Below are 57671 nucleotides of genomic sequence, written 5' to 3' on the forward strand. Positions count from 1 at the left end.
TAGGTGGAAAAAGGCAACCTAATCATCCCGATTAGAGCCAATTATAGAGAAAGCGCCGGAATTAAGTGGCGAATTTCCACCTAATACCGGCACAGCGTAGTTTTCTGAAGAATTAGATTGCGATTTTCCAACTAAATTGCGAGGACTCAGGTTAGCATATCGCCTCACTGTTGCCCGCACTCTACAATTTACTTTCATCCAATTACAGCTACGGGGGCGGTCCGGCCCCGGACATAACAGTTACCGAAGGAGCTAGTCATGAGCCACTTAAAAGTCTATCAATACCCAAAATGCAGTACCTGCCGCAGTGCAGTGAAATGGCTGAAGGAGCAGGGGCATGAGCTTGAACTCCGGCATATTGCCGAGCAGCCGCCAACAGTGGAGGAGCTTCGTGTGCTTGTGGCGGACAGCGGCCTGCCGCTGAAGAAGTTTTTTAATACCAGCGGTGAAGTGTATAAGGAGCTGGGCCTCAAGGACAAGCTGGCCGGCCTCAGTGAGGATGAGCAGCTTGAGCTGCTCGCAGGTCATGGAATGCTGATTAAGCGTCCCGTTGTTACTGACGGCAAGAAGGTTACTGTAGGCTACAAAGAAGAGCAATATGCAGATGCCTGGAGCAGCGCCGAATAAGAGCATTAGAGTAACGTTAGCACTGATCCAGACTAATTAAACGGACAATAAGGAGAGGTTACACATGAGTTCAGAAACAACGGGCCGGGTAATGATCGTCGATGGAATGGCTCTGCTGTTCCGGGCCTTTTATGCGACCTCTTATGGAGGATATATCCGCAAAACGAAGGCCGGGCTTCCGACCAATGCGGTGTACGGATTTTTGCAGTATTTTTTCGATGCAGTGAGCACGTTCGAGCCTTCCCATGTGGTCTGCTGCTGGGATATGGGCAAGGGGACCTTCCGCACGGAGAAGTATGACGGCTACAAGTCGAACCGGATTGAAGCGCCGCTGGAGCTGATTCCGCAGTTTGATCTGGTAAAAGAAGTGGTTGCAGAGCTTGGCGTTCCCAATATCGGGCTGGCCGGCTATGAGGCGGATGACTGCATCGGTACACTGGCTGCCTGCTACGGCGGGGAGTCCGAGGTCTACATTCTCACCGGTGATCATGATATGCTGCAGCTGGTTACGGACAACGTCAAGGTTATTATTATGAAAAAAGGCCGTTCCAACTATAAAGTGTATGATCCGGCGGAGCTGCTTGAGGAAAAAGGCCTTACGCCAAGACAGGTCATTGACCTCAAGGGCTTCATGGGCGATACAAGCGACAATTATCCCGGGGTCAAAGGGATCGGCGAAAAAACAGCTCTTAAGCTGCTGCTTGAATACGGCACCGTAGAGGGTGTTATTGAGAATCTGGAGGCCCTCCCGAAAGGGGTACGCTCCAAAATCGAAGCCGATCTGGACATGCTGCATCTGTCGCGCGAGCTGGCGGAGATCCGCTGTGATGTGCCGGTAGTCTGTACTTTGGCAGAATGCCTGTGGGAGCTGCAGCGCGACACGGCGGCCCGCAAATTCCAGGAGCTGGAGTTCGGCAGCCTGATGCATCTGATCGGCGGCATCGCCGAGGTCCGTGATGAACGCGGGATCGTACAGATCGAGCTGGGGGATTTGGGTTAACCGCAGAGGAGGGATGCCGGGCCGGAGAAGGTTTTCCGAAGTCCGTATTGCATTCCATATTACAAAAAGCACCTTTTGGGCCGTTTCCGGTCTGAAGGTGCTTTTTGCTGAATGGATGTCACAATTAAATGATAATGCCGTCGCAGTGATCGACCTCATGCTGGATAATCTGGGCTGTGAAATCGCTAAAGACCTGCTTCTGCTGCTTAAGATTACGGTCTAGAAACGTTACTTCTATGGACTGATAACGTGTAGCAGGCCGGACGCCTTCCAGGGAAAGACAGCCTTCCTCTGCTTCATAGGGGCCGTTACGTTTGGTGATGACCGGATTAATCATGCCTGCGTGTACCGGTCCGATACTAAAGGCTATGATGCGCTTATTTACACCGATCATGTTAGCCGCCAAGCCGACACACCGGTCGGCATTTGCCCGCAGCGTGTCCAGGAGGTCATCCAGCACCTGGAGATCCTCCCTGGTTGCCGGAGCAGACTTCTGGCTTAAGATAATCATATCTTTACAAATGGGTCTAATCATCATATTCTCCATGTCTGTTTTATTTGGTGTTAGCTGCCTCTGCTATAATAGCATCCCGATATCAGCCAGGACAACACAGCGCCGGATATAAAGATTGACGTAGGTAACGGGGGATGTTTATAATATTAATATATGAGTTTAATAATTAATAATTATATTAACTATTGAGAGGTGGCTTTATTATGGCACAGCGTGCAGTACTGAATGCAGACATCCGCAAGAACACGATTAACCGCAATATTTACGGACATTTTTCCGAGCATCTGGGTCGCTGTATTTACGAAGGGATCTGGGTAGGAGAGGACTCGCCGATCCCCAACACGAAGGGTATCCGCAACGATGTTGTGGAAGCGCTTAAAGAAATTAATATTCCGGTGCTCCGCTGGCCGGGAGGCTGTTTTGCCGACGAGTATCACTGGAAGGACGGCATCGGTCCGCGCGAAGGCCGCAAACGGATGATCAATACACACTGGGGCGGCACCGTGGAGAACAACCATTTTGGTACCCATGAATTTATGGAGCTGTGCGCGATGCTGGAGTGTGAGCCTTACATCAACGGCAATGTGGGCAGCGGCACCGTTCAGGAAATGTCCGAGTGGGTGGAGTACTTAACCTTTAACGGCGTGTCGCCGATGGCAGAGCTTCGCAAGGAGAACGGCCGTGAGGAGCCTTGGAGCGTATCCTATTTCGGCGTGGGGAATGAGAACTGGGGCTGCGGCGGTAACATGCGTCCTGAATATTATGCCGATCTGTACCGCCGTTACCAGACTTATGTGCGCAACTACGGTGACAATAAGATTCACCGGATTGCCTGCGGCGCGAATGTGGATGATTACAACTGGACGGAAGTGCTCATGCGTGAGGCAACCCGGTTCATGGATTCGCTGACTCTGCATTACTACACCATTCCTACAGGTGAATGGAATAACAAAGGTGCAGCTACCGGCTTTGAAGCCAAGGAGTGGTTCTCCACGCTGGAAGCAGCGCTGCGCATGGATGAGCTGGTTACCCGCCACAGTGTCATTATGGATAAATACGATCCGCAGAAGCGTGTCGGCCTGATCGTTGATGAGTGGGGTACCTGGTATGATGTAGAGCCGGGAACGAATCCGGGCTTCCTGTATCAGCAGAACTCGGTCCGTGATGCGCTCGTTGCCGGACTGACGCTGAATATTTTCCACAAGCACAGTGACCGGGTACGGATGGCGAACATTGCCCAGACGATCAACGTGCTGCAGGCTGTCATTCTTACCGAAGGCGAGAAAATGGTTCTGACCCCTACGTATCATGTATTCAACATGTACAAGGTGCATCAGGATGCGCAGCTGCTGGATCTGGCAGTGGAGAGCGGTACTTACAGCTTCGAAGGCCGTGAAATTCCTGAGGTATCGGCTTCCGCTTCGGTTGATGCTGAGGGCGTCATTCATGTCAGCCTCTGCAACCTGAACCACGCTGCAGCAGCTAAGCTGCCGCTGGAGCTGCGCGGACTGGCCGGTGATAACATTGAAGTTACTGGCACTACGCTGGCTGCGGCAGCAATCGATGCCCACAATACCTTTGCTGAACCGGAAGCGGTGGCTCCGCAGCCGTTTACTTCCTTCGAGCTTGAGAAGGGTATCCTCAGCCTGGAGCTTCCTCCAATGTCGGTTACGGTGCTGGCTATCAAGCAAAAGGCTTAAGGCGGGGATTCAGTTATGAGTACAGCTTCCGCCTGCAAGGGCTGCCGGGAAGAATACAAGGTGACGGAGGCGCAGATCGCCCGGATTCTGGCTTCCTCCATGTTCAATCCGGACAATACTGCGCCGGAGGAGATATATGCCGCCCGTTATGCCCTCTGCTCGGCATGCCCCAAGCTGCAGGACGGCGTTACCTGCACAGCCTGCGGCTGCATCATTCCGGTAGTCGCGCGGCTCAAAGCGCGCGGCTGCCCGCTGCCGGGAGGCGGGCTGTGGCAGCCAATGCCTGCGGAGGAATAAGCCGTCCGGCAACCTGCATTATACACACAAAAGCGGCAGTTATGGATTGGGCTGCATTATACACACAAAAGCGGCAGTTATGGATTGGGAAACCTCCATAACTGCCGCTTTTGTGTATGCTGCCGGTCCGGGTGCCGCTGGACAGCAACGGTTTGCCCTGTTACTCCGCCTGCTCCGCCGAAGCGGCACCGTCTGTATAGAACAGCTCGACGACCAGATCATCGTTGTAATTCCCAAAGCCTTTGCCAAACAGGGTAAGTCCGCCGATGTGCTCGGCGTTCTCCTCGACGGAGAGCCGGAAGGTCCATTGTTTGTCACGGATGCCGACCTGGTCCAGTGTGACGTCAGAGAGCTTCAGGCCGTCCATGAACGTTCCCTTCGGCGTGATGCGCAGCTGCTTCAGCAGCCCGTACTGGTTGGTCAGTGCCGGCCACCAGGCAGGCGTATACTTGCCGCGGCTGTCACCGTAATCGCCGGGGCTTGTCCAGAATCCGAGCACCTTGCCGTTCAGGGTAAAGGTGATATCCGACGGCCAGTTGTTATTGATGGACGGCGCTTCGGAGGCAATCTCCATTGTAATAATAAGCTCATCCGGCTGCTGGCTGGATAAGAGGAAATTAGGGATTTTGTATTCGACAAAGCCCTTGCCGAACCAGAGGATACCGGCGTTCATCCGCTCCATATCCCAGAAATAGCGGGGGTCGTCGAAGCTGCCGATAACCTGGGCAGTAGTGGCTAGCCCGCAGGTCGGCTCAATCTGGAAGTCCGAGTAATGCCCGACAGGAATTTCTTTGCGGTGGGCCTTGCGCTCTGCTTTATCCGGTGCCGGAAAGGTGATTTCTGCCCGCTCTGCGGCCAGCGAGCAAATCTTCTGCAGTCCGCTTTTGCCCGGTGCCATATGGGTGCTGATCAGTCCGGCGGCCTCAAGCTTGCGCACATGCATGGTCATAATGGCACTGCTGAGCTTAACCGCTCCGGCCAGCTCCTTGACATTCATCGGCTGAACCGCCAGCAGCCGCAGCATATGCAGCCTTACGGAGCTGGATAAAGCTTCATAGACCGGCAGAGATTCTTCAGTAAGATCTAGTTTCATAATGAACCTCCGATACATATTAATTAATTAATAATTATATTAGTTGAAAGGAATTAATACAAGCGAAATCCCGGAAAGCGGCAGCTTCACTTTTATCACAGACAAGTTGGGCTGAGGCTTAATATAATGTACACGACTATATAAGAAGCGAACAAGGTGCCCTTGCAGCAGCAAGGGGTAACAGGGAATCGGGTGCAACTCCCGAGCGGTCCCGCCACTGTAAGAAAGAGTCATGCTCCAGTATGTCACTCGGATCTTCTCCGGGGAAGACGGAGCAGGGCGTTAGTATTTCGAGCCAGGAGACCTACCTTGCAAGCGCACACCACGACTCTACGCGGATAGGAGCGGTGTACGAATAGGTTAATGTAATTGAAGGCACAAGCTGGCGCTGAGTTTTCGGGGAACGTTTCCGGCGATGCAGCAGTCAGACCGGCCTCCTTTGCATGCCTGATGGCGTACATATCACTCCCCCCATGAAGGGCGGGAGTTTTTTGGCTTTCTGCTGCACCAATCATGAATGCTTAGGAGGAAAAAAAATGAAGAAACGCAGAGCTTGGGGTTTTGCGGCACTGGTTGCCGGATTTACGGTCTTTTTTCTGCTGAATGAACCGGGAACGGCGGCAGCGATGCACATTATGGAAGGATTTTTGCCGGTCGGCTGGGCGATTTTCTGGTGGGCGGCATTTATCCCGTTCTTTATTCTGGGCATTGTCAAATTAAAAAAAATGACCAGGGACAATCCTGAGCTGAAGCTGCTGCTCGGTTTGTCCGGAGCGTTTACCTTCGTACTGTCAGCGCTCAAAATGCCTTCCGTCACCGGAAGCAGCTCTCATCCGACAGGAACCGGGCTGGGCGCAATTATACTGGGGCCGCTGCCGATGAGTGTGGTCGGCTCGGTAGTCCTTCTGTTCCAGGCGCTGCTGCTGGCGCACGGCGGGATAACGACCCTTGGAGCGAATGCATTTTCAATGGCGGTAGCCGGACCGTTTGCCGGGGATGCGGTGTACAGGCTGATTATGAAATCCGGTGACCGTGAAAAGCTGGCTGTATTCTGTGCCGCAGCGGCAGCGGATCTGATGACCTATATGGTGACTTCATTTCAGCTGGCTGTTGCTTTTCCATCGGCGGAGGGCGGTGTGCTGGGTTCACTTGTGAAATTCGGCGGGATTTTTGCCGTTACCCAGATTCCGCTTGCGGTAAGTGAAGGACTGCTGACCGTGCTGCTGTGGAACTGGCTGAAATCGTACAGTCCGAATGAGCTGTCGCTGCTCAAGCGGCAAGCCAAGGGGGGAAGCCTGTAATGAAAGCTATGTGGAAAAACGGTCTGATGCTGCTCGCAGTCGTGCTGCTGGTTGTGCTGCCGCTGCTGTTTGTTAACGGGGAGTTCGGCGGAGCCGATGATGCTGCGGAAGGTGTAATCACCGAGATAGACCCCGCCTATGAGCCCTGGTTCAAGCCGCTGACTGAGCTGCCCGGTGAAACGGAAAGCATGCTGTTTGCGCTGCAGGCAGCGCTTGGAGCCGGAGTGATCGGATATACCATCGGGCTGCTGCGGGGCAAGCAGGATAAGCAGAAGCTGAATGATCAGAAGAATTGATGTCTTATCCGGCAGCAATGCGCTGCGTGCAATATCCCCCATGTGGAAAAGCCTGTTTGCCGCAGTGATGTTCATCCTGTCCTATGCGCTGCATCCGGTGCTCCAGGCTGCGATTGCCGTCTGGATGATGGTATGGTGTACAGCTTATGCCAGAATTCCGCTGCGTGCTTACGGGCTGTTGTCCGGCACGGCGCTGCTGTTCTATCTTCTGGGCATGCCAGCGCTGCTGCTGGAGCCCGGTCATCCTGCCGCCGCAGGTGCGGGGATATATGAGCTTCCGGTTCTGCCCCTGTATGTTACGGCCGCAGGCCTGGAGCGTGCAGGGCTTCTGCTGGTAAGAGTGACGGCCTGCCTGAGCTGTTTCCTGTTCATCATTTTAACGATACCCTTCAGTGAGCTGCTGCAGGTGCTCCGCAGGCTGCGGATGCCGCAAATAGTGCTGGAGCTGATGCTGATTATGTACCGGTTTCTGTTTATACTCAGCGATACCGCACATGGCATGCTGCTGGCCCGGAGGCTGCGCGGCGGGAAAAGGGGCTTCAGGGATAAGCTGGGTGAGACGGCAGCGATGGCAGGCGTACTGTTTGCCGGCACCATGCACCGCTATCACGGGCTGTCGCAGGGGCTGATGACCCGCGGATACACAGGTGACATTGTCCTGCCGCCTTATCAGCCGCGGCCGGTTCCGCGCAGATACACCATCCAGGCTTATGCGGGGATCGTCCTGCTGCTGCTTGCGCAGTGGTGGATCATCAGGTATTAAGGGAAATTCGGCCGGTTTAACCCGGAAATAAGGAGAATAGATCCGAAATGGAGTACAGTCTGGCTTTTGACGGAGTTGTGTTCCGGTATCCGGACACGGTGAAGCCGGCGCTGCAGGGACTGAGCTGTGCGGTGCCGAAAGGCAGCCGGACAGCAGTGCTCGGGCACAACGGCTCGGGCAAATCGACTCTGCTGCTGCAGGCTGTCGGCGTTCTGCGCCCGCAGCAGGGCAGCATTATGGTATCGGGCAGACAGCTCGGGTATAACCGGAAAGAGCTGGCGGACCTGCGGCGCAGGGCCGGCCTTGTGTTCCAGGACCCGGAGCAGCAGCTGATTCTGAGTACGCCGCAGGACGATATTTCCTTCGGTCTGCGCGGAACCGGAATGGAGGAGCCAGAGATCCTGCGGCGCTGCGGCAAAGTGCTTGAACTGCTGAATCTGGCGGAGATCAAAGACAAGCCGGTTCATCAGCTCAGTCTGGGGCAGAAAAAGCGCACGGCGCTTGCGGGTGTGCTGGCAATGGAGCCGGAGCTGATCCTGCTCGATGAGCCGACGTCCTACCTGGACCCGCAGTCTGAAGCGCAGCTGCTCTCGGGGCTGGAGCGCATTCATGCAGCAGGAGCAACAATCGTAATGGCGACGCATGACATGAACCTGGCTTACCGCTGGGCGGACTGGATTATTGTACTGGACCGGGGCAGCTGCCGGGCGGCAGGAACACCGGAGGAGATCTTTGCCGGCCATGCTGTTCTGCGGGATGCCGGCCTGGGTCTGCCGCTGCTGGCAGAGCTGTGGTACAGCCTGCCCGGACAGCTGACAAGGGGGCAGCAGGCCCCGAGGAACGCTGCTGATTTCAAGAGTGCGCTGGCCCGGCTGCTTGGCAGCTGAACGCAGCGCGGCATCACTAATACATTGTAGAACGGGGAGATTGGGATGGAGAAACAAGGGAAACTGCTGATTATCGGCTTCGGCCCCGGTGCCCTGGAGCAGATTACCGGGCGAGCCCTGGCTGCGATTGAAGAGAGTGAGGCTGTAATCGGCTACAACACTTATGTGGAGCTGATCAAGCCGCTGCTCACTCATCAGGAGATTGTCGGCACCGGAATGACTGAGGAGGTCAGCCGCGCGCAGGAGGCGGTGCGCCGGGCAGAAGCGGGCCAGATCATTGCCGTAATCTCCAGCGGGGACGCCGGAGTATACGGAATGGCCGGACTTGTCTATGAGGTGCTGATCGAGCACGGCTGGAATCGTCATAGCGGTGTGGAAGTCGAGGTGATTCCCGGCATATCGGCAATTCAGTCCTGTGCTTCACTGCTGGGCGCGCCGGTGATGCACGACTCCTGCACCATTAGCCTTAGTGACCATCTGACGCCATGGGACAGCATTGCTGCACGTATTGAAGCGGCAGCAGCGGCAGATTTCGTTATCGCCTTCTACAATCCGCGCAGCGGCCGGCGGACGCAGCAGATTGAGGAGGCACGCGGTATTCTGCTCCGCTACCGCGAACCGTCCACTCCAGTCGGTATCGTCAAGAATGCCTACAGGGACCGCCAGCAGACCATTGTAACAACGCTGCAGGCAATGCCTATGGAGGAAATAGGTATGCTCTCAACGGTTATTGTCGGCAACTCGGCCACCACGGTCTATGACGGCCTGATGATCACGCCGCGCGGCTATGAACGCAAGTATGTTCTTGGCGCGCAGACACAGGTACTGAAGCCGCATGAGCGGCTGCGCACAGCGGCGGAGCCATGGTCACTTGCGGCCGGTTCCAGCGAGAGCCCGAACGGGTGCGGGGCCATAACCGGCAGTAATGAGGGCAGCAGCGCGGACAAAAAAACCATACTGCTTGTGGGCCACGGAAGCCGGGTTGAAGCCGGCAATGAGGAACTGCTCGGCTTTACAGCCCGGCTTGCGGCAAGCCGGCCGGAGCTGAATATAGAAACCTGCTTTATTGAGCTGGCATCCCCTTCCATTGCCGAAGGCATCGAGCGCTGTGTTGCGGGCGGAGCAAAGGCTGTATATGTAGTGCCGATTATTTTATTTGCAGCCGGTCATTCCAAGCTTGACATCCCGATGGCGATCGACCGCGCCAAAAAGAAATATCCGGGAGTGGAATTTGTATACGGTCGTCCAATTGGCGTGCAGGAGCGGGCGGCGGATATTGTGCTGGACCGGATTAAGGAGGCCGTACCGGCAGCCCTGGAGAATAAAGTCCCGGGTGCTCCGGTCCCGGCTGAGGACACTGTCGTGCTTATGATGGGCCGCGGGGGGAGTGACCCTGATGCCAACAGTGATTTCTATAAGCTGTCCAGGCTGCTGTGGGAAAAGACGGCATATAAAAGTGTGGAAAGCTGCTTCATCGCTATTACCAGGCCTTCGCTGGATGAAGGGCTGGAGCGTTGCCTGGTGCTGGGCGCACGTAAAATCATTGTACAGCCGTACCTGCTGTTCACAGGCGTGCTGATGCAGCAGTTTACAGATCGCGTCACTGCCTTTGCCGAAGCCCACCCTGAAACAGAAGTAGAGCTGGGCGGTTATATCGGCACTCATCCGCTGCTGGCAGAAATGATGAACGGCCGGATTGATGAGGTGCTGAACGGCCGGAGCTTTGCCAATTGCGATAACTGCAGATACCGCGACGAAGCTGCGGAGCACCACCATCACCACCATCACGGTGAGGATGGGCACGGCCATCACCACGGAGAAGAAGGGCATAGCCATCACGGGCATTCGCACAGCCATCATCATGGTGATGCCGGCCACCATCATCACGGTCACCACCACGGCCACGAGCATGGCGATGAGTGTGCTCCGCGAAGCACGGATATCTTGGAGCACGCTGAGACTGCAGCGGCAGGAACAGCTGCAGCAGGCAGCCCGAAGGAGCTGTAGCTGCGGTGATTCTGATGCTGTGCGGTACGGGCGATGCACGGGAGCTGGCGGTGCTGCTGGCGGGCCGGGGGCTTCCGCTGACGGCTTCGGTGGTGACGGAGAGCGCAGCGGAGCGGCTTGCCGCAGCCGGAATCAGCACCATAACCGGGCGGCTGAACCGGGAGGGAATGGGCTTGCTTTTGCAGGACCGGGGCTATCGTGCGGTAGTGGATGCCAGTCATCCCTTTGCGCTTGAAGCCCATGCCAATGCAATGCAGGCTGCGGCGGCGCTTGAGCTGCCGTATTTCCGCTATGAGCGTCCGGGACTTGCCTTTGCTGCCCATCCACGGCTTGTCATTGTGCATTCCTATGAGGAGGCGGCGCTTGCGGCGAAGAAGATTAAAGGCTCAGTTATGCTGACAACCGGAGGCAAGACACTGGAGATTTTTGCAGGGCAGCTGCTGGGTGATCCTGAGATCCGTCTGACGGTCAGGCTGCTGCCCTGCCTGGACAATATGGAGAAATGCCTCAGTCTGGGGATTGAGCAGCGTAATGTTATCGCGATGCAGGGGCCTTTTTCACGGGAAATGAACGAGGCGTTGTTCCGGCAATACGGCACACAGGTGATGATTACCAAGGAGAGCGGAGCCGAGGGCTCAGTGGAAGAAAAGCTGCGGGCTGCGCTGGATATGGGGCTATATGTCATTCTTATTGTGCGGCCCAAGCTTGATTTTACCGGTAACGGGGGAATCTATCATTCCTTTGCAGGGCTTGCAGAGGCGGTGGAGGCTGCTCTGGCGACGGATGATGGCGGATGCGCCGGCAGCCAGTCAATTAAAGGGAGGGTTAACCAGTGGATTTCGGAACAGAGTTTAAGCCGCTGACGGTACAGCCGCAGGAGATTGAAGGCCTTAGCTTTCAGATGATTACAGAGGAGCTCGGCAGCCATGATTTCACTGCAGCGCAGTATCCGGTGGTGCAGCGGATTATCCATGCTTCGGCTGATTTTGAGCTGGGACGCAGCCTGGTGTTCCATCCGCAGGCTATTGAGGCGGGGATTAAGGCGATTCTGGACGGAAAACCGGTTATCGCTGATGTGCGGATGGTGGAGGCAGGAATTGCTAAAGAACGGCTTCATCGTTACGGCGGAGAGGTCCGTGTCCATATCTCCGACCCGGATGTGGTTGAGGCAGCAGCGGCGCTGGGGCTTACCCGGGCGATTATGGCAACACGCAAAGCCTGTGCGGAGGCGCCGGGCGGGATTTATGTCATCGGCAATGCACCTACTGCGCTGCTGGAGCTGATCCGTCTGATCAAAGCAGGCGAGGCGCAGCCGGGACTTGTGATCGGCATGCCGGTTGGTTTCGTATCTGCCGCTGAATCCAAGGATGAGCTGCGCAAGCTGGATATCCCATACATTACGAATATCGGCCGTAAAGGCGGCAGCACTATCGTAGTGGCAGCAGTCAATGCGCTAAGCCTGCTGGCCGTGCGCCGGGCAGCTGAGACGGATGCCTCCCTTAAGCGGCGATGACTGCGAGCAGGGAAGCTGCCGGGAGCCAGGGGCCGCTGCGCCGGGGATACACCACCGGCGCGTGTGCGGCAGCCGCAGCCAAGGGAGCGGCGCATCTGCTTATCACAGGCGAGGAGCTGGCAAGTGTAGAGCTCCTGCTGCCGGCGGGCTTCAGCCACAGCTTTGAGCTGACCGGCTGGCAGCGCAGCGGAGGCGCGGACGGCACAGCAGTCTGCGCTACAATAAAGGACGCCGGAGACGATCCTGACGCGACGCACCGGGCCAGAATTGAAGCAGCGGTCAGCTGGCTTGACCAGCCCGGTGTGGAGATTGACGGCGGGCTAGGCGTCGGCCGGGTAACCAAGCCGGGGCTGCCTGTCCCGGTAGGCGAAGCCGCAATCAATCCGGTGCCGCGGAGGATGATCCGCGAAGCGGTCTCGGAGGTGCTTGAGGAACACGGCGCGGCGCGCGGGCTGCGGGTGGTCATCAGCGTGCCGGAAGGCGGGGCGATTGCGCTGAAGACGCTCAATCCGCGTCTGGGCATCCTCGGCGGCATTTCCATCCTGGGCACACGGGGCGTCGTAACCCCGTTCTCGACCGAGGCTTATCAGGCCAGCATCGTTCAGGCCATTTCGGTAGCCGCGGCTGCCGGGAACCGCCAGCTGGTCCTGACCACCGGCGGCAGCAGCGAAAAGTACGCGATAGCGATGTTCCCGGAGCTGCCGGAGGAAGCCTTTATCCAGATGGGGGAGTATGTGGGCTTCTCGCTCGGCCATGCGAAGGCTTACGGCTTCCACAAGGTGACCCTTGTGGGCATGGCCGGCAAATACTCCAAGGTTGCGCAGGGTGCAATGCTGATTCACTCCAAAAATGCACCGGTGGATTTTGGCTTCCTTTCAGCCGTTGCCCTAGAGGCGGGAGCGGATGAGCAGACAGCCCAGGCGATTGCCGGTGCGAATACCGCTTCACAGGTGGTGGATTTGATGACGGAGGCGGGAAATGAAATGTTTTTTGAGCTGCTGTGCCGTTACGGCTGCCTGCAATGCCTCAAGCAGGTGGATGGGGGCATGACAGTCGAAATGGTACTGATTACGATGAAGGGCCGGAGGCTGGGAAGGGCGGAGATCCGTGGATAATGTTATCTGTGTCATAGGCATCGGGGAAGACGGCGCAGGGGGGCTGACAACACAGAGTCAGCGCATCATCGAGGAATGCGGAGTGCTCTGCGGCGGGGAGCGGCAGCTGTCGTTTTTCCCCCGTTTCACAGGTGAAACCATCACTCTGCAGGGCGGGCTGGAACGCTTTGCTGAAAGACTGGACCAAGTGCGCCGGGAGCATAAGACGGTTGTGCTGGCTTCGGGCGACCCGCTGTTTTTTGGCATTGCCGGTTATCTGGTACGCCGGTTCGGGCCGCGTCAGGTTGAGGTTATTCCGCATTACAGCAGCGTTCAGCTTGCTTTTGCCCGGCTGGGTGACAGCTGGCAGGATGCAGAGCTGATCAGTCTGCACGGGCGTCCGGTGCAGGGGCTGGCCCAGCGGATCGACGGCAGGGCGAAGGTTGCGCTGCTGACGGATGAGGTGAATACCCCGGCGCGGATTGCGGCATACCTGCTGGATTTCGGCATGAAGGAATATGAGGCCTTCGTCTGCGAGCATCTGGGCGGTCCGGATGAGCGCTGCAGCTTTTGGGAGCTGGAGGACATGTCCCGGCATGAGTTTGCGTCGCTTAATGTGGTTATTCTGCGCAGTAAGCCGGGAAGCGGGGGCCGCCGCAGGCGCGGCTTTGCATATCCGGATGAAGCCTTTGCCCAGCGTAAGCCGGAAAAAGGGCTGATCACGAAGCGCGAGGTCCGCGCATTTGTGTTGTCCGAGCTGAATCTGGCGGAGAACGCGGTGGTGTGGGATATCGGCTCAGGGTCAGGGGCGGTTGCTGCAGAATGTGCGCGGATTGCCCGCCTCGGTAAGGTATATGCTGTGGAAAAAGAAGCGGTTAACCTGCCGAATATGGAAGCGAACCGTCGTGAATTCCGTGCCGACTATACCATTGTTCACAGCAGGGCCCCGGAGGGGCTGGAACAGCTTCCTGACCCGGATGCTGTATTCATCGGAGGCAGCGGCGGCGAGCTTGCAGATATTATTGCCCGTGCGGCTGAGCGGCTGCGTCCGGGCGGCGTTATCGTCATTTCGGCGATTACCATTGAGACGCTGCACGGGAGCATGACGGCGCTGGCAGCGGCGGGACTCAAGACGGAGGTTACACAGCTGCAGGCGTCGCGGGGCAGGCCGATTCTCGGCATGACCCGGTTTGAAGGATTGAACCCAGTCTTTGTAGTCAGTGCGGCTAAGCCGGAAGGAATGGCCGGGGAGACCGGTAATCTAATAAAAGGGGATGCGTAAATGGGCAACAATGAAGTGGAGGGACTGGAGCAGGCTGCCGGCGCTGAAGAGTGGTTTTTGGATCTGGAGGAGGAGCTGCCGGCCGAGGAGGAACCCGGCTTACTTACTGTAGGTACACTTTATGGGGTTGGTGTGGGCCCGGGAGACCCGGAGCTGATTACAGTCAAGGCCTGCCGCCTGCTTAAGGAATGTCCGGTTATCGCCTATCCTGCGGCACGGAAGGGCGGGAAATCCTACGCCCATGAAATCGTGGACATGTATGTAGATGCTGAGCAGAAAACGATGCTTGGCCTTGTTTTTCCGATGACCAAGGACCCTGTGCAGCTGGAGAACGGGTGGCGCTGGACAGTTGAGCTGTGCTGGAATGAGCTGCGGCACGGCAATGATGTGGCTTTTGTAACGGAGGGCGATCCGAATCTGTACAGCACCTTCATTCATCTTGCCCGGCTTATGCAGGAGCTGCATCCCGTTGTGCCGGTGGTTTCGGTACCGGGAATTTCCTCGGTGCTTGGCGCTGCCGCCGCGCTGGAGCAGCCGCTCGCCGACGGCGACCAGCGGGTTGGCATCATTCCGGCGACGGATGACCGTGAGGCGCTTAAGGAGGCGCTGCTGCAGCATGATACGGTGGTCTTCCTAAAGGTAGCCAAGGTGCTGGATACCGTACTTGATGTACTGGAAGAGCTGGGCCTCGCCGGAAAAGCTTCGGTAGTGACCAAAGTGACCTCGCCGTACGAAACGGTATGGCGGGATGCCCGGGAGCTGCGCGGCCGGGAGCTGGAATACCTCAGCTTAATGGTGGTGAGCAAATGAGCGGTGGACTTCAGCTGGAGCCTAAGGTGTACATTGTTGGTGCCGGGCCGGGCGATCCTGAGCTGATTACGGTCAAAGGCAGCCGGATTCTCCGCTCGGCGGATCTTGTCCTCTATGCTGATTCTCTGGTCAGCGAAGTTCTGGTCAGCAGCGCGAAGCCCGGGGCTGAGGTAGTGCAGAGCTCCGGGCTTGATCTGGAGCAGCAGGTGGAGCTGATGGCCCGTGCAGTCCAGGAAGGCCGGAGCGTAGCGCGTGTGCATACCGGTGATCCGGCTATGTACGGCGCCATTCTGGAGCAGATGTCGCTGCTTAAGCTGTGCGGCGTCCGCTGCGAGATCATTCCCGGCGTCAGCTCCGTGTTCGCATCGGCGGCGGCGCTCGGGGCCGAGCTGACCGTGCCGGAGCTGACACAGACGGTGATTCTGACCCGTGCCGGAGGACGCACGCCGGTGCCTGAGCGGGAGCAGCTTCGAGCTCTGGCCGCTCATCACTGCACGGTGGCGCTGTTTCTCAGCGCGGGGCTGGCGGGGCATGCGGCCGGTGAGTTTCTTGCTGCGGGCTGGAGCCCGGATACGCCTGTAGCTGTCGTCAAACGGGCTACCTGGCCGGATCAGCAGATTGTGCGGACGACGGTGCTGCATCTGGAGCGGGACCTGCAAGAGGCCGGCATTACCATGCATGCCATGATTCTTGCCGGCTGGGCGCTTGACCCGGAGCTGGTCAACCGGGATGCCCACCGCTCGAAGCTGTATGACCGCGCCTTTACCCACGGCTTCCGGCAGGGGAGCAGCCAGGATGGCTAGGCGTTATGCGGCTGTAGCCATTACCCGTAACGGCATCAGGCTGGCACTGAAGCTGGGCGGGCTGCTGGCGGATACTGAGGTCTACTGCTATGCCAAATACAGCGGAGAGCTGGAAGAGATGCCGGGGGAGCGGCGGATTTTTGACGGTCCGGTGAAGGAGCTGCTGCCTGCTCTGTTCAGCCGGTACGAAGCGGTTATTCTATTCTTCTCCCTTGGAGCCGCTGTCCGGCTGATGGCTCCGCTGCTGGAGAGCAAGCTGACCGACCCTGCTGTCATCGTGATCGACGAGGGCGGGCAGCATGTCATCAGCGTCCTGTCCGGCCACCTTGGCGGGGCTAACCGGCTGACTCTGGAGATTGCCGGGCTGCTGGACAGCCATCCTGTCATTACTACGGCCTCCGATGTGCAGGGCGTATTTGCGGCCGATCTGCTGGGCCGCGAATTCGGCTGGCGGCTGGAGGATTTCGCCCCGGTTAAAGGTGTAAGCGCCGCGCTGGTCAACGGCGAACCGGTTGCTGTGCTGCAGGAAGCCGGTGAGACCGGCTGGCTGCCTCCGGGAGCCGTACTGCCGGAGCATGTCCGGCTCTGCAGCGACATGGCAGAGCTGCTTCAGCAGCCGCTTCGCGCGGCGGTCATCATCACCGACCGGCTGCTTCAGCCGGCTGAGGCAGCTGCGCTTAGCGGGCTGCCTGCTGCAGTATACCGGCCGCGCAGCCTGGTGCTTGGCCTTGGCTGCAACCGCGGGACAGAAGCGGCCGAGCTTGAAGCAGCCGTTCTGGCGACGCTGGAGGAACTGCGGCTGTCTCCGCTGAGCGTCCGGGGCGCGGCGACCATTACGATCAAGGGCGATGAAGCCGGGCTGCTGGAGCTGTGCGGCAAATTCGGCTGGGAGCTTGATCTGTATACAGCGGAGCAGCTGAATACAGTGCCGCTTGAGCAGCCCTCAGCGGTTGTGTTCAAGGCAACCGGGGCTTATGGCGTCTGTGAACCGGCTGCTATCCTGTCTGCAGGCGGCGGGAAGCTGCTGCAGCCGAAGAAAAAGAGCGGCAATGTAACCATTGCCGTTGCCAGAGCGGCCTATGGCGGCAGGGAGGAGCAAGCGGATGAAAGAACGCAGTGAATTCAATGTTATGGAGAAAAGCCCCGGTGAGCCGCAGCACCGCCCGCGCCTGATCATCGCGGGAACCGGCAGCGGGTCAGGCAAAACAACGGTGACACTTGGGCTGATGCGGGCCTTTGCCCGGCGGGGCCTGAAGGTACAAGGCTTCAAATGTGGCCCGGATTATATTGATCCGGCCTACCACGCTGCAGTAACCGGACGCTCCGCCCGTAATCTCGACTCGTGGATGACCTCACACTCCTATCTGCAGGAGTATTTTCTGCGTTCTTCTGCAGACGCAGAGCTATCCATAGTGGAAGGAGTCATGGGGCTGTATGACGGAAAAGAAGCCACACAGCTTACTGGCTCTACTGCGGAAATTGCGCTTCTCACCGCCAGCCCGGTGCTGCTGGTGGCCGATGTTCGCAGCATGGGCCGCAGTGCGGCTGCGGTCGTGCTCGGCTTCCGGCAGCTGGAGCCGCGGGTGCAGATTGCAGCGGTCATCGTGAACCGCTGCGGCAGCCCCGGCCATTACCGGACAGTTAAGGCCGCCATTGAGGCTGCCTGCGGCATCCCGGTAATCGGCGGGCTGATGCGCGACGGTGAACTGGATATACCGGAGCGGCATCTGGGCCTGCTGCCCGCGCTGGAACGGGGAGAGCTGGAGCCGCTGTTCGGGCATGCCGCAGATATGCTGGAGGCAGGCGTGAATCTGGACCAGCTGCTGGAAATTGCGGATTCTGCTCCTCCGCTGCAGTACATAGGGACAGATGTATCACCGTCTGCCCCGGCTGTTACAGTCCGGCAGAATAACGGAGATTTTCCCGTTATAGCAGTTGCCAAAGATGCGGCATTCAATTTCTATTATGCCGACAATCTGGAGCTGCTGGCGCGTGCCGGGGCCCGGCTGCTTGAATTCAGCCCGCTGTGCGGAGATCCGGTACCGCCGGAGGCAGACGGAATCTATCTCGGCGGCGGCTTCCCCGAGGAATTCGCTGCGCAAATCTCCGCCAATGCCGGATTCCTTGACGGTCTAAGAACAGCCGCGGTGCTGGGTATGCCGCTGTATGCGGAATGCGGCGGCTATATGGTGCTGGCCCGCTCCATTACCGACCGGGCAGGGTCTGTGCACCGGATGGCCGGTATTATCCCGGCCCATGCCGTTATGCAGCAGCGCCGCGCGGCGCTGGGCTACCGCGAAGTAACCGCGCTGCAGGACAGCCTGCTGCTGAAGCAGGGCGAATCTCTGCGCGGCCATGAGTTTCACTACTCTGTAATGCATTATGATGAACAGGAACAGCAGCCTTATGCCTATGAGAGCAGGGGGCGAAGCGGCAGCCAGCCGGAGGGCTATCTCCAGGGAAATGTTATGGCTGCTTATGCTCATATCCATCTTGCTTCTTATCCTCAGGCAGCAGTGCGGTTCATCTCTGCCTGCCGCTTATACCGGGAACAGCGGAATGCCGGACCCGGGCGATAAACTTCTCATGCTACAGGGGCTTTAAGCCCTTGTCCGGCTTATATGTCAACCGCTTGTCATATGAGCTGCAGGCACGTATAATCGTTGTAAGAGAGCGTTTTATTTGTGAAGGGAGAATACTGCTGTGAGAGTGCTAGGAGCAATTGAAGCCGGTGGAACAAAATTTGTATGTGGAATCGGATATGAGGACGGGACTGTAACCGACCGGGTAAGCTTCCCGACAACAACCCCAGAGGAGACAATGGGGCTGGTACTGGACTATTTTTCGGACAAGAAGGTTGAAGCGCTGGGAATCGGCTCCTTCGGGCCAATTGACCCTATACCCGGCAGTCCAACTTATGGTCATATAACGACAACCCCCAAACCTCACTGGGGAGGCTATGATCTGGTTGGTGCGGCTGCCCGGCATTTCAATGTGCCGATTGGCTTCGATACCGATGTGAACGGGGCTGCTCTCGGTGAATATACCTGGGGTGCAGCGCAGGGACTGGACAGCTGCCTGTACATTACTGTAGGTACAGGCATCGGTGCGGGTGCAGTGGTAGGCGGACAGCTGATTCACGGCCTATCCCATCCGGAGATGGGACATATTCTGGTTCCGCGCCATCCGGAAGATACCTACAGCGGGTTCTGCCCGTATCACGGGGATTGCCTTGAGGGTCTGGCGGCCGGCCCTGCCATCGGCAGCCGCTGGGGCAAGCCTGCCGGTGAGCTGGACGCTGATCATCCTGGCTGGGCAATGGAAGCCCACTACCTGGCCCATGCGCTGATGAACTATGTGCTGATACTGTCTCCGCAGAAGATTGTTATGGGCGGCGGCGTCATGAAGCAGAGCCAGCTGTTCCCGCTGATTCATGCCAAGCTGCAGGAGCTGCTCAGCGGCTATGTTCAGCATCCGGCGCTGAATCAGCAGATCGGCAGCTACATTGTGCCTCCGGAGCTTGGCGACAATGCCGGGCTTGCCGGAGCGCTCGGCCTGGCCAAGCTGGCACTTGCAGGAGCCTGATCCAAAAAGAGATTGACTGTACGGAAATATATGGTATTGTAGTTTCTAACAGCATAGCATGTATGAGGAAGCACCTCTTTCGCGATTTTCGCGGGAGAGGTGCTTTTTTTTGCGTAAAGATAAGAAAGTACAGGTTTCATCAATCCTTTATCCTTATCTTCCCGCAGAACCGGATATCGTCCTGTTTAGGACGGCGTAGCCGTTTCTACTTGTGTGCCTGCTGTAAGACGACGAAAGTAGGGATTCATATGCAGATTGTATTTTTGAACCGGTTGTCCAGAGTGTCCGGAGCCGATCAGGAGGTGTATGCCCAGCTCTGGATTGGTGAGGAGGAGGGATGCTGGCGTATCGGCTGGAGGGATTTTTCCGGAAGCCGCGAGGTAGACGAGCATATCTGGTATGAAGGCGGCTCCTGGAACGAGATGCTCTGTGTGTACAGGCATGAGTTGGCAGTGAAGATGGGCGACGGCTACAGGCCGCTGATTGAAGGCGCATTTCATGAGGAAGAGACTCTTGCCCAGCGCAGCCGTGAGCAGCAGAAGCTGCAGTATTACAGTGAGCGGCATGGCAATGAAGCTGTGTATGAGGCGTTGTGCGCCTGGCGCAGAGGTAAGGCCTCCAGTGAACGGAAGGCGCCGTATATTCTCGCCAGTAACCGTCTGCTGCGTATGCTCAGCGCTTTTCTGCCGCGAACGGAGGAAGAGCTGCTGCAGATTCCGGGAGTCGGGGAAGGCAAGGCCGCGCAGCATGGCAGCGACTGGCTTGCCATAACTGCTGATACCCCGCGGGAGCACAGCTATCCGCTTAGCTGGGTAAATGAAGCTGTGGAGGAAGAAGCCTTCTCATCCTGGCTCTACAAGCAGAAGGAAATCAAATATAAGAAGCAGCTCGAACAGCTGCGGCTGCGGCGGATAATGCTGCAGGGCATTGAGAACGGGCTTGGCATGGAGCAGTTGCAGGCTGCGGGCGGAATCAGCCGGCGTGAGGTGCTAGAAGCGGCAGAGGAGCTGGAGAAGGAGGGCTACTCTGTTGAGAAGCTGATTGAGCATGAACTGCAGGAGGTTAGCGCGGAAGAGCAGATTAACATCTGGACAGCGTATGAGCTGATGGGGGATGCTTTTTTGAAGCCTGCGTTATATAAGGCATACGGGGAGAACTTCTCGCCGTCTGAGGGGCTGGATCTTTACTATGAGCGTCTGCGGCTGATCCGTATCCGGTTCCGGCGGGCACAGCAGCCTCAGGCAGCAGGAGCAGCAGTAAGCTATTAGAAATGGCAAAGGCGAAGGTTCCCATACTTTGCAGTAATGGTAGCCTTCGCCTCAGCGTATTCGTCCGTTATCGTTCATAGCCAATCCTTCTTGCGGAAAATCACGAGCATTCCGCAGCCGAGTGTGACCATCACGGCAATAACGCCATAATAGCCGTATTGTGAATGGGTCTCGGGTATATTGTCAAAGTTCATTCCGTATATTCCGGTTATGACGGTCAGCGGCATGAATATTGTAGTAATTGCAGTGAACACTCTCATAATTTCATTGGCGCGGTTAGCGATACTGGACTGATAGGCTTCACGCAAGTTGCCCATCAGGTCGCGGTAGGTTTCAAAGGTTTCTGAGATCTTAACCGCATTTTCATAAATATCACTGAAGTATTTCTGCAGCTGGTCATCGATCAGGCGCAGATCCTTTTTGTTCAGGGTGTTGATTACTTCCTTCTGCGGCCCAAGCATCTTCTTCAGCCACAGAATTTCACTGCGCAGACCAATGATTTCGCTCAGATGCGTTTTCTTGGTATGCATCAGAATATCTTCCTCAAGCTTCTCGATCCGTGCTTCAATCCGGTCGCCGACAGAGAAATAGTTATCAACTACGATGTCAATCAGATGGTAGAGGAAGCGGTCAGGCGCACTGACCTCCTGTTCCCACAGGATGGGCTTCAGGACGCGAAGCTCATGAATTTTTTGCTTAGTCACAGTAATGATGTAGTGTCTGCCTAAGAATACGTTAAGCGCCCGGAGGAAGATTTCCTCATCATCAAACCGGATGCTGTTAACTACAATGAAATAATGGCTCTCATAAATTTCGATCTTCGGCCGCTGCTCCTCTTCGCTGAGGCAGTCCTCTACGGCAAGATCATGCAGATTGAACAAAGGCTGGAGCTGCTCCAGGTCCTCATCATCAGCATCGATCCAGTAGAATCCTTCAGCCGGTGCGGTCAATGTTGCTTCAATGTCATCAATCGGGGTAAAAACGCCTGCGTTCACCAGCCGGATTTTCATCTGATTCACTCCTTATGTCCCCGGTCTTCTCCAGGGTTATGCTAATTAAAGCACACGGAAAAAATCAGCTTGGCCGGCAGTACAATCAATGCTCATGGCCAGGATGACGTCTCGAGAGCATGAAGAAGTAGTGCTCCCGCCGCCGGCAAGCTGATGTTAATCCTGTGTGGTTGCTCACTTTGCACGCTTAACTGCGTACCCGGGTCGCCTTCCATTCTTCTCTCACCTCTGCTCCTCGTCATTTGTGCCTTTTGAAACACTTGTCTAGTATAACGCCGGGGTATGCCTCTTTCAAGCTAAATTCTTTTCATTTTCAAGGCTCTTCAGCATTGTATGGACTTGACGAAAAGCAGGTTCATGATTTAAAGTGAATTTTAAGAAAAAAATTGAATACAGCTAAATCTTATCAAGAGCAGGTGGAGGGACTAGCCCGATGAAACCCGGCAACCGGCGTGAAGACGCACGGTGCTAATTCTTGCGGAAGATATGCAGGGGAGAAAGCCCCGGCGTTGATTCTGGCAGATGAGAGAGGCACATATGACTGAACCTATATGACCTTTCTCGTGCGAGAAGGGTCATTTTTGCATGGAAATCAGTTCAAGCTCAGGTACTAATTCGATTAAGGAGTGGACACAGCAATGCCAATCAAAATCCCTGACAGTTTACCGGCGAAAGAAGTATTATCCGGAGAAAATATCTTTGTAATGGATGAAAGCCAGGCTTTTCATCAGGATATCCGTCCGCTCAGGATTGCTATCCTCAATCTGATGCCGACCAAGGAAACGACCGAGACGCAGCTGCTGCGCCTGATCGGTAATTCTCCCCTGCAGGTTGATGTAGTTCTGCTTCATCCCAGCTCCCATACCTCCAAGAATACTTCTGCGGAGCACCTGAAGAGCTTTTATACAACCTTTGACGAGATCAGCAACCGCCGGTTCGACGGACTGATTGTGACCGGCGCTCCGGTTGAGCAGCTGGAGTTCGAGGATGTGAATTACTGGGAAGAGCTGCAGCAGATTTTTGAATGGAGCAAGCACAACGTTACATCGACTATGCATATCTGTTGGGCGGCCCAGGCAGGCCTGTATCACCACTTTGGCGTTCAGAAGGTGAGCCTTGCCGAAAAATGCTTTGGAGTGTTCCCGCACACGGTGAGCCATAATAATGTTAAGCTGCTGCGCGGCTTTGATGAAGTGTTCCATGTCCCGCACTCCCGCCATACCGATGTATCGCGTGAAGACATTGAGGCAAATCCCGAACTGCAGATTCTGGCTGAATCGGAGGAAGCCGGGGTCTACCTCGTGGCAACCCATGACGGCAAACAGATTTTTGTAACCGGGCATTCCGAATATGACCCGTTCTCGCTAAAATGGGAATATGACCGTGACATCGCGAAGGGTATGGAAGTCGCGCTGCCGAAGCATTATTATCCTAAGGATGATCCGCAGCGTACACCGCCGGCCGTATGGCGTGCCCATGCGAACTTATTGTTCGCCAACTGGCTCAATTACTATGTGTACCAGGAGACACCCTACGATATTGGTCCTATTATCTAATATATAGAAGGAATTCATTCACTCAACCCCACATTAGGAGGCTCACCGATGGACGAGAAACTCAGGATTGAAAGCAGACTTGCACAAATAGGCTCACAGGAAGATCCCGCAACCGGGGCAGTTAATTATCCGATTTACAATGCAACGGCGTTCCGCCACCCGCGGCTTGGACAAAGCACCGGCTTTGATTACATCCGCACCAAAAACCCGACCCGTTCTGTTCTTGAGACAGCGGCCGCTGAGCTGGAGTCCGGCGATGCCGGCTTTGCCTGCAGCTCCGGGATGGCAGCCTTGACCACCGTGTTCGCTTTGTTTGGACAGGGAGATCATCTGGTTGTTTCCCTCGACCTGTACGGCGGAACCTATCGTCTGCTGGAACGGATTCTGTCCAAGTACGGCATTACAGCCTCCTATGTGGATACCAACGATCTGGACGGGCTGGAAGCAGCCCGCCGTCCTGAGACAAAGGCAGTATTCATTGAGACACCGACCAATCCGCTGATGATGATTACAGATATTGAAGCCGTGTGTACATGGGCCCGTCATCACGGGCTGCTGACCATTGTAGACAACACACTGCTTACACCGTTCTTCCAGCGTCCGCTTGAGCTTGGGGCAGATATTATTGTACACAGCGCAACTAAATACTTAGGCGGCCACAATGATGTGCTTGCCGGGCTGATTGTAACCAAAGGTGCCGACCTGTCAACGGAAATGGCGATTCTGCACAATTCCCTCGGAGCCGTACTAGCGCCTAATGACAGTTATCAGCTGATGAAGGGCATGAAGACACTGGCACTGCGCATGGAACGTCATGAGAGCAACGCCCTGGCCCTTGCCCGTTATCTGCTGGAGCATCCGGCAATTGCTGAAGTATTCCATCCGGGCCTGCCGGATCATCCGGGGTATGAAATCCAGAACCGGCAATCCTCGGGCAACACAGGCATCTTCTCCTTTAAGGTAAAAGATGCCCGTTACGTAGAGCCGCTGCTCCGCCATATCCGGCTGATTGCCTTTGCCGAGAGCCTCGGCGGCGTTGAATCCCTGATGACCTATCCTGCCGTGCAGACCCATGCTGATATTCCGGTGGAAATCCGGGATGCTGTAGGTGTGGATGACCGGCTCCTGCGCTTCTCTGTCGGCATTGAGCATGAGAATGACCTGATTGCCGATCTCGCACAGGCGCTGGAGGCGGCACGAGCGGAGCTTGAACAGATTGTAGCAGCTGAATAAATATACAAAGGAGGGACGGCAGCGCCGCATGTGCGCCGCCGTCTTTTTTTTGAAGAGTAAGAAAGGATATGTTCATGGGGGCCCGCAAATGACCTGAGTAAGCTTCCATGTTAAAGCCACGTTATATGGAGGTGTTTCGCCTGTACACGGGAGCGGCAGCATCAAAACATTTTTCAAGCTGCCGGGATTATGTTAGGATGGAAGAACGAATGCTTGTATCTGTTTTTTTCTAAAATTTAATTATCCATAATATATGGACTTTGAAGGAGGCTGCGAACGATGAGTGCGATAGATCTTATTCTGGATAAGACGCTGAAGGGTGAACGCCTCGGGCTGGAAGACACAATCCGGCTGTTCGAGAGCAACGAAATTGAAAAAATGGGCGCAGCCGCAGACGTTATTATGAAGCGCTGGCATCCGGATCCGCTGGCTACTTTCGTCATTGGCCGCAATATCAACTATACCAACGTATGCGATGTGTACTGCCGCTTCTGCGCATTTTACCGCAGACCCGGTTCAGAGGAAGGCTACGTGCTGCCCGATGAAACCATCTACCAGAAGATTGCCGAGACCATTGCTGTAAATGGAACGGAAATTCTGATGCAGGGCGGGACGAACCCGAATCTGCCTTTTAGCTACTATACAGATATCCTCCGCGGAATCAAACAGCGTTTCCCGGATATTACGATGCATTCCTTCTCTCCGGCTGAGATTATGAAGATGGTTGAAGTATCCGGCCTGCCGCTGGAGCAGGTAATGCGCGAGATTCATGCAGCCGGTCTGGATTCCTTGCCCGGCGGCGGCGCAGAGATTCTCGACGACCGCACCCGGCGCAAGATCAGCCGGCTCAAGGGCTCGTGGCGGGAGTGGATGGATGTTATGCAGACCGCGCACCGGATTGGCATGAACACTACAGCTACAATGGTTATCGGACTTGGGGAAAGTATGGAGGAACGGGCGCTGCATCTGCTGCGGGTACGTGAAGCACAGGATGAATGTATTGCTAACAAATATGATTCCGAGGGCTTCCTTGCCTTCATCTCCTGGACCTTCCAGCCGGACAATACGAACCTGAAGCTGGACCGGCAGACTCCGGAAGAGTACCTGAAGACGGTAGCAATCAGCCGGCTGGTGCTCGATAATATCAAGAACTTCCAGTCTTCCTGGGTAACAATGGGGCCTGAGGTCGGCAAGCTGTCCCTGCAGTATGGCTGTAACGACTTCGGCAGTACAATGATAGAAGAGAATGTTGTCTCCTCGGCGGGCGCGACTTACAAGGTTAACATTGAGTCGATTACCCAGCTGATCCGCGAGGCTGGCAAGATCCCGGCGCAGCGGAATACGCGTTATGACATCCTGCGTACCTTCGAGGACGGTAATGCGAAGATAGACAATGATTTTGTGATGCAGAACTAATCTTCTTATACCATACCAGCGCTTGTTCAGTATTAATCCGATTGTGGAAGGGTTAATATCGAACAAGCGTTATTTGTGTTCTATGTGGGATTATATGGAATAATATATATTTTTGTGATATTTCAGCAATATAATAGTTCTATGATCATTTAAAACACTGCACGAGGAGGGTTTTCTTTGAAAATAATATGGACTAACCTGTTTTTAAGTTTATTAATTGTAAGCATCCTAGCAGCTCTGATCGTTAAGGGAATAAGTGTATTAATAAAGAAACTGAAATCATAGCCGCATATGTTAGCATTCCTTCTGTTTTCGCTCCGTTAGTTAATGGATAGTAATAAGATATTTTGAATAAAAATAGATTTACGTAGTTTTTTATAGGAATTAAGAAAAACGGCCGGATTTATTGATATATTACGCCGTTATGTGTTGAAAACTAACATCTGTTTTTGTTGAAATATGTATTTTATGTAAAATAGTATCTTTCGAATAAGGCGCAATGACTAAGTTTTTGCATGAATATATGATATTTTGCACAACTATTGGCACTATTTTTTGCTAATTGCTAGATTCGTATAATCGCTTGTGATACAATCGTTCTCGGTCACTAAAAGAGAGAAACTGGGAGGATTAATCACTTATGGGAGAAAGACGATGGAACAAGCCGGTAGCATCATTTCTGGCAACCACAGTTCTGACTGCACAGGTTTTTGGGGGTGTGCTGGCAGGTTCATTCATTGGAGCTGATACGGCAGAAGCCGCTCCGGCAGCCGGCGTGACAGTAGATCTGCGTCTGATGAGCACGACTGATGTGCACACCAATGTTTACGGCTGGGATTACTTTAAGAATGCTGCTTCGGCGACAGTAGGTCTCGACAAAACAGCAACGCTAGTTAAAGAAGCCAGAGCTGAAAACGGAAACAATCTTTTGCTGGATAACGGTGATTTGATTCAGGGAACTCCTCTGGGCACTTACATGGCCACCAAGTCAGATCTCATGACTAATGACGAGCGGATCCATCCGCTGATTGCAGCGATGAATGTGATGGAATACGACGCAGCAACCTTCGGGAATCATGAATTTAACTACGGCCTGGAATATTTGGAGCGTACGATCAACGGAAGTGCCGCTCACAAAGCGGATACTGCTGCGGATTTCCAATATCTCAATGCCAACATCTATAACATTGACGGAAGAACGAATACGTATAAGCCTTTTGAAATTATCGAGAAGCAGGTTGTGGGCTCTGACGGCCTGACCCATACTGTAAAAGTAGGTCTGCTTGGCCTTGTAACTCCACAGATCATGGAGTGGGATAAGGTTAATCTTGACGGCAGGGTTGTTGTAAAAGATATCAGCGAAACAGCCGAGAAATTTGTACCTCTTATGCAGGCTGAAGGTGCTGAAGTCATTGTTGCCATGGCTCACACCGGCTTTGATGCTTCTGCTGCATCAAACCTGTCAGGTGCAGAAAATGACATTAACCAGCTTAGTAAAGTAAAAGGCATTGATGCGATTACTTTCTCGCACACACATAAAGTATTCCCGACCAACGGTGCGGATGCTTCACTGGATGCCTCCTTCAAGGATCCTAACACCAAGGCCCCTTACAATAATGATGCTGCCACAATCGACAACGTAAACGGCCACATCAACGGAACTCCGTCGGTACAAGCCGGTTATGGCGGCGGTTACCTCGGCCTGATCGATCTTAAGATTGTACAGGACGGAGACGGCTGGGCGGTAGACAAAACAGCCTCCAAGGCTTCCACCCGTTCAATCTCCGGTAAAGCAGCCGATCCGGCTGTAGATGCGGTAGTAGGTGCCGACCATGCGGCAACTATTGAATACACCGGCCAGAAGCTGGGTGAAACCAAAGCTCCAATGAACAGCTTCTTCGCTATGGTGCAGGACGATCCGACAGTTCAGATTGTAACTTATGCACAGCAGCGTTATGTGTCCAATCTGATTAACACAGACCCGGCACTGGCTGATTACAAGGATTATCCGATTCTTAGTGTGGGTGCGCCGTTCAAAGCAGGACGCAACGGTCCTGAGGAATACACAGAGATCTCTATCCCTGCTGGTCAGGCAACAGGAGACTTGACGATCCGCAGCGCCAGCGACCTGTATCTGTACGACAACACGCTGAAAGCGATTGTAGTTAAAGGATCTACTGTAAAAGAATGGATTGAAATGAGTGCAGGCGCGTTCAACCGGATTAAACCGGGGATTTCGACAGCCCAGCCGTTGCTTAATCCTGCATTTGCAGTATATAACTTCGACGTTATTGACGGTGTTCAGTACACTATTGACGTAACCCGAAATGCCAAATACAAGCCGGACGGCTCTATCAATGATGCAGCGTCCAGCCGCGTAACCAGCGTTACTTACGGCGGTAAGGAAATTCTGCCTGAGCAGGAATTCGTTGTTGTCACTAACAACTACCGTGCAAGCGGCGGCGGTAACTTCCCTGGTGTCAAAGCCTCTACTATGATTATCGACTCCCAGATGGAGAACCGTCAGGTGCTGATGGATTATATCAGTGAAGCCGGAACGGTTGATCCTACAGCTGACGGCAACTGGACGATTGCCCCGATCAAGGGCAACGTAAATGTTACCTTCACTTCTTCACCTAAAGCGGCAGCAGTATTGCCGGACAATATGGAAGATACAGGTGTTAAAGATTCCAAGGGCTTCTCTGTTTACAGTATGGATCTCAAGGCAGCAACGCCTAAGCCTACTGCAGATGTTGAAGTACACCTGATCGGAATCAACGACTTCCACGGACAACTGGATACTACTTCGGTAGTAAGCGGCAAAAATGCAGGTACTGCTGCAATTCTTGCAACGTATTTGAAGCAGACGCGTGACAAGTATGAGCATTCCCTGCTGTTCCATAACGGTGACTCCGTAGGCGCATCTGCCCCGGTATCCTCACTTGAACGTGATGAGCCGACGCATGAGTGGATGAACCTGATGAAATTTGATGTCGGAACACTGGGCAACCATGAATTTGACCAGGGTGTTGAAGCGCTGAAAACACAAATCTTCGGTGGTATCGATCCTAAGAACAGCAGCGTTAACCATGCTGGTTCTGACTTTGATTACATTAACGCTAATGTGATTGACGTTGCGACCAATGAGCCTATCATTAATCCATATGTCATTAAAGAAGTAGGCGGCGTAAAAATCGGATTTATCGGTGTGGTTACAAAAGCAACGCCTGACAAGGTGGCCCCATCCGGTCTTGTCGGTGTGAAATTCCTGTCTGTTACTGAAGAAGTAGCAGCTATTGAGAAGTATGCAAAAGAGCTTCAAGATAAAGGTGTAGAAACTATTATCGTCTTGGCGCATGACCCTGCTACTACAAAGGGAGATGCAGCAAGCGGCTTTGTAACTACAGGTGAAGCAGCTGATCTGGCAAAAGCACTGCCTGCTAACTCGCCGGTTGACGTCATCGTTGCCGGGGATAACCACGGTTATGCTAACGATATCGTAAACGGAAAGCTGGTTGTTCAAGCTTACTCCTACGGAACAGCATTCGAAGATATCAAGCTGGTTATTGATCACAAGACAGGTGATGTGAAATCCAAGTCTGCAACAGTAACCTCTACTTTCCAGGAAGGTGTAACACCTGATCCTGAAACGGTAGCACTGGTTAACAAATACCTGGCTAAGCATCCTGAATTGACCCAGCCTGTAGGGACTACGGATGGTACAATTACCCGTACAGATGCTTACAACAATGAAGCTTCCCTGGGTAACCTTATTGCAGATGCTATGCGTCTGGCTGATTTTGGTGACGGAGAAGCAGCTGATTTCGCCTTCATGAACCCGGGCGGTATCCGTGCCGATCTTCCTAAGGGAGACGTATCCTTTGGTGATCTGGCCAAAATTCAGCCGTTCGGCAACACGCTGGTTAAGCTGACCCTTACCGGAGAGCAGATCAAAACACTGCTTCAGCAGCAATGGGCAGTGAAGGCTGACGGAGCTGCCGATACCAAAACACTGCAGATTTCCGGCCTTAAATACACGGCTGATATGTATCTGCCTGTAGCTAACCGTATCTCCAGCCTGTCAAAGGCTGACGGTACACCGATTGAAATGAGCAAGAGCTATACGGCTGTAGTAAATAACTTTATGGCTGCAGGCGGTGACAACTACACTGTACTGACCAAAGCCAGCAAGACTGTGCCCGGCCCGATTGACCTGGATGTATTCTATGATTATATTGTAGACACATTTAAGGGCGGAGCGATTACAGCTAAGACAGAAGGCCGTATCACTAACAATCTTAAGGCTCCGGCGGCTATTCCGGGCGGAAATCCTGCTCCGGCGGCAACCCCGGCACCATCTGCTACACCAGCTCCAACAGCAACAACAGCACCATCTGCTACACCTGCCCCTTCTGCAGCGCCGGGCTCCTTTACTGATCTTGGCAATGTAGTCTGGGCACAGGAAGCAATCGCATCCCTGGCAGCCAAAGGTATTGTGAAAGGTCTGGAGAACGGCCAGTTTGCACCAACCAAGACAGTAACCCGTGCCGAATTTGTTACGATGCTTGTACGTGCACTTAATCTGAGCGCTTCTGCATCCGGCACAGCATTTAATGATGTCAAGCAGGGCGTATGGTATACCGATTCTATCGCTGCTGCTGTGAGCGCAGGTATTGTAAAAGGCTCCGGCAACGGCAAGTTTGAACCGGGCCGCGAAATTACCCGCGAGGAAATGGCGATCATGATCGTCAATGCGCTTGCCGGCCAGCTGGAACCAGTCGATACTTCTGCAGCTCTCGGGCAGTTTGCTGACAAAGCTTCGATTGCGCCATATGCCCAGGAAGCTATTGCACAGCTGACTCAGCTGGGTATCGTTAACGGGGTAGACGGCGGCAAATTTGCACCAAAAGCAATGGCGAACCGTGCCCAGGCAGCGGTAATCATCTACCGTGTGCTTGAGAATAAAGCCTCATAATTCAGCATATATAGAAGATGCCTCCCTCTCATCTGCGGATGAAGGGGAGGCATCTTTTTTATGGGTATGAACGAACGGGTTATGGGCTCCCCGCATTGTAGCTGGGTCAGCTTCCATGGTAAGGTCCCGGTTAGTGGGGGGATGCAGTTTGAACCTGCAGCAAACAGGCCCATGCGGGATAGCATGGGCCTGTCCATTTCAGCTTGGCCTTTATTTCACAGCGGCCTCCCATTTACAGCGGACCGATGAGACAATCGCATTTTCCTTCTTCAGTTCTGTAAAGGCTTTGTCTACCGCTTTGCGCTCCAGCCCGGAGAGCTTCTCTACTTCACCTGCGCTTAGCGGGGCTGCTGATGCTTTGATAATGTCCAGCACTTGTTCTTTTACGCTCATCATTGTCACGTCCCTATCCAATAGATTATTCGAAAGAAAGACTGCGGATTTCAATAATACTGATTTACAGTTGTATCCAAAAGTGATATCATAATTATATCAAATACATATCTTTTTGGAGGTGCTTTTTAATGAAGGAAAAAGTATTGCGTCCGGTAAGCGGCTTCTGGGTTATTGCACTGATTGCGGTCTGTCTGGCAGGCGGGATATACGGGGGAGCCCAGGAATATGTTGCGGTGCCTGTGATTCTGTTTATAGTTGCCGGAGTCCTGTGCACAAGCATCACTATCGTACAGCCTAATAAGTCTATAGTTGTCACCTTCTTCGGACAATACGTCGGAACGATTGTGAAGAGCGGAATGTGGGCGGTTGTTCCGTTCAGTATCCGTAAGACGGTGTCACTGCGGGTGCGCAACTTTAACAGTGTCAAGCTGAAGGTAAATGATGTAGAGGGCAATCCAATTGAAATAGCGGCGGTAATTGTATTCAAGGTTATCAATTCTGCGAAGGCATTGTTCGATGTGGATAAATACATGGCTTTTGTAGAGATCCAGAGCGAGACAGCGCTCCGGCATGTAGCGAGTAAATATCCGTATGATAACTTTAATGAATCGGGAATGTCACTGCGGGCCAATGCCGATGAGATAGCCAAAGAGCTGGCCTCAGAATTGCAGGAACGCCTGTCGCTATCCGGTGTTGAGGTAATTGAGGCGAGGCTGACTCACCTGGCGTATTCAACGGAGATTGCCAGCACGATGCTTCAGCGCCAGCAGGCCTCAGCTATACTCTCTGCGCGGCAAATTATTGTAGAAGGTGCTGTCGGCATGGTGGATATGGCAATCCGTCAGCTACGAGAGAACGGTGTAGTTGAGCTTGATGAAGAGCGCAAGGCTGCTATGATTAATAACCTGATGGTGGCGATTGTGTCGGAACGCGGAGCGAGCCCGGTCATTAATGCCGGATCGTTATATTAGGGGATGATGAAATATGGCGGCCAAGAAGAGCTTTCCGCTGCGGGTTGATCCGGAGCTGTATGAAGCGCTGGAGCGTTGGGCGGGAGAGGAATTTCGCAGCGTAAACGGACATATTGAATACCTGCTGCGTGAGTCTTTGAAGCGCGCGGGCCGCTTGCCTGGGAAGAAACGCCGGGAAGAGGAGTGAGCAGATTAAGCAGATTAATGCCAAGTCAGCATTAGCCCTGATGCGGTATTCGGCTGATCCCGTCAGCTTCTGTCTGAGTTTGGCGATTCTCCGGCGACTGCAGGCTTGACTGATGCTGCGGACAGCTTTATAATTACTGCATAATTCACGTTAAAAGCATCGACAAAGACACGGATCGTTAATTCAGGACCGCTACAGAGAGAGGGAACCAAGGCTGCAAGTCCCTCCGGTATCCGGCTTCCGGTCTACCCCTTTGTAGCTGCGGTTATGAACTTCCGGTTGGCCTATGCGCCTGGTACGGGACAGTAAGAACCGCCGGTTCATGGCCGTTATTCCCATGCTGATGAAGGATTCTGGTATAGAATCGAATTTGGGTGGAACCACGGGTGTAATCACTCGTCCCTGCGCGGGACGGGTGTTTTTTGTTTGCGTGGATGGCCCCATACCGCAGTCAGTGCCTTTACGCGCTTTCGTTAACCAACCACTAGGAGGAATAACAATGTCAGTTAGTATTAAGCTGCCGGACGGATCGGTCCGGGAATACGAGAACGGCAGCAGCATCGAAGATGTAGCCGCCTCCATCAGCAGCGGCCTGCGTAAGAATGCAGCCGCAGGCAAGCTCAACGGCGTAGTCGTTGACCTGTCGACACCGCTTGAGGAAGGTGCTCTTGTCGAGATTGTTACCTTGGATTCACCGGAAGGCTTGGAGGTTGTACGTCATAGTACAGCTCACCTCATGGCTCAGGCAACAAGACGCCTGTTCGGTGCTAAGGAAGTTAAGCTTGGTGTGGGACCGGTTATTGAGGACGGCTTCTATTATGATATGGATCTGGAGCACCCGCTCAATCCGGAGGATCTGCTGAAGATCGAGAAGGAAATGGAACGTATCGTGAATGAGAATCTGCCGATTGTGCGCAAGGAAGTCAGCCGCAAGGAAGCGCTGGAGATCTTTGGTGAGCTGGGCGACCCGTACAAGCTGGAGCTGATTGAGGCTCTGCCGGAAGACAGCGTAATTTCGATCTATGAGCAGGGTGAATTCTTTGACCTGTGCCGCGGACCGCACGTGCCGTCCACTTCAAAGATTAAAGTGTTTAAGCTGATGAATGTGGCAGGGGCGTACTGGCGCGGAGACAGCAAAAACAAAATGCTTCAGCGCGTATACGGAACAGCCTGGAACAAGAAGGCACAGCTTGATGAGTATCTGCATCTGCTGGAAGAGGCCAAGAAGCGTGACCACCGCAAGCTGGGTAAAGAGCTGGAAATCTTCACGTTCAACCAGCTGGTCGGACAGGGTCTGCCGATCTGGCTGCCTAAAGGTGCCAAGCTGCGCAGCATTCTGGAGCGTTATATTGTAGATTTGGAAGCAAGCCTCGGCTATCAGCATGTATACACGCCTGTACTTGGTAATGTAGAGCTGTACAAAACCTCAGGTCACTGGGAGCACTATCAGGAGGATATGTTCCCTAAGATGGTTATCGATACCGAGGAGTTCGTGCTCCGTCCGATGAACTGTCCGCATCACATGATGATCTACAAGAGCTCCATGCACAGCTACCGTGATCTGCCGATCCGGATTGCCGAGCTCGGAACCATGCACCGCTATGAAATGTCCGGCGCACTGACCGGCCTGCACCGCGTCCGCTCCATGACGCTGAATGATTCCCATATTTTCTGCCGTCTGGATCAGATCAAGAGTGAATTCAAACGCGTGCTCGATCTGATTAAGCAGGTATATAGCGATTTCGGGATTCACGATTACCGCTTCCGCCTGTCCTACCGTGATCCGCAGGATACCGAGAAGTACTTCCAGAACGATGAAATGTGGGAGACCGCACAGCGTATGCTTCGCGAGGTAGCGGAAGAAGCCGGCCTGCCATTCTTTGAAGCGGAAGGCGAAGCTGCTTTCTACGGGCCGAAGCTGGATGTGCAGATCCGTACTGCACTCGGCAAGGAAGAAACGCTGTCCACCGTACAGATCGACTTCCTGCTGCCTGAACGCTTTGAACTGGAGTATGTTGGAGACGATGGCAATAAGCACCGTCCGGTTGTCCTGCACCGCGGTATCCTGGGAACAATGGAACGTTTCGTAGCCTTCCTGCTGGAGAACTTTACCGGCTCCCTTCCGCTGTGGCTGTCGCCGCAGCAGGTCAAGATTATTCCTGTATCGTCAGCATTTGACGAGTACGCCAAGGATGTGGAAGCGAAGCTGCAGAGAAGCGGCATCCGTGCTGAAGTGGATCTGCGCAATGAGAAGTTGGGCTACAAAATCCGTGAAGCCCAGCTGGAGAAGCTTCCATATATGTTCGTTGTCGGAGAGAACGAAATGAACGCCGGCACAGTCTCCGTCCGCAAACGCGGAGAAGGCGATATCGGCGCCAAGCTGCTGGATGAAGTTATTGAATCCCTGAGTAAGGAAATCTCCGGCCGCGTCATCTAATTTAACCGGCCATCTGTGTTCTTAATCAGGCGGTATAAGCCTGCCTTAACAGCCTCTGTCATAAGCCGCATGAAGCCGCCTTACGGTGCTTTATGTATAAAATTTTGTGAAACGGGAAACCTTCGCTAATAGGGGGAGGTTTATCAAATGAACAAAATGGGCTTATGCCAGAGGCTTTGGTGTGTAATGGTTACGGCAGTGCTAATATCAGCTGTTGCCGGTATCTATCCGGATTACGGGCGGAAATCCGCTGAGGCCAGAGGGACCGCGGATATTACAGACCGGCTGAACTACGGCACGATGAAAGCAGATGATTTTCAAAATACACAGGGTTCGCCCTTCTTTACAAGCATTAACGGAAAGACTCAGCAGGAGGATCGGATCACCGGACGTGCCATTGAACATTCACAGGAGGCTTTCTTTACAGGGGCTTCACAGCTCGGAGGGACTTCGCGGGTGAAGCCGGCTGCAACAGCGGCCCCGCAGCCGACAATGGCCCCGCAGCCGACAGCTGCGCCAGCCGTCAAGAAGCCGGATACCGCAGCCAGGCAGCAGCCGGCTTCCGTGCCTGTAGCCGCACCGGCGCCAGAACAGATTATTACTTCAATGAAGGTTACAGCTACCGGATATACAGCAGGCTACGAGTCTACGGGCAAAACATCCAAGCACCCGCAATACGGCATTACCTATTCAGGCGTTAAGGTGCGCCGGGACAAAAATTCAGTGTCCACTATTGCCGCCGATCCGAAGGTTCTGCCGCTGGGCAGCATACTGTATATTCCCGATTACGGATATGCGGTCGTTGCCGATACAGGCTCAGCAATCAAAGGGCGGAAGATTGACTTGTATTTTGCCACAACCAAGCAGGTGTATAAGGAATGGGGTAAAAAGACAGTAGTCGTTCAGCTGATCAAACGCGGTAACGGGAAATGCACGGAAGGCATGCTTAAGGATCTTGGTAGTGCAATTAAGACGTACAAAACCGTTCCTCAGGATATCTTGGAAGAGATCATTTAGCGTAATACGAAGCAACTCACCAAGGTTGAAATTTTTTTCACTTGCAGATGCATAATACTGCCCTGTGCTCCCCATAATACTGACTGGGGCACAGCGAGTGTCCCTGAAGCGATAACACTCAGGGGGTGAAATCCAGTGGCTAAAAAACCAAAGGTGCAGGACAATTATAAAACACCGAATGAAAAATACAATGCTGAGTTTGCTGTTGAAAACGACGGCGCAACGAAGCAGGGTACATTTGCTAAGCCGGTACAAAAACCGCAGCAGTAATGCTGTGAACGCTTAGTAATACCGATAAGCTAAAAACTGGACTGTTCCGGTCTGCTCACACTATGGGCGCCGGGACAGTCCTTTTTCTTTTATATAGGACTGCAGCCGCCGGGATGGTTATCCCTTATCATTCCAGGAGGCTCGGTCCAGAGACTGAGGCTGTATTCCTTCTCACGGCGCTGTTCCGTCTCCCCATAATGCTGTAGACTAGTGGTATAAGTTACGCATGAAGGCGAATATGACAGCATAAAGGGGAAATGTAGGATGAAAAGAAGGTTCACGAGCCAGATTCTTGGCGGACTGATCCTGATCGGGCTCGGCGGAATGTTCCTGCTGAGACAGATGGGATATACCGATTTCAGCATAGGCTCTCTGATTTCCGATTATTGGCCGCTTGTTCTGATCTGGATGGGGCTGCAGAATTTTCTGTCCACCAATGATAACGGGTCAAAAGGCTCTTCGGCCTTCTGGGGATTCTTTTTCCTGGCTCTCGGAGTGTATTTCCTGGGCCGGAATCTGGAATGGTTCGATGTTTCGCCCGGTGATTTCTTCAAGCTGCTCTTTCCGGTAATGCTTATCGGCGGAGGGCTGTATGTCATTTTCAGACCGCGCGGCCGGAATATCCCGCCTGTGCCACCGTCACCTTCCTCACCGCCGGACTTCTATCCGCCCGGACCTGGAGCGAATGACCCGGTACCTGCACCAAAGCCGCTGGAATCAACACTCGACGAGCAGTTTGAGCAGAAATTCGGCAAGCCTGCCGGAGAGCGTGACTGGAACGGTTATTTATCCAAGGAAGATCAGGATGAGCATGACGCGGATCAGAGCCCGAAGGGGTATTTCCAGTCGGCCTCGGAGGGTCACTGGAAGGAGAACCGGGAGCGGCATGAGCAGCGGCGCCGGGAGCGCCAGCAGCGGCATGCCCGCAGACACGGTGAATGGCATGAGGAGTTCCATGAAGAGCACAATGATAAGGAAACGACCAACCGTTCGGCCTTCATCGGAGATGTGCATATGGGTAAGGAGCATTTTCAGCTGAAGCACACGAATATTTCACAGTTCATCGGAGATACGGTGCTTGATCTGACCAATGCGCAGATTCCTTACGGCGAGACCAAGATTAACATTTCGGCGTTTGTCGGCGACATCAAGGTCTATATCCCTGACGATATGGACCTGGGTGTCTCGGTTAACAGCAGCTCCTTCATCGGGGACATGCAGGTGCTGGAGCAGACGCGCAGCGGTTTCATGAGCAGTGTGCAGTGCAAGACCCCGTATTATAAGGAAGCGGGTAAAAAAATCCGGATCAACGTCAGTGCTTTCATCGGTGACATCAAGGTTAAAACGGTGGGCTGACAATGGGGACAATCTTCAGCAATACCAAATGGCTGCTGCTGCTTTATTTCCTCCTCAGCGGCGGCGTTGCTGCCGGTCTGGTCTATATGGGGACATGCCTGGGCTATATAGAGGTTGTGGATTACCGGATGTGGCTGTATCTTATCCTCGGGATCGTGCTGTTCAACATCATCGTCGGTTATATGGCCGGGCAGCGGATTCAGCGGCGGATTGATCATCTCGACCTAAATATGCTGCAGGTCGCCAAAGGCAATCTGTCCGTAAGGATGCCGGAGAGCGATGACCAGTCTTTTGCCAGGGTGTATCATGAATTTAATATGATGATGGATACCGTTGAGAATAAAATGCAGATTCTGCAGCGTCTCGGCGAACAGGAAGTGATTGAGAAGGAGAAGGCGGCGGAGAGTGCGGTATTGGAGGAACGGCGGCGGATGGCCCGTGATTTGCATGACACGGTAAGCCAGCAGCTGTTCGCGATCCATATGTCTGCTTCTTCGCTGCCTAAAGTGCTGGAACGCAATGAGCAGCAGGGAATAACGGTCATGCAGCAGCTCATTACGATGTCGCAGATGGCGCAAAAGCAGATGAGAGCTCTAATTGCCCAGCTGCGACCGGTGGAGCTGGAGGGGCGCAATCTGTTTGAGGCACTGGAAAAATGGTTCCCCGATTATTGCCGCCAGAACGGGCTTAAAGGCGTCAAGGAGCTGGAGCTGCAAGGAGAGCTGTCGGAGGCAATTGAACACCAGCTGTTTCTCATTATCCAGGAGTCTATGGCTAATATTGTTAAGCATGCCGGAGCGCGTGTGGTCAGCCTGTCACTGCGCGAGGCGCCCAGACAGGTCGTGCTGAGCATCAGTGATGACGGCCAGGGGTTTGAGCATGTGCAGCATAAGCAGGGTTCGTATGGACTTACCACAATGCGCGAGCGTGCGGAAAAGCTGGGCGGACAAGTGGAGATTATCAGCCGTAAAGGAGCGGGGACGACAATCCGCGTACATATACCAAAGTTTGTACAAGGCAATCAGGAACAGGAGGAGCAGATATGAGTGTCATAAAGGTGCTGCTGGTGGATGATCATGACATGGTGCGGATGGGGCTCAAAACCTATCTTATGCTGGACCCGAAGTTTGAAGTTATCGGCGAAGCCGCCAACGGTGAAGAGGCGCTGAATACGCTGCGCGGCTGGGAACGGGAGAGTCTGCCGGATCTGGTGCTGATGGATCTGATGATGCCGGTGATGAACGGAGCCGAGACCACCCGGGCTGTGCTGGCTGAATTTCCGGGTCTGAAGATCGTTATTCTTACCAGCTTCCTGGAGGATGATCTGGTAGTAGACGCCATTGAAGCCGGTGCCGTCAGCTATGTGCTTAAGACGGTCTCTGCCGAAGAACTGATCTATGCACTGCAGGGGGCTTACCGCGGTATGCCGGTTATGACTGGTGATGTCTCGCAGGCGTTAACCCGCGGCATCCGCCAGCGGACCGTTCAAGGAGACTCCTCAGGCCTGACCGAACGCGAGAAGGAAGTCCTCCTTCTTATTGCCGAGGGCAAAACAAACAAGGATATTGGTGAGGAGCTGCACATCAGCATCAAGACGGTCAAGACGCATGTCAGCAACCTGCTGATGAAATGTGAGCTGGACGACCGAACCCAGCTGGCCATTTACGCACACCGCAAGGGCTGGGCGCAGGGTTAGCGTGCGGGGTTAATCATCATATAAATATCCAAGAAGATCCCGATGCATTCATGCACCGGGATTTTTTTGCATCTTTATTGGCCGCTGCAGCCCAAATTCCCTCATCTTTTATCTCTGGTTAAATTGTTTTTAATGTAGAGTTAAGGTTTAAAGTACAAAATAAGAACAAGAAGAAAACACAATACTCCTTGTCAGACAGACAAGGCACGGGAGGAAAGCAACCATGGAAAACAACAAAAACAATTTTAATCGAGATAACGAACCGACACCGAACCGGGAATGGGATCATTCAAATACTTCTAATCAGAACTCCGGCAACGACATTTCAGCTAACCGTAGTCAATCCGAATCCGATTCCGGCTCTTCATACTACTATTCTTACGGACCTTTCAAATCTATCAATAACGATGAAGCCAATCAGGAGAACGGACAGCACTATAACCGGCGTGAGCCTGAACGTGTAGAGGTTACAACACCGCAGCCGGTCAAGCAGCTTCCTTACAGCACATCGCTCCGTACAGGCGGATATGACGGTAACGGCGGACGGGGCAATGGCGGCGGGAATGGTTCGGACGGCGGAAACGGCTGGCAGTATAACCACAAGCCTAAGAAGCCTGTTAAAGCAGTGCTGGTATCTTTCCTGGCCGGAATGGTTGTATTATCCGGTTCGATGTTTATGGCAGACCGGGGCAACTGGTTCACGGGTGACCAGGCAACTACAGCCTCTGTGGCAAGTACAACGGCCAAATCGGCTGTCGGCAGCGCAGGTGTGAGCCCTTCCACTTCTACGACTTCACTGGTAACCGGTACTAGAGATGTTTCCAATGTTGTAGATTCGGTTGGACCGGCGGTAGTCAAGATTGAAACGCTGGTGAAGAGCTCCAGCAGAAGCTCGTCTAATCCGAATATGAGCGATCCGTTCTCGCAATTCTTCTTCGGTGACCAGTTCGGAGGAAGCGGTTCTTCCGGAACAGACCAGAATTCACAGTCACAGTCCGAGAATAACTCGGATTCCCAGCTGACTCCTTACGGTATCGGAACAGGCTTCATCTACGAGTCTTCCGGCTACATTCTAACGAATCAGCACGTTATTGAGGGAGCAGATGTCATCCAGGTTACTGTTGACGGAACTACCAAGCTTTATGAAGCTAAGCTGCTGGGCTCCAGCAAGGATCTGGATCTTGCGGTTCTGAAAATTGAAGGCGCAGATTTCCCAACAGTAGCGCTTGGCGATTCTGACAGTCTCAAGGTCGGCTCCGAGGTTGTTGCCATCGGTAACCCGCAGGGCTTTGACCATACGGTTACTGCCGGTGTGCTGAGTGCGAAAGGACGCAGCATTGATATTAACGAAGAAGACGGCAGCGGTACGCGCAACTACAAAAACCTGCTGCAGACCGATGCATCGATTAATCCCGGCAACTCCGGCGGACCGCTGCTTAACCTGAACGGTGAAGTAATCGGGATGAACGTGGCGGTGAGCACAGAGTCACAGGGTATCGGTTTTGCAATTGCAGTCAACACCATTAAAGAGGTTGTAGACAAGCTGGAGGCCAATCAGGAAATTCCCAAAGAGCCGGTTCCGTTCATCGGCGCATCACTTATGACCATTACAGATCAGGTGGCACAGCAGATGGGCACTGACATTACTGAAGGATCAGTAGTAGCGGAGATTGTATTCAAATCGCCTGCCTATACTGCAGATCTGCGCCCTTACGATATCATTACAGGTGTGAACGGTACGAAGTATGCGACCAGCCAGGAGCTGATTACCTATATTCAATCCCTGAAGGTTGGTGACCAGGTCACTCTGAATGTGGTCCGCGACGGCAAAACACTGGAGCTTCCGGTTACAATCGGCAACAAAAATGATTTTGATACCACCAAAACCCAAACTCAGGAGCAGTAAACACACCAGACGGAATGGTACGCGGAAGGGGCAACCCTTCCGTTTGTGCTGCTGCTGGACGTGAATCCGTACATTCATGCTACAATAGAGATATAAAGAATTGGACAATGGGGGCTGCTTGATGCGACCGAATATATTAATTATTGATGATGATGAAAAGATTACCTCCATGCTGCGGCGCGGCCTTGCCTTTGAAGGCTATGACGTGAAAACTGCATCCAACGGGGCAGACGGGCTGCGTGCGGTCCTGAACAGCGACCCGGATGTGGTTGTTCTGGATGTGATGATGCCTCAGGTGGACGGCTTCGAGGTATGTCGGCGTCTGCGTGAGGGAGGCAGTAATGTTCCTGTACTGATGCTGACCGCGAAGGATGAGATTGAACACCGTGTAAAGGGGCTCGATCTGGGAGCAGATGATTATCTGGTTAAGCCTTTTGCGCTGGAAGAGCTGCTGGCCCGTGTGCGGGCGCTGCTCCGCCGTAAGAGCGAGCAGAACGGAACGCCGGATCAGACAGTAAGCTATGAAGATATTACACTGGATGTGGATTCGCGTGAGGTAACCCGCGCCGGTAAACGTCTGGAGCTGACTGCGAAGGAATTTGAGCTGCTCCATCTGTTCATGCAGAATCCGAAGCGGGTGCTGTCCCGAGATCTGATTATGGACAAAATCTGGGGTTATGATTACAGCGGCGAATCCAATGTGCTCGAGGTATACATCGCTATGCTGCGCCAGAAGACGGAGGAGCATGGAGGTAAGCGGTTAATTCAGACAATCCGGGGAGCCGGTTATATTTTAAGAGGTGACAATTAACATGTCTATCAAATTGCGGCTGACAGCCTGGTATTCAGGAATTTTGGCCGTTATGCTGCTGGCCTTATCAGCCGCAATTTACGGTTTTGTCTATTTTAATACGTTTGGGGATTTGAAGGACCGGCTTAGAGAACAGGCATCAAAGGTTCAGCCCAAGTCAGTCTGGAATTATAATAACGGTACGCTGGATTTAGTGCTTGGAGGCCCTGCGGGACAGAGCTTATTTGCTCAAGTGTACATCTATGATCTGCAGAAAATGATTCCCAGCCCTAATATGACAGATATTGATCTGGAATTTAAAATCCCCTCCAAGGAAGATCTGGGCAAACAGCAGGGGTTTCTGCAGGCTTCGTATGGCGGCGATCCTTTTCTTATTTATCAGCTTGCTGCTGAGATCAATGTTAACAATACGGCTATGCCGGGTGTGCTGCAAGTAGCAGTGTATACAGGCGAACAGGTCACGATGCTGAACCGGCTCAAGAATATTCTGCTGGTAGGCTCATTTGCCACGCTGATTGCCGCTTTTACCTTCGGGCTCTTCCTTGCGCGCAAATCAATGAGTCCAATCGGTATGGTCATTGAGGCGGCCAACGGGATTCAGACCGGCAATGATCTTAGCTCCCGTATTGAATACAACGGGCCTCCTGACGAAATCGGGCGGCTGATTGAGACGGTCAACAGTATGCTGGGGCGTATGGAAGGGATCTATAGGGAGCTTGAGGATTCCTATGCTACCCAGCGCAGGTTCGTATCGGATGCTTCACATGAATTACGGACACCGCTTACAACGATTCGCGGCAATATCGACCTGCTGCAGAAGGTCTGGGAGATGGAGCCGGATCAGAGCCGGATGAGCGAAGCGGAGATCCGCCAGCTGTCCATTGAATCGGTTAAGGATATTGCCGATGAATCGAAGCGGATGAGCCGGCTGATTGGCGATATGCTCTCACTTGCAAGGGCGGATACCGGGCGTACTTTTGACAAGGAACCGGTTGCGCTGGAGCCGCTTATGACGGAGGTAGCGCGAAGAGCCTCGTTTTTGCCGCGGCAGTCTGAGTGGTCGATCGGTGACTTAAGCCAGATGAACGGCAAATATATCGTCGGCAACAAGGATTATCTGCAGCAGATGCTCTTTATTTTTATCGACAATGCGTTTAAGTACACACCGTCCGGTGAGGTCAGCATGGATGCGGTGTTCTATCACAACCAGGTTGGAATCCGGATCAAGGACACCGGTATTGGTATGGATAAGGACGAAGTGCCGCATATTTTTGACCGGTTCTACCGGGCTGATGAATCACGCGGGATGACAGAGGGAATCGGCCTTGGCCTGTCAATTGCCAAATGGATTATTGATGAGCATGGAGGGTCCGTTGAGGTTGTTACCCGTCAGGGTGAGGGGACGACCTTTATCATCTGGCTGCCGCTTCTCTTTGCTCCGCCGCTGGAATAGGGTATAATAGACAGGTCCTATTACAGCCGTCATTGACAGCAGAAAGCCGGTGAACATATATGGAAGTCATCAAAATCTCTCCCCGGGGCTATTGCTATGGTGTCGTAGATGCCATGGTAATGGCGCGGCAGGCCGCCCAGAATCTCGATCTGCCCCGGCCGATTTATATACTTGGCATGATTGTTCATAACAGTCATGTTACGAATTCCTTTGAGGACGATGGAATTATTACGCTGGACGGCCATAACCGTCTGGATATTCTTGATAAGGTAGACAGCGGCACCGTTATCTTTACCGCACACGGGGTTTCGCCAGAAGTCCGCAAGCTGGCCCGCGCCAAGGGGCTGACTACAGTCGATGCGACTTGCCCGGATGTGACGAAGACGCATGACCTGATTAAAGAGAAGGTAGAGGAAGGCTGCGAGATTATTTATATCGGAAAAAAAGGCCATCCGGAGCCTGAAGGCGCCGTCGGCATTGCGCCGGAGCATGTCCATCTGATTGAGAAGGAAGAGGAGATCGCCTGCCTGAATGTGCCGCCTGGCCGGATCGTTATTACGAACCAGACCACGATGAGCCAATGGGATATCAAGCACATTATGAAAAAGCTTCTTGAAACCTATCCCGGCGCCGAAGTCCATAATGAGATCTGTATGGCTACACAGGTGCGTCAGGAAGCAGTGGCAGAACAGGCCGGACTATGTGACCTTGTGATCGTCGTCGGAGATCCGCGCAGCAATAACTCTAACCGGCTGGCACAGGTGTCGGAAGAGATTGCCGGTACGCCAGCCCACCGTATTGCAGATGTATCCGAGCTGAATATCGAATGGCTGCAGGGGGTTAACAAGGTAGGTGTAACTTCAGGAGCTTCCACGCCAACACCGATCACGAAAGAGCTCATTAACTATCTGGAGCAGTACGATCCGGCAAAGCCTGAGACCTGGGAAATCAAACGTACCGTGAATATGGCAAAGCTGCTGCCGCCGGTCAAGAACAAAACAACCAGCGCTACCTGATTCAACAGGTTCCGTTCTGAACCTATTCGTTCTCTATTTCACATGCGTATAGCTGCATCCGTCTCTCTGTTTGGGGACGGGTGCTTTTTATTTACCAAAAAACAGTAGCTATAAGTACATAAATAAGTATGGTTAAAATTACCTCATTAGTAATAAATGGAACATCGGGCGGTTTTAGCCTGAAAATTAGTTGACGTAAAATGCAATATGAGCTAAAATTACTTTAGCGCTTAAAAGCACACACGCGTCGTAGCGAAATAGTATTTTGTATCAGAGTGAAATCCGTTAATCATAATATCCTAAAAGGGGAGCTATAATATGATCGTTATTACGTCTAATCAGACACCGCAGGAGCAGGTAAATGATATTATTGCTGTTATTGAAAAGCAAGGGCTGCAGGTTCACCTGTCCCGCGGCGCAGACCATACTGTAATCGGGCTGATCGGCGGTGTTACACCGAGTCTTGCCGAGCACTTGCGCCAGATGAAGGGCGTACAGAATGTGGTGAAAATCACCAAATCCTATAAGCTGGCCAGCCGCGACTTCCATCCGGAGGATACTATAATTGATATCCGCGGCGTTAAGATCGGCGGCGAGAATCTCGTTGTCATGGGCGGTCCGTGTGCAGTAGAGTCACCTGAACAGATTGATGAAATCGCCCGGCTTGTTAAGGCCTCCGGCGGGCAGGTACTGCGCGGCGGCGCATTTAAGCCGCGGACCGGTCCGTACAGCTTCCAGGGCGTTGGCGTTGAAGGCCTGACTATGATGGCAGAAGCCGGTAAGAAGCATGGCCTGCTGACTATCACAGAGGTTATGACTCCGGAGTACGTGGACATTTGTGCAGAGCATGCAGATATTCTGCAGGTAGGCACACGCAATATGCAGAATTTTGATCTGCTGCGCAAGCTCGGAACCTGCGGCCGCCCGGTGCTGCTCAAACGCGGCTTCAGCGCAACCTACGATGAGCTTCTGAACGCGGCTGAATACATTCTGGCCGGAGGCAACCGTGATGTCATGCTGTGCGAGCGCGGCATCCGAACCTTCGAAACCTATACCCGTAATACGCTTGACCTGTCGGCAATTCCTGTGCTTCAGAGCCTTAGCCACCTGCCTGTTATTTCCGATCCGAGCCACGGAACCGGCCGACGCGAGCTGGTTGAGCCGATGGCAAAGGCATCCGTTGCTGCCGGAGCTAACGGTCTGATTATCGAAATGCATACAGATCCTGATAATTCAATGACTGGTGACGGGGTTCAGTCCCTGTTCCCGGATCAGTTTGATAAGCTGCTTAGAGATCTGGAGAAGCTCGCTCCGCTTGTAGGACGTAAGTTCTCCGAACAGCTTGAAGCTGCACCGATTGCCTGATTAATCTGAGAAAACCTGCCATAGGCATGGCCGTCTTACCCGCTTCCGGGCGGGCTGGACGGCTGTTTTGCATTCAACGGACCCCCCTATGATGCTGATTTAGACAAGATATGGGATATTCACGAAAGCGTCAGAATATCTTACATTGTTATTAAAAATACCTGACATAAGCATTGACGATGTAAGGTATCGGTTTTATAATGACGACAGTTAAAAAAATAAAAACAAGAACATTTGATACTGAGAGCGGGTTAATGTTCGGAACTTGGGGAGGAATTATTCATGTCGGTTGAAAAAGTGTTGCAGACGATCAAGGAAAACAATATCGAGTGGGTGGATTTTCGCTTTGTAGATTTGGGTGGGCGTGCTCATCATATCTCATTGCCGGCATCCGCAGTTGAGGAAGAAACATTTGTAAATGGTGTAGCTTTTGATGGTTCTTCCATCAAGGGGTTCCGCGGTATTGAAGAATCGGACATGGTTATGATGCCTGATCCTAGCACTGTATACATTGATCCTTTTACAGCTCACCCGACGCTGAATATCATGTGTGACATCTTCACTCCTGATGGCGAACGTTACGAGCGCGACCCGCGTGGTATCGCAGTAAAAGCTGAAGAATTCCTGCAGGCAAGCGGTGTAGGTACAGCAGCATTCTTCGCACCTGAATCTGAATTCTTTATCTTTGATGATGTCCGTTACGAGACAACCATGAACAGCTCTTCCTTCTCCGTAGATTCCGAAGAAGCAGCATGGAACACAAACCGCAAAGAAGAAGGCGGTAACCTTGGATTCAAAGTCGGCGTTAAAGGCGGATATGTTCCGGTAGCGCCAGTGGATTCCCAACAGGATATCCGCAGCGAAATGTGCCGTCTGCTTGCTGAAGCCGGCCTGGAAATTGAACGTCACCATCACGAAGTGGCGACTGCGGGACAAGCGGAGATCAACTTCCGTTTCGATACCCTGAAGAAAACAGCTGATAATCTCCTGACTTACAAATATATTGTGCAGAACACTGCACGCCAGTACGGCAAGGTTGCGACCTTCATGCCAAAACCTCTGTTCGGTGATAACGGAAGCGGCATGCACGTTCACCAGTCGATTTTCAACGGAAGCGAGCCTTTGTTCTACGAAAAAGGCGCTTATGCCAACCTGAGTGAAATGGCGCTGCACTACATCGGCGGTATCCTGTATCATGCTCCGGCACTGATCGCGCTGACTAACCCGAGCACCAACTCTTTCAAACGTCTGGTTCCTGGTTACGAAGCACCGGTTAACCTGGTTTACTCCAAGGGTAACCGTTCCGCTGCTGTCCGTATCCCGGTAGCTGCTGTAACACCTAAGGGCTGTCGTATTGAATTCCGTACACCAGACTCCACTGCTAACCCATACCTGGCATTCTCCGCAATGCTGATGGCTGGTCTGGACGGAATCAAGAAGAAGATCAACCCTGAAGAAATGGGTTACGGCCCGCTTGATAAGAACATCTACGAATTGTCCGATGCCGACAAAGAGAAAATCCGCAGCGTTCCAGGCAGCCTGAACGAAGCGCTTGACGCTCTGGAAGCTGACTACGAATTCCTTACAGAAGGCGGCGTATTCACTAAAGACTTCATTGATAACTATATCGCTCTGAAGCGTGGCGAAGCACAAGAGGTTGCCATTCGCGTTCATCCGCATGAATATGCCCTGTACTTCGACGTATAGGATTCGTTAACTAATAGCTGTGCGTTATCCAGAAGCCCCCGGGAACTCTCCCGGGGGCTTCTTTGTATTTATATTATCGTCCGAGATTAACGAAAGTTTTCGTAAATTCAACGCCGAGAGTGTATTATAATTTCTATATATAGAAATGAATGCGATTACTAATGCTAAGTATCATTTACTAATAGTATTGATTGACTAGATAAACAGCGGAATAAGTATGGTTTTCAAGAAAAAATAAGCACATCGAAAATATTTTTTTCGCAGATGTTAGGTATCTATACCTATACAAATTGTATGATTATACATCAAAAACGTGAATATGACGCTGTTTAGACAGATTAGGATACTTGTTCTGCATGGGTATGGATGGAACGCCAGAAACCTCTTTACAAGATTTGCCGGCGGTGCAATAATAAAAACGAAATCGGTTTCGTAAATGAGGCATTGAAAGGATGAATACATTGACACACACAAAGCAATCAAGCTGGCAGTTTACCGGACTCAACGGAGAGTTCAGTCTTAAGCAGCCTGACCGGAGCGGCTTTCTGTATTTCCCTCTGGTCAATGAAGGAGGAATGATGTCTTCCGTTACACCGCAGCTACACGGTCAGGTAACTTCCGGGCATAATACATTCCTTACACCGCCGCTGTCTGTTGAGGACTTGCATAATTCACGGGCATCACGTAATTTCTGGGTCTACATAGACGGTAAAGGGGCCTGGTCGGCAGCTGGTAATTCAGCCCGGCAGCATGCGCAATATTATTCTGAAGGTGCAGATGAATCTTTGCTGGAAGCCGGGCTGCTGTGGCATAAGATCACCAGGGAAAATAAGCGGCTCGGTATCAAAGCGGAAATTACCAGCTTTGTTCCTGCCGGAAATGACAAGGCCGAACTGATGAAGGTGATTCTCACGAATACGGGAGATGAAGAGATTGTGGTTACTCCAACAGCGGCCATCCCGCTGTATGCCCGTTCTGCAGACGATTTGCGTGACCACCGGCATGTTACTTCTTTGCTCAACCGGATTTATACTTCGCAATACGGTGTCGAGGTTCAACCGGCTCTTTCCTTTGATGAGCGGGGACACCGGATTAACTACACCTCTTACGGAGTATTAGGTGCTGAGGAAGAGGGCATACAGCCGGCTGGATTCTTCCCGGTGCAGGAGGTGTTTATCGGTGAAGGCGGTAGCCTGGACTGGCCGGAGGCTGTCGTGCTGAACGCTGATCCGCAGGCCGGCTGCGACGGGGAGGCTCCTAGACAGGGGTATGAAGCTTTGGGCGGGATTAGGTTCGCTACAACTGCGCTGAAGTCCGGACAGAGCCGTTCCTATGTAGTCGTTATGGCAATTGCGGAGGAACGGATTGATATTGCCGCACTGATGTCAAAGTACGGCTCAGCAGCAGCATTTGATGCTCAACTGGACATTAACAAGCAGTACTGGGCAGATAAAGTGAATACGGTATCCTTCCATACCGGGGATAACGATAGGGATCAGTGGATGAAATGGGTTACTCTGCAGCCGGTCCTGCGCAGGCTGTACGGGAACTCGTTCCTGCCTTATCATGACTATGGCCGCGGAGGCCGCGGCTGGCGCGATTTATGGCAGGATTGTTTGGCCCTGATGATCATGGAGCCGGAGGATGTACGCAGCCTGCTGTTCAATAATTATGCGGGGGTTAGAATCGACGGAAGCAATGCAACGATTATCGGACAGCAGCCCGGAGAGTTCATCGCCGACCGCAATAATATCCCGCGGGTGTGGATGGACCACGGAGCCTGGCCGTTCATGACTACGCTGCTGTATCTGAACCAGAGCGGTGATCTGGACTTCCTGCTGGAGGAACAGACTTATTTCCGTGATTCCTTCATGAGCCGCTGCCGTGAACGTGACAGCTCCTGGCAGCCCGCTGCCGGCAGCAGCCTGCTGGCGGATAACGGTAAGATCTATAAGGGGACTATTCTAGAGCATATTCTGCTGCAGAATCTGGTGCCGTTCTTTAATGTGGGCGGACACAACAATATTCTGCTGGAGGGGGCAGACTGGAATGACGGGCTGGATATGGCGGCCCAGCGGGGCGAGAGTGTCACCTTTACCGCTTTTTACGGAGATAATCTGTATGAGCTGGCAGGACTGCTGCGTACGCTTAAAGCGCGTAACGGAAGCGGCACGCTGGAACTGGCGGAAGAATTAGTATTGCTGCTGGATTCCTTGGGCGATCCCGTTGATTATGCCTCTGTATCCGCTAAGCAGGAGCGGCTGAACCGCTATTATGCCGCTGCGCCGAACAGGGTGAGCGGTGTCAGGGCAGAGCTGGAGCTTGAACAGGTGGCGGACGATCTGGAACGCAAAGCAGAATGGATCTTCGGCCATTTGCGCAGCAAGGAATGGGTGAGCAGCCAAGCCGGCGGCGGCTGGTTCAACGGCTATTACAATAATGACGGTGAACAGGTTGAAGGCGAGACTGCTGAGGGCATACGCATGACCCTTACGGGACAGGTATTTCCGCTGCTTGGCCATGCAGCATCACCTGAGCAGATTCCGCAAATGATTGCATCCGTGGAAAAGAACCTGCACGACGCAAAAATCGGCTACCGGCTGAACTCGGATTTCGGCGGCATCCAGCAGAACCTGGGCCGTGCCTTCGGCTTTGCTTTTGGCCATAAAGAAAACGGGGCGATGTTCAGTCATATGACCATAATGTACGCGAATGCACTTTATAAACGCGGATATGTACAGGAAGGATATAAGGTGCTTAATTCCTTATACAGCCTGAGTGCAGATTTTGAGTTCAGCCGGATGTATCCGGGAATTCCGGAGTATATCAATGAACAAGGCAGGGGCATGTATACGTACCTGACGGGCTCAGCCAGCTGGCTGCTGCTTACAATGGTTACAGAGGTGTTCGGTATCAAAGGACGGCTGGGTGACCTGCTGCTGGAACCGAAGCTGGTAAAAGAACAGTTTGACTATGCCGGCAAAGCATCTATCAGGACTCTATTTGCCGGACTTGAGCTGGAGGTTGCCTACACGGCCGCAGGAAGCGCGGAATACGGGGAGTACCAAATACACGGAGTAAGCCTGAACGGCGCTGTGGTGACGCTTCAGCGCGTCTCAGAGGGCTTGCTGATTCCGCGTACGTTCCTGAGTGGCTTGCCCAAAGGACAGGTTCATAAGCTTGAGGTCATTCTTAACTAGCTGAAAGGAAGGAATGCATATGGTGCACCGGCTCTCAAACGGCATTCTCACTGTTGACATCGCCGAACCCGGAATCTATAACGGAACCAGGTTCGACTGGACCGGATTCATTACCCAGGTCACACTGGAGGAAGGGAAGCATACCTTTTGTGTTCCGGAGAGCTTAACTCCAGGGCAAGGCAGCGGCGGTATGGGGCTATGCAATGAATTCGGCATTTCCCGGACGATCGGCTATGATGAAGCAGCTGCCGGAGAGTGGTTTCCCAAGCCGGGTGTAGGTCTGCTCCGGAAGCTGGAGGATATTCCGTATGACTTCACAGCGGATTATCCGTTGCAGCCGTCTGAAATGACTGCAGATAGCAGCAGCTGCGGAATTACATACAAGGTTATTTCTGCGGAATGCCGGGGTTACAGCTTTATTTTGAATAAACAGATTTCATTGGACGAAGACCGGCTGATTATCGATTATACGCTTGAGAACACAGGGTCAAAGCCGATTCATACAGAGGAATACATTCATAACTTTATAGGAATTAACGGAGCGCCGGCAGGGGAAGGCTATGAGCTGAGACTGCCGGGAGAAGCCGGTGTGCATGAACCCGAATCCCTGTATACCTCCGGGCTGCTGCATGTAGCCGGAGACCGTATACACTGGAACGCACAGCCTGACCGTCCGTTTTATTGCCGGCTGGGCGGCTGGGAGCCGGAGGATGCTGACTGGTACTGGGAGCTGGTTCACACCCCAGCCAGAGCTGGAGTGCGCGAGAGCGGAAGCTTCCGTCCGGAGCGGATGGCACTCTGGGGAGAGCGGCATGTCATTTCACCAGAAGTATTTGCGGACATCAGCATTCTACCGCGTCACAGCAAGGATTGGAGCCGCAGCTATCAGTTTTTCACGTTCTAACCCCTGCTGATCTTACGCTTTATGTGAATAATTATACTTGCTGGCGTGTTGGAATGCTGCTATCATAGCGATATCCATATTCGTAGGAGAGAAAGGATGGGGGCAATTTTGAGCAAGAGAGCATACAATTTCAATGCAGGACCGGCGGCGCTGCCGCTTGAAGTACTGGAACGCGCACAGGCGGAGTTTGTTGAATTCCGGGAGAGCGGAATGTCCATTATGGAGATGTCGCACCGCGGAGCAATATACGAATCCGTGCATAACGAAGCGCAGGAGCGTCTGCTTTCACTGCTCGGCAATCCGGAGGGTTACAAGGTGTTGTTCGTACAAGGCGGAGCCAGCACACAGTTCGCCATGATCCCGATGAACCTCATCTCCAGCGGACAAGCCGGCAGCTATGTTATGACAGGAAGCTGGGCTGACAAGGCCCTTAAGGAAGCGAAGCTGGTAGGTGAAGCGCATATTGCCGCATCCTCCGAGGACAAGAAGTATCTGGCTATTCCTGAGCTGAGCAGCATCAAGCCGGCTGACAATGCGGCCTACCTGCATATTACCTCCAATGAGACGATTGAAGGTACGCAGTATGCGGAGTATCCGGATACAGGCTCCCTTCCGCTGATAGCTGATATGTCCAGTGATATTCTGAGCCGTTCCTTTGATGTCAGCAAATTCGGGCTGATCTATGCCGGAGCGCAGAAGAATCTTGGACCGTCCGGGGTTACTGTAGTCATTGCCAAGGAAGAGCTGATTGCCAAATCACCTGCGAATATACCGACAATTCTGCGTTACGATACTCACTACAAGAACAACTCTCTGTACAATACGCCGCCATCCTTTTCTGTATATATGGTTAATGAAGTGTTAAAATGGATTGAGGAGCAGGGCGGGCTTGCCGGCATCGAATCCAAAAACCGGGACAAAGCCGGTCTGCTGTATGATCATATCGACGGAAGTGACGGTTTCTACCGCGGAGTAGCAGAGGCGGGCAGCCGTTCCATTATGAACGTCACCTTCCGGATGCAGTCCGAGGAGCTGGAGAAGCAGTTCGTTAAGGCAGCTGAGCAAGAAGGCTTCATTGGACTCAAGGGTCACCGCAGTGTCGGGGGCTTGCGCGCTTCGATCTATAACGCCGTTCCTTATGAGAGCGTTAAGGCCCTTTCGGATTTCATGAAGCATTTCCGGCAGACTCAAGGCTAATGTATGACCTTTCCGGACCTTCCGCTACTCAGGCGGAAGGTTTTCTGCTGTGTTTGCCCAGTCCGCCTGTCATCCCAGAGCAGTCTATTACCTGACCAATCAGGGCTGAAGCAGCCTAAAGAGAGGAAGTTATTGATTATGGCTTTACACATTGTGCTGGTTGAACCGGAAATTCCGGCCAACACCGGCAATATCGCCCGTACCTGCGCAGCTACAGGCACCCATCTTCATCTGGTCCGCCCGCTGGGCTTCCGGACTGATGACGCGACACTAAAGCGGGCAGGGCTTGATTACTGGCATGCCGTTACTATCGAATATCATGATTCGTTTGCAGAGGTGCTGGAGAAATACAGCGGGGGACGTTTTTTCTACGCCACGACTAAGGCAGAAAAGCGTTATACAGACTTTGCTTTCCAGGATGGTGATTTCTTTGTTTTCGGCAAAGAAACTAAAGGGCTGCCGCCTGAGATTCTGGAAGCAGGTAAGGAAACCGCGATGCGCATGCCAATGGGCCAGGCAGTCAGATCGCTGAATTTATCCAATTCAGCAGCGATTATTGTCTATGAAGCGCTTCGGCAGCTCGATTTTCCGGAACTTTTTTAAAGTAGACACTATTTTTTATTTTTTTCAGCAGGATTCGACATTTATATAACGAAATAGAAGAATACTGCCGAAAAAAGTAGTAGCTACTAATACAATAGTTGAACAGGAGAGGTGTACGTAAGATATGAAACCTGCTGGCGTAGTTCGTAAAGTAGATCAGCTGGGTAGAATCGTTCTGCCTAAGTCTCTGCGGAAAAGGTACCAGATGAATGAAGGAGACCCGGTGGAAATTCTTGTACAGGGAGACCACATCATTCTGGAACGCTACCGTCCTAAATGCGTATTTTGCGGATCGATGGAAGGCGTAAGCGAATATAAAGACCGTTATATTTGTTCTGATTGTCTTTCGGAGATGACACAACTGCCAAGACACGCTTAAGTCCTCTCCGCTTTCTTCCGGGAAGCGGCAAGCAACATTATTACATAGTACGGTACTGCGGTGTACCCCGCAGGCCAACACTGAAAAAACGCCGCACAATGTGCGGCGTTTTTTTGAAGTGTCGGCAGGATATGAAGGCTGGAGAGCAGCTATAAGCCTTTGGTTTTGTCGTCGTTGTAGGATGAAGTCAGAATACCGGCCAGAAACAGCAGGAACACAAGAGTGACAATCCAAAAGGTCAAGGAGAACGACATGCAGGACACCTCCGTAAAGGATTGTTATCGTTAACCTGATTATAACCTGCTCCAGACCGGGATTAAAAGCTAAAAATTAAGCTATTTAAAAAAGAGGAAATTCGTCGGCACCTGCCGGAGATTTCCATCAGACGGCTTGTTGATGACTCTACCTTTAAAAATCAGCGAAGAGGAGCCGCCGCCGTCCAGATTGTAGGCATCGACTACGCCCATGCCCCAAAGCTTGCTCTGCAGTTCCATCAGTGTGGCCCCGGAGTTGCCGCTCTCATTATAACCGTCGGCAACCAGCACCAGAATCTGGTCATCCTTATATTTGCCGATGATGGTGCGAGGTGCACGCGCAGGGCTCGTCTGCCATTTGAACGGAATAGGCTGCAGCATGCTGTTCTGGATCAGCACAGGCACAAAGGTAGCGCCAAAGGAAGGCTCAAGCTGATCAAGCTGTGACTTGCTGCTGAATTTCCCGCCGATCAGCCGGCCGGATGTGCTGAGGCCGACAAAGCTGAGATCCTTGTAGGTCGGTTCAAACCCGTACAGATATTTGCCGTCTACAATGGTGGTAGACAAAGGATACCGCTTGCCGTTCTGATCTGCAAAGCCCCCGGCATTGATTCCGGCAACCGCACCATAGCGGTTTACCGCCTGCATGGTTGTTTCAGCCTGACCGCTGCCGTCACCGGCCAGGCTCATTTTCATTGCGGATACGTCTTTCAGTCTGATTTTGAGCGCATAAGCTTTATAGTTGCCGGGGTTCAGCCGGTATAATTCAATGGTTATCCGGTCACTGGAGATGACATCGGCCGGGATGCCCAGCTTGGCAGTAATCCGCCGGTTATAAATAGATTCCGGCCGGGATACCTGTGCTGCAGCGGTGTTGACCAGGGCATTCATCGCATTCGTAGTCTGATTGTACAGATGTGCAGAAGCACCGATGGCATCAATTGTATAGGAAGCGGAGCTCTGGGCCTGAAGCAGCTCCTGCTTGAGCTGCGCTGTCTGTTCAATCGGACCGGGCTCAGCGGCAAACTGGCTGACATTGAGATCCAGCGTAAGCTTGGGCTGATACCCCCACAGGACAATTATTAGTCCGATAAAAGGCGCTGTCAAAAGCATGAAGAAACGGTTGACTCTTTTAACAGGCGTCATCATTTCAGCAGATCCATCTCTTTCTTAAGTGTATCAAGCTGCTGCTTGACCTCGCTCAGCTGTGTGTAGAGCTTGTTGCTGTTATCCGTTTTGTTGCTCGCGTTGTCCTTAGTGAACGTCAGCAGCTCGTTAAAGGTCTGAACTGTGTTCTGCAGCTCCTGAACCTCCTCGGAGAGCACGGCAATCCGGGCTTCGTAATCGGTTTTTAACACGTTAAGCTGCTGCTGGCTCTGAGTACTGAGCTCGGTCAGCACCTGCAGCTTCAGATGATTGGTATAGCTGTAGACAGCATATACGCCGAGTCCGATCATCACAATCCAGAACAGTAAAAACCATTTTACGGAAGGGCCGTTTCTCGCTGCAGTACGGCGCGAGTGTACAGGGGTCGATTCCGCTAGCGGTTGCATTTCAACATCACCTCAAGCACTTTTTTTCAAGTTCCCATTCTATCAGACTTTTACAAGTTTCGCAAAAGTGAAAGGGGGAAGTGTAAAGGCGAAAAAGTAATTGCATCCTATTAAAGTACTGAGATACAATTTCTATAGATTGGAATATCTGAGGGGCGTATTCAAGGTAAAAGAAGGAAGAAACCAGCAGGTACAGACAGCCATCCTTGCTTGCGTAAAAGCCAGAAACGCTTAAAGCGCTTTCCACTCAGAGTAATTATATAGATAGCAGGAGGTCTGGGGGAGTAATGATGAAGGTTTGGCGGGTGGTCATTGTGGGGTGTCATCCCACAAGTATGTTAGGTACAAAATTAATATTGGAAGAAGGAGGAGAACTTGCCGTTCTGGGGATGTATTCCACCTGGAGCGACGGTCTAAGCAGTGTGCAGGAGCATCAGCCGGATCTGGTGCTGGCTGATTATCAGATGCCGGAAGGAAATGTGGAGCAGGTGCTGCCGGAGCTGAAGAGCAGCTGTGAGGAAGCGCATATTATTATTATGACCGATGAGGAAGACAGTCAGCTGTTCCAGCCGCTGCTTGAGCTTGGAGCCAGCGGTGTGCTGTCGAAAGGCGCCTCTGCCCGGCAGCTGCTGTTAATGATTGGCGGCTTGCGGGAGGGATTTCTGTCTGTTCCGCTGAACTGGATTCAAAAGGGCTACCGGCCGGCAACCTCCTCACGCGGGCTGGACAGCGTGATGCAGCTGACCCAAACGGAGATGTTCATTATGGAGAGGATTGTGCAAGGAATCACTTATGACAAAATTGCTCTTGAGATTGAAGTGAGCCGGCGCTCTATAGATAATTATCTGCGCAAAATTTATGTGAAGCTGGATGTAACAACGAGGGCCCAGGCCATCGAGAAATTCGCGCTTTTCTCAAGGCAGAGCAAGCAAATCTACGCGTAGGCTAAGCATTTGCGACATAATGCCGGCTGTGCTGGAATATTCTTGGTACCAGGGAAGGGGGGGACATATGAAGTATGAGTTTTCTGCCCGTGCGCATACGTTGATTTCTTCACCGCAGCTCAGCATCCGTACCCAATCACGGCGCGGCGCGTTAATCTCGCTGGCAGAGGAGCTGCCTGCAGAAGAATTGTTCCCGTTGTCGTTGCTTGCAGAAGCGGCCTCGACTGTGATCTCAGCTGATGCGGGTGCGCTGCAGTACGGAGATCCTGAAGGGTACGCGCCGCTGCGGGAGTGGCTGACCGGAGACTGGCTGAAGGGAAAAGGGGTGACTGCCGCAGAAGGCGGAGTTCTTCTGACAACGGGGAGTCAACAAGCCATTGACCTGCTGTCCCGGGTCTATATTGATCCAGGGGACCGTGTGCTGGTGGAGAATCCGACCTCACCGGGGATTTTGCAGGCGCTGCGTATGCAGGGGGCAGTCATTATACCGGTGCAGGGCGACCGGAACGGGCTGCTGCCGGACCATCTGCGGGCTCAGATTCATCAGCACAGGCCGAAGATGCTGTTTGCAACACCAAGCTACACTAATCCGAGCGGCATTCTCTGGAGCCTTGAGCGGCGCAAGCAGGTGCTTGAGCTGTGCATCGCCCATGATCTGCTGATTGTTGAGGACGATTCCTACGGGGATCTGCATTTCAAGCGGGCAGAAGGCAGCGGGGCAGCCCCGGCAGCACAATATCCTTCGCTCTATGCGCTGGAAAATGTCAGCAAAGCCGGACATGTACTCTACATAGGCTCGTTCAGCAAGACCGTAGCGCCTGCGCTGCGGACGGGCTGGGCGGCAGGCAGCCGTGAGCTGATCTCTATGATGGCCGCCGCCAAGCAGATGGCGGACTGGCAGTCCAGCTCACTAAATCAGCGGCTGCTGCATCATCTGCTGGATGTCACGGCGTTTAATCTGCGTGAGCACATTGCAGTGCTGAACCGCGAATACCACACACGGCTTAAGCTGATGTCAG

Annotated in this window: 50 protein-coding genes and 2 riboswitches (1 of these 52 running past the window's edge); of the genes, 44 read left to right on the forward strand and 6 right to left on the reverse strand. The window is 53.1% G+C overall.

Annotation, left to right across the window (positions count from 1 at the left end; genetic code table 11):
- Positions 1-258 precede the first annotated feature (258 nt).
- Together BN3772_RS24365 and BN3772_RS24370 are read left to right on the forward strand one after the other, a co-directional pair.
- A complete protein-coding gene (locus BN3772_RS24365) occupies positions 259-627 on the forward strand; it encodes an arsenate reductase family protein (RefSeq protein WP_042202903.1) in 369 nt (122 codons plus the stop codon).
- Positions 628-691: 64 nt separating this feature from the next.
- Complete coding sequence (locus tag BN3772_RS24370; RefSeq protein ID WP_042174696.1) at positions 692-1627, forward strand: 5'-3' exonuclease; 936 nt, start codon at positions 692-694, stop codon at positions 1625-1627.
- Between the two features lie 124 nt (positions 1628-1751).
- Here BN3772_RS24370 and BN3772_RS24375 read toward each other — a convergent pair whose 3' ends face one another.
- Positions 1752-2174, reverse strand: coding sequence for a peptide deformylase (locus BN3772_RS24375; protein WP_341872591.1), 423 nt, complete (start codon positions 2172-2174; stop codon positions 1752-1754).
- Between the two features lie 170 nt (positions 2175-2344).
- Here BN3772_RS24375 and BN3772_RS24380 point away from each other — a divergent pair, with 170 nt between their 5' ends.
- Positions 2345-3841: an alpha-N-arabinofuranosidase gene (locus tag BN3772_RS24380; protein WP_042202906.1), complete on the forward strand. Its 1497-nt coding sequence runs from the start codon at positions 2345-2347 to the stop codon at positions 3839-3841.
- A 15-nt stretch (positions 3842-3856) separates the two neighbouring features.
- Positions 3857-4138, forward strand: coding sequence for a hypothetical protein (locus tag BN3772_RS24385; protein WP_042202907.1), 282 nt, complete (start codon positions 3857-3859; stop codon positions 4136-4138).
- 160 nt (positions 4139-4298) lie between these two features.
- Here BN3772_RS24385 and BN3772_RS24390 read toward each other — a convergent pair whose 3' ends face one another.
- Positions 4299-5231 carry an ArsR/SmtB family transcription factor gene (locus tag BN3772_RS24390; protein WP_042202908.1) on the reverse strand — a complete coding sequence of 311 codons (933 nt, stop codon included), beginning with the start codon at positions 5229-5231 and terminating at the stop codon, positions 4299-4301.
- Positions 5232-5368: 137 nt separating this feature from the next.
- A riboswitch (cobalamin riboswitch) is annotated at positions 5369-5557 on the forward strand.
- A gap of 210 nt (positions 5558-5767) precedes the next feature.
- Here BN3772_RS24390 and BN3772_RS24395 point away from each other — a divergent pair.
- The 15 genes from BN3772_RS24395 to BN3772_RS24465 all read left to right on the forward strand — a co-directional run bounded on the left by BN3772_RS24395 (position 5768) and on the right by BN3772_RS24465 (position 20840).
- Positions 5768-6532 (forward strand): energy-coupling factor ABC transporter permease, encoded by a 765-nt coding sequence (locus BN3772_RS24395; RefSeq protein ID WP_042202909.1) that lies wholly within the window; start codon positions 5768-5770, stop codon positions 6530-6532.
- Positions 6532-6828 (forward strand): energy-coupling factor ABC transporter substrate-binding protein, encoded by a 297-nt coding sequence (locus tag BN3772_RS24400; protein ID WP_042202910.1) that lies wholly within the window; start codon positions 6532-6534, stop codon positions 6826-6828. The genes BN3772_RS24395 and BN3772_RS24400 overlap by 1 nt, the downstream gene beginning before the upstream one ends.
- On the forward strand, positions 6812-7591 hold the full coding sequence (cbiQ, locus tag BN3772_RS24405; RefSeq protein WP_042202912.1) for a cobalt ECF transporter T component CbiQ: 780 nt from the start codon (positions 6812-6814) through the stop codon (positions 7589-7591). Before BN3772_RS24400 ends, cbiQ begins: the two co-directional genes overlap by 17 nt.
- 47 nt (positions 7592-7638) lie before the next feature.
- Positions 7639-8478: an energy-coupling factor ABC transporter ATP-binding protein gene (locus tag BN3772_RS24410; RefSeq protein ID WP_042202913.1), complete on the forward strand. Its 840-nt coding sequence runs from the start codon at positions 7639-7641 to the stop codon at positions 8476-8478.
- 45 nt (positions 8479-8523) lie between these two features.
- The gene (cobJ, locus tag BN3772_RS24415) at positions 8524-10485 is read left to right on the forward strand and encodes a precorrin-3B C(17)-methyltransferase (RefSeq protein ID WP_086074739.1); all 1962 of its coding nucleotides are present in this window, start codon (positions 8524-8526) and stop codon (positions 10483-10485) included.
- A gap of 5 nt (positions 10486-10490) precedes the next feature.
- The gene (gene cobK, locus BN3772_RS24420) at positions 10491-11348 is read left to right on the forward strand and encodes a precorrin-6A reductase (RefSeq protein WP_086074740.1); all 858 of its coding nucleotides are present in this window, start codon (positions 10491-10493) and stop codon (positions 11346-11348) included.
- Positions 11318-11998 carry a precorrin-8X methylmutase gene (locus tag BN3772_RS24425; RefSeq protein ID WP_042202950.1) on the forward strand — a complete coding sequence of 227 codons (681 nt, stop codon included), beginning with the start codon at positions 11318-11320 and terminating at the stop codon, positions 11996-11998. Before cobK ends, BN3772_RS24425 begins: the two co-directional genes overlap by 31 nt.
- Positions 11995-13113 (forward strand): cobalt-precorrin-5B (C(1))-methyltransferase, encoded by a 1119-nt coding sequence (locus BN3772_RS24430; RefSeq protein ID WP_042202914.1) that lies wholly within the window; start codon positions 11995-11997, stop codon positions 13111-13113. The genes BN3772_RS24425 and BN3772_RS24430 overlap by 4 nt, the downstream gene beginning before the upstream one ends.
- Positions 13106-14374 carry a bifunctional cobalt-precorrin-7 (C(5))-methyltransferase/cobalt-precorrin-6B (C(15))-methyltransferase gene (locus BN3772_RS24435; RefSeq protein WP_042202915.1) on the forward strand — a complete coding sequence of 423 codons (1269 nt, stop codon included), beginning with the start codon at positions 13106-13108 and terminating at the stop codon, positions 14372-14374. The genes BN3772_RS24430 and BN3772_RS24435 overlap by 8 nt, the downstream gene beginning before the upstream one ends.
- Entirely contained in the window at positions 14375-15184 is an 810-nt protein-coding gene (gene cobI, locus BN3772_RS24440; RefSeq protein WP_086074741.1) for a precorrin-2 C(20)-methyltransferase, read from the forward strand.
- The gene (gene cobM / locus BN3772_RS24445) at positions 15181-15987 is read left to right on the forward strand and encodes a precorrin-4 C(11)-methyltransferase (RefSeq protein ID WP_042202916.1); all 807 of its coding nucleotides are present in this window, start codon (positions 15181-15183) and stop codon (positions 15985-15987) included. The genes cobI and cobM overlap by 4 nt, the downstream gene beginning before the upstream one ends.
- A complete protein-coding gene (locus tag BN3772_RS24450; RefSeq protein ID WP_042202917.1) occupies positions 15980-17107 on the forward strand; it encodes a cobalt-precorrin 5A hydrolase in 1128 nt (375 codons plus the stop codon). Before cobM ends, BN3772_RS24450 begins: the two co-directional genes overlap by 8 nt.
- Complete coding sequence (locus tag BN3772_RS24455) at positions 17091-18566, forward strand: cobyrinic acid a,c-diamide synthase CobB (RefSeq protein WP_425280461.1); 1476 nt, start codon at positions 17091-17093, stop codon at positions 18564-18566. Before BN3772_RS24450 ends, BN3772_RS24455 begins: the two co-directional genes overlap by 17 nt.
- 124 nt (positions 18567-18690) lie before the next feature.
- Entirely contained in the window at positions 18691-19572 is an 882-nt protein-coding gene (locus BN3772_RS24460) for an ROK family protein (RefSeq protein WP_042202918.1), read from the forward strand.
- A gap of 248 nt (positions 19573-19820) precedes the next feature.
- The gene (locus tag BN3772_RS24465) at positions 19821-20840 is read left to right on the forward strand and encodes an HRDC domain-containing protein (RefSeq protein ID WP_042202920.1); all 1020 of its coding nucleotides are present in this window, start codon (positions 19821-19823) and stop codon (positions 20838-20840) included.
- 74 nt (positions 20841-20914) lie between these two features.
- On the opposite strand, the gene corA is transcribed toward BN3772_RS24465, so the two are convergent.
- Complete coding sequence (gene corA / locus BN3772_RS24470; protein WP_042174732.1) at positions 20915-21850, reverse strand: magnesium/cobalt transporter CorA; 936 nt, start codon at positions 21848-21850, stop codon at positions 20915-20917.
- A gap of 400 nt (positions 21851-22250) precedes the next feature.
- Positions 22251-22379, forward strand: a riboswitch (SAM riboswitch).
- 109 nt (positions 22380-22488) lie between these two features.
- On the opposite strand from corA, the gene metA reads away from it, so the two are divergent.
- The 4 genes from metA (at position 22489) to BN3772_RS24490 (ending at position 31030) form a co-directional block, all read left to right on the forward strand.
- Positions 22489-23406: a homoserine O-acetyltransferase MetA gene (gene metA, locus BN3772_RS24475; protein WP_042202921.1), complete on the forward strand. Its 918-nt coding sequence runs from the start codon at positions 22489-22491 to the stop codon at positions 23404-23406.
- A 48-nt stretch (positions 23407-23454) separates the two neighbouring features.
- Entirely contained in the window at positions 23455-24639 is a 1185-nt protein-coding gene (locus tag BN3772_RS24480) for an aminotransferase class I/II-fold pyridoxal phosphate-dependent enzyme (protein ID WP_042202923.1), read from the forward strand.
- Between the two features lie 279 nt (positions 24640-24918).
- Entirely contained in the window at positions 24919-26055 is a 1137-nt protein-coding gene (gene mqnC / locus BN3772_RS24485) for a cyclic dehypoxanthinyl futalosine synthase (protein WP_042174736.1), read from the forward strand.
- Between the two features lie 640 nt (positions 26056-26695).
- Positions 26696-31030, forward strand: a complete 4335-nt coding sequence (locus BN3772_RS24490; RefSeq protein WP_042202925.1) for a bifunctional 2',3'-cyclic-nucleotide 2'-phosphodiesterase/3'-nucleotidase — start codon at positions 26696-26698, stop codon at positions 31028-31030.
- A 210-nt stretch (positions 31031-31240) separates the two neighbouring features.
- Here the strand turns inward: BN3772_RS24490 and BN3772_RS24495 are convergent, their stop codons facing one another.
- Complete coding sequence (locus BN3772_RS24495) at positions 31241-31426, reverse strand: transcriptional regulator (RefSeq protein WP_244444828.1); 186 nt, start codon at positions 31424-31426, stop codon at positions 31241-31243.
- Positions 31427-31554: 128 nt separating this feature from the next.
- On the opposite strand from BN3772_RS24495, the gene BN3772_RS24500 reads away from it, so the two are divergent.
- The 19 genes from BN3772_RS24500 to BN3772_RS24585 all read left to right on the forward strand — a co-directional run bounded on the left by BN3772_RS24500 (position 31555) and on the right by BN3772_RS24585 (position 53901).
- Positions 31555-32397 (forward strand): SPFH domain-containing protein, encoded by an 843-nt coding sequence (locus BN3772_RS24500; protein ID WP_042202927.1) that lies wholly within the window; start codon positions 31555-31557, stop codon positions 32395-32397.
- Positions 32398-32410: 13 nt separating this feature from the next.
- Positions 32411-32584, forward strand: a complete 174-nt coding sequence (locus BN3772_RS24505; protein ID WP_042202928.1) for a type II toxin-antitoxin system antitoxin — start codon at positions 32411-32413, stop codon at positions 32582-32584.
- Between the two features lie 499 nt (positions 32585-33083).
- Positions 33084-35021 carry a threonine--tRNA ligase gene (gene thrS / locus BN3772_RS24510; RefSeq protein WP_042202929.1) on the forward strand — a complete coding sequence of 646 codons (1938 nt, stop codon included), beginning with the start codon at positions 33084-33086 and terminating at the stop codon, positions 35019-35021.
- A 492-nt stretch (positions 35022-35513) separates the two neighbouring features.
- Positions 35514-36038: a 3D domain-containing protein gene (locus tag BN3772_RS31755; RefSeq protein WP_042202954.1), complete on the forward strand. Its 525-nt coding sequence runs from the start codon at positions 35514-35516 to the stop codon at positions 36036-36038.
- Between the two features lie 135 nt (positions 36039-36173).
- Positions 36174-36308 (forward strand): hypothetical protein, encoded by a 135-nt coding sequence (locus BN3772_RS31595; RefSeq protein WP_269322296.1) that lies wholly within the window; start codon positions 36174-36176, stop codon positions 36306-36308.
- Between the two features lie 264 nt (positions 36309-36572).
- Positions 36573-37664, forward strand: coding sequence for a cell wall-active antibiotics response protein LiaF (gene liaF / locus BN3772_RS24520; protein WP_042202930.1), 1092 nt, complete (start codon positions 36573-36575; stop codon positions 37662-37664).
- A 2-nt stretch (positions 37665-37666) separates the two neighbouring features.
- Positions 37667-38710 (forward strand): sensor histidine kinase, encoded by a 1044-nt coding sequence (locus BN3772_RS24525; RefSeq protein WP_042202931.1) that lies wholly within the window; start codon positions 37667-37669, stop codon positions 38708-38710.
- On the forward strand, positions 38707-39360 hold the full coding sequence (locus tag BN3772_RS24530) for a response regulator (RefSeq protein WP_042174746.1): 654 nt from the start codon (positions 38707-38709) through the stop codon (positions 39358-39360). Before BN3772_RS24525 ends, BN3772_RS24530 begins: the two co-directional genes overlap by 4 nt.
- 223 nt (positions 39361-39583) lie before the next feature.
- Entirely contained in the window at positions 39584-41266 is a 1683-nt protein-coding gene (locus tag BN3772_RS24535; protein ID WP_042202933.1) for a S1C family serine protease, read from the forward strand.
- Positions 41267-41387: 121 nt separating this feature from the next.
- Positions 41388-42077 carry a response regulator transcription factor gene (locus BN3772_RS24540; RefSeq protein ID WP_042174750.1) on the forward strand — a complete coding sequence of 230 codons (690 nt, stop codon included), beginning with the start codon at positions 41388-41390 and terminating at the stop codon, positions 42075-42077.
- A gap of 1 nt (position 42078) precedes the next feature.
- On the forward strand, positions 42079-43530 hold the full coding sequence (locus tag BN3772_RS24545) for a sensor histidine kinase (protein ID WP_042202934.1): 1452 nt from the start codon (positions 42079-42081) through the stop codon (positions 43528-43530).
- 59 nt (positions 43531-43589) lie between these two features.
- Positions 43590-44546, forward strand: coding sequence for a 4-hydroxy-3-methylbut-2-enyl diphosphate reductase (locus BN3772_RS24550; RefSeq protein ID WP_042202935.1), 957 nt, complete (start codon positions 43590-43592; stop codon positions 44544-44546).
- A 318-nt stretch (positions 44547-44864) separates the two neighbouring features.
- On the forward strand, positions 44865-45911 hold the full coding sequence (gene aroF / locus BN3772_RS24555) for a 3-deoxy-7-phosphoheptulonate synthase (protein WP_042202936.1): 1047 nt from the start codon (positions 44865-44867) through the stop codon (positions 45909-45911).
- A gap of 282 nt (positions 45912-46193) precedes the next feature.
- The gene (glnA, locus tag BN3772_RS24560) at positions 46194-47618 is read left to right on the forward strand and encodes a type I glutamate--ammonia ligase (RefSeq protein WP_042174757.1); all 1425 of its coding nucleotides are present in this window, start codon (positions 46194-46196) and stop codon (positions 47616-47618) included.
- A 461-nt stretch (positions 47619-48079) separates the two neighbouring features.
- Positions 48080-50818 carry a GH36-type glycosyl hydrolase domain-containing protein gene (locus BN3772_RS24565; protein WP_244444830.1) on the forward strand — a complete coding sequence of 913 codons (2739 nt, stop codon included), beginning with the start codon at positions 48080-48082 and terminating at the stop codon, positions 50816-50818.
- A gap of 19 nt (positions 50819-50837) precedes the next feature.
- Positions 50838-51722, forward strand: a complete 885-nt coding sequence (locus BN3772_RS24570; RefSeq protein ID WP_042202940.1) for a hypothetical protein — start codon at positions 50838-50840, stop codon at positions 51720-51722.
- 105 nt (positions 51723-51827) lie between these two features.
- Positions 51828-52919 (forward strand): 3-phosphoserine/phosphohydroxythreonine transaminase, encoded by a 1092-nt coding sequence (gene serC, locus BN3772_RS24575; RefSeq protein ID WP_086074742.1) that lies wholly within the window; start codon positions 51828-51830, stop codon positions 52917-52919.
- A gap of 138 nt (positions 52920-53057) precedes the next feature.
- The gene (trmL, locus tag BN3772_RS24580; RefSeq protein WP_042202942.1) at positions 53058-53522 is read left to right on the forward strand and encodes a tRNA (uridine(34)/cytosine(34)/5-carboxymethylaminomethyluridine(34)-2'-O)-methyltransferase TrmL; all 465 of its coding nucleotides are present in this window, start codon (positions 53058-53060) and stop codon (positions 53520-53522) included.
- Between the two features lie 124 nt (positions 53523-53646).
- The gene (locus BN3772_RS24585) at positions 53647-53901 is read left to right on the forward strand and encodes an AbrB/MazE/SpoVT family DNA-binding domain-containing protein (RefSeq protein WP_042174764.1); all 255 of its coding nucleotides are present in this window, start codon (positions 53647-53649) and stop codon (positions 53899-53901) included.
- Between the two features lie 335 nt (positions 53902-54236).
- Here BN3772_RS24585 and BN3772_RS24590 read toward each other — a convergent pair whose 3' ends face one another.
- Positions 54237-55304 carry a phosphodiester glycosidase family protein gene (locus BN3772_RS24590; protein WP_042202943.1) on the reverse strand — a complete coding sequence of 356 codons (1068 nt, stop codon included), beginning with the start codon at positions 55302-55304 and terminating at the stop codon, positions 54237-54239.
- A complete protein-coding gene (locus tag BN3772_RS24595; protein WP_042174768.1) occupies positions 55301-55708 on the reverse strand; it encodes a hypothetical protein in 408 nt (135 codons plus the stop codon). Before BN3772_RS24595 ends, BN3772_RS24590 begins: the two co-directional genes overlap by 4 nt.
- 287 nt (positions 55709-55995) lie before the next feature.
- On the opposite strand from BN3772_RS24595, the gene BN3772_RS24600 reads away from it, so the two are divergent.
- On the forward strand, positions 55996-56652 hold the full coding sequence (locus BN3772_RS24600; protein WP_042202944.1) for a response regulator transcription factor: 657 nt from the start codon (positions 55996-55998) through the stop codon (positions 56650-56652).
- 67 nt (positions 56653-56719) lie between these two features.
- Positions 56720-57671: the 5' portion of an aminotransferase-like domain-containing protein gene (locus BN3772_RS24605; RefSeq protein WP_042174771.1), read on the forward strand. The gene runs 275 nt beyond the window's last position; only the first 952 of its 1227 coding nucleotides appear in the window; its start codon is at positions 56720-56722; the stop codon falls past the right edge of the window.

It is taken from the genome of Paenibacillus camerounensis (assembly GCF_000723885.1).
Classification (GTDB): domain Bacteria; phylum Bacillota; class Bacilli; order Paenibacillales; family Paenibacillaceae; genus Paenibacillus_AQ; species Paenibacillus_AQ camerounensis.

Bases quoted from the DNA above. Each gene is read 5' to 3' on its own strand.
- BN3772_RS24530 (WP_042174746.1), top strand. From the start codon at position 38,707: ATGAGTGTCATAAAGGTGCTGCTGGTGGATGATCATGACATGGTGCGG.
- BN3772_RS24495 (WP_244444828.1), bottom strand. From the start codon at position 31,426: ATGATGAGCGTAAAAGAACAAGTGCTGGACATTATCAAAGCATCAGCA.
- BN3772_RS24400 (WP_042202910.1), top strand. From the start codon at position 6,532: ATGAAAGCTATGTGGAAAAACGGTCTGATGCTGCTCGCAGTCGTGCTG.
- BN3772_RS24455 (WP_425280461.1), top strand. From the start codon at position 17,091: ATGAAAGAACGCAGTGAATTCAATGTTATGGAGAAAAGCCCCGGTGAG.
- BN3772_RS24540 (WP_042174750.1), top strand. From the start codon at position 41,388: ATGCGACCGAATATATTAATTATTGATGATGATGAAAAGATTACCTCC.
- metA (WP_042202921.1), top strand. From the start codon at position 22,489: ATGCCAATCAAAATCCCTGACAGTTTACCGGCGAAAGAAGTATTATCC.
- BN3772_RS24450 (WP_042202917.1), top strand. From the start codon at position 15,980: ATGGCTAGGCGTTATGCGGCTGTAGCCATTACCCGTAACGGCATCAGG.
- cobJ (WP_086074739.1), top strand. From the start codon at position 8,524: ATGGAGAAACAAGGGAAACTGCTGATTATCGGCTTCGGCCCCGGTGCC.
- BN3772_RS24595 (WP_042174768.1), bottom strand. From the start codon at position 55,708: ATGCAACCGCTAGCGGAATCGACCCCTGTACACTCGCGCCGTACTGCA.
- BN3772_RS24525 (WP_042202931.1), top strand. From the start codon at position 37,667: ATGGGGACAATCTTCAGCAATACCAAATGGCTGCTGCTGCTTTATTTC.
- BN3772_RS24465 (WP_042202920.1), top strand. From the start codon at position 19,821: ATGCAGATTGTATTTTTGAACCGGTTGTCCAGAGTGTCCGGAGCCGAT.
- cobI (WP_086074741.1), top strand. From the start codon at position 14,375: ATGGGCAACAATGAAGTGGAGGGACTGGAGCAGGCTGCCGGCGCTGAA.
- trmL (WP_042202942.1), top strand. From the start codon at position 53,058: ATGGCTTTACACATTGTGCTGGTTGAACCGGAAATTCCGGCCAACACC.
- BN3772_RS31755 (WP_042202954.1), top strand. From the start codon at position 35,514: ATGGCCCCGCAGCCGACAGCTGCGCCAGCCGTCAAGAAGCCGGATACC.
- cobM (WP_042202916.1), top strand. From the start codon at position 15,181: ATGAGCGGTGGACTTCAGCTGGAGCCTAAGGTGTACATTGTTGGTGCC.
- BN3772_RS24500 (WP_042202927.1), top strand. From the start codon at position 31,555: ATGAAGGAAAAAGTATTGCGTCCGGTAAGCGGCTTCTGGGTTATTGCA.
- BN3772_RS24600 (WP_042202944.1), top strand. From the start codon at position 55,996: ATGATGAAGGTTTGGCGGGTGGTCATTGTGGGGTGTCATCCCACAAGT.
- BN3772_RS24385 (WP_042202907.1), top strand. From the start codon at position 3,857: ATGAGTACAGCTTCCGCCTGCAAGGGCTGCCGGGAAGAATACAAGGTG.
- cbiQ (WP_042202912.1), top strand. From the start codon at position 6,812: ATGATCAGAAGAATTGATGTCTTATCCGGCAGCAATGCGCTGCGTGCA.
- BN3772_RS24490 (WP_042202925.1), top strand. From the start codon at position 26,696: ATGGGAGAAAGACGATGGAACAAGCCGGTAGCATCATTTCTGGCAACC.
- BN3772_RS24410 (WP_042202913.1), top strand. From the start codon at position 7,639: ATGGAGTACAGTCTGGCTTTTGACGGAGTTGTGTTCCGGTATCCGGAC.
- BN3772_RS24505 (WP_042202928.1), top strand. From the start codon at position 32,411: ATGGCGGCCAAGAAGAGCTTTCCGCTGCGGGTTGATCCGGAGCTGTAT.
- BN3772_RS24585 (WP_042174764.1), top strand. From the start codon at position 53,647: ATGAAACCTGCTGGCGTAGTTCGTAAAGTAGATCAGCTGGGTAGAATC.
- BN3772_RS24590 (WP_042202943.1), bottom strand. From the start codon at position 55,304: ATGATGACGCCTGTTAAAAGAGTCAACCGTTTCTTCATGCTTTTGACA.
- BN3772_RS24395 (WP_042202909.1), top strand. From the start codon at position 5,768: ATGAAGAAACGCAGAGCTTGGGGTTTTGCGGCACTGGTTGCCGGATTT.
- BN3772_RS24365 (WP_042202903.1), top strand. From the start codon at position 259: ATGAGCCACTTAAAAGTCTATCAATACCCAAAATGCAGTACCTGCCGC.
- BN3772_RS24570 (WP_042202940.1), top strand. From the start codon at position 50,838: ATGGTGCACCGGCTCTCAAACGGCATTCTCACTGTTGACATCGCCGAA.
- BN3772_RS24550 (WP_042202935.1), top strand. From the start codon at position 43,590: ATGGAAGTCATCAAAATCTCTCCCCGGGGCTATTGCTATGGTGTCGTA.
- aroF (WP_042202936.1), top strand. From the start codon at position 44,865: ATGATCGTTATTACGTCTAATCAGACACCGCAGGAGCAGGTAAATGAT.
- BN3772_RS24375 (WP_341872591.1), bottom strand. From the start codon at position 2,174: ATGGAGAATATGATGATTAGACCCATTTGTAAAGATATGATTATCTTA.
- BN3772_RS24390 (WP_042202908.1), bottom strand. From the start codon at position 5,231: ATGAAACTAGATCTTACTGAAGAATCTCTGCCGGTCTATGAAGCTTTA.
- BN3772_RS24480 (WP_042202923.1), top strand. From the start codon at position 23,455: ATGGACGAGAAACTCAGGATTGAAAGCAGACTTGCACAAATAGGCTCA.
- BN3772_RS24545 (WP_042202934.1), top strand. From the start codon at position 42,079: ATGTCTATCAAATTGCGGCTGACAGCCTGGTATTCAGGAATTTTGGCC.
- mqnC (WP_042174736.1), top strand. From the start codon at position 24,919: ATGAGTGCGATAGATCTTATTCTGGATAAGACGCTGAAGGGTGAACGC.
- glnA (WP_042174757.1), top strand. From the start codon at position 46,194: ATGTCGGTTGAAAAAGTGTTGCAGACGATCAAGGAAAACAATATCGAG.
- liaF (WP_042202930.1), top strand. From the start codon at position 36,573: ATGAAAAGAAGGTTCACGAGCCAGATTCTTGGCGGACTGATCCTGATC.
- corA (WP_042174732.1), bottom strand. From the start codon at position 21,850: ATGAAAATCCGGCTGGTGAACGCAGGCGTTTTTACCCCGATTGATGAC.
- BN3772_RS24380 (WP_042202906.1), top strand. From the start codon at position 2,345: ATGGCACAGCGTGCAGTACTGAATGCAGACATCCGCAAGAACACGATT.
- BN3772_RS24535 (WP_042202933.1), top strand. From the start codon at position 39,584: ATGGAAAACAACAAAAACAATTTTAATCGAGATAACGAACCGACACCG.
- BN3772_RS24370 (WP_042174696.1), top strand. From the start codon at position 692: ATGAGTTCAGAAACAACGGGCCGGGTAATGATCGTCGATGGAATGGCT.
- thrS (WP_042202929.1), top strand. From the start codon at position 33,084: ATGTCAGTTAGTATTAAGCTGCCGGACGGATCGGTCCGGGAATACGAG.
- BN3772_RS24430 (WP_042202914.1), top strand. From the start codon at position 11,995: ATGACTGCGAGCAGGGAAGCTGCCGGGAGCCAGGGGCCGCTGCGCCGG.